The sequence below is a fragment of the Pseudomonas synxantha genome, from assembly GCF_900105675.1.
Lineage (GTDB): Bacteria > Pseudomonadota > Gammaproteobacteria > Pseudomonadales > Pseudomonadaceae > Aquipseudomonas > Aquipseudomonas synxantha.
On record NZ_LT629786.1, the window covers coordinates 1137602 to 1192446 of the forward strand.

The following is a 54845-nucleotide window of genomic DNA, read 5'->3' on the forward strand; positions in this document are numbered from 1 at the left end:
GGGAGGGGGCTTGCTCCCGATAGCAGTGGCTCAGTCAATGAACCTGTTGACTGATACTCCGCTATCGGGAGCAAGCCCCCTCCCACATTTGTTTGGCATCGATCCATAACAAAACGCCCGCCCCGCATCCGGCGCCTTTATAATGCCCGCCTTTGCGCAATTCATCAGGCTCTCAGTTCTTGGCAAATATAGATAACGCGGCCGCCGAAATGGCGGCCGCAGGCTTTTACCGCATCGCCCTGGGCGTGGAATACAAAGGCTCGCGCTATCGCGGCTGGCAGCGCCAGGCGTCTGGCGTGCCGACGGTGCAGGAAACCCTGGAAAACGCCCTGTCCAAAGTCGCTGATTCGCCGGTGTCGCTGATGTGTGCCGGGCGTACCGACGCGGGTGTCCACGCTTGTGGCCAGGTGGTGCATTTCGACACCCAGGCCGAGCGCTCAATGAAGGCATGGGTGATGGGCGCCAATATCAACTTGCCCCATGACGTCAGTGTGAGCTGGGCCAAGGTCATGCCGGCGCACTTTCATGCGCGCTTCAAGGCCATCGCCCGGCGTTACCGCTACGTGATCTACAACGATCAGATCCGCCCCGCGCACCTCAACGAAGAGATCACCTGGAACCATCGCCCGCTGGATGCCGAACGCATGGCCGAGGCCGCGCAGTACCTGGTGGGTGTGCATGACTTCAGCGCCTTCCGTGCCGGCCAGTGCCAGGCCAAGTCGCCAATCAAGGAAGTCCACCACCTGCGGGTCACCCGGCACGGCAAGATGATCGTGCTGGATATCCGCGCCGGGGCCTTCCTGCATCATATGGTGCGCAACATTGCCGGCGTACTGATGACCATCGGCACCGGCGAGCGCCCGGTGGAGTGGGCCAGGGAAGTGCTGGAAAGCCGCATTCGCCGCACGGGCGGCGTCACGGCGCACCCGTTTGGCCTGTATCTGGTGGATGTGGAGTACCGCGACGAGTTCCAATTGCCGGAACGCTTTATCGGGCCACACTTCCTCACAGGTTTCAGCGAACTTGGCGGCTGACGCCTGGAAAAGCTTTTGTTACCATCCGGGACTTTCACGGTCCAAACCCTGAGGTTCCTACGATATGCCAGCCGTTCGCAGCAAGATTTGCGGGATTACCCGCATAGAAGACGCGCTCGCGGCAGTCGAGGCGGGGGCGGACGCCATCGGTTTAGTGTTTTATGCCAGGAGCCCGCGGGCGGTGAATGTGTTGCAGGCGCGGGCAATCATAGCCGCGCTGCCACCGTTCGTGACCACGGTGGGCTTGTTCGTCAATGCCAGCCGTTGCGAGCTCAACGAAACCCTGGATGCCGTGTCGCTGGACATGCTGCAGTTCCACGGCGACGAAAGCCCTGAGGCATGCGAGAGCTACCAGCGTCCGTATATCAAGGCGTTGCGGGTCAAGGCGGGAGACGACATCGGCGCTGCGTGCGCAGCCTATGCCGGTGCTCGCGGGATCCTGCTGGACACCTACGTCGAAGGCGTACCGGGCGGCACGGGCGAGGCGTTCGATTGGTCGCTGATTCCTGCGGGCCTGAGCAAGCCGATCATTCTTGCCGGCGGGCTCAATCCGGCCAATGTCGCGGCGGCAATCGCCCAGGTCCGACCCTATGCGGTGGATGTCAGCGGCGGGGTAGAGCAGGCCAAGGGCGTCAAGGACCATGGCAAGATTCGCGCATTTGTGCAGGCCGTGCGCAACAGCAGTAGTGGGATGTGACGGCTGGCAGTCTGCCGCCGTCCATAACTACCACTGTGTAAAACAGCCCGGCACCGCCTGTGGTGGGCCGGAAATGAAGTGGCAACCCTGCGCTGGCAGGTTGTCTGGAGGCTGAGGATACAGGCAGGAAATGGCAGGTCGAACGTCTGACCCCGTCCCGCAGGTATCATCGCCACATATGAATTTAGCTCAAGGGCATACGCGGGGCTGTGTTCAAGCCACCGGTACTGGAGAAAGAAAGCATGAGCAACTGGTTAGTAGACAAACTGATCCCTTCGATCATGCGTTCCGAGGTGAAGAAAAGCTCGGTTCCTGAAGGTCTGTGGCACAAGTGCCCATCCTGCGACGCGGTGCTGTACCGCCCGGAGCTGGAAAAGACCCTGGACGTTTGCCCCAAGTGCAACCACCACATGCGTATCGGCGCGCGCGCGCGCATCGACATCTTTTTGGATGCCGACGGCCGCAACGAACTGGGCGCTGATCTGGAGCCGGTTGACCGCCTCAAGTTCCGCGATGGCAAGAAATACAAGGACCGCCTGACCGCTGCGCAGAAGCAGACCGGTGAGAAAGACGCGCTGATCTCGGTCAGCGGCAAGCTGCTGGGCATGCCGGTGGTTGTCTCGGCCTTCGAGTTCTCCTTCATGGGCGGTTCCATGGGCGCCATCGTCGGCGAGCGTTTCGTACGCGCTGCCAACTACGCCCTGGAAAACCGCTGCCCGATGATCTGCTTCGCCGCCTCCGGTGGTGCGCGTATGCAGGAAGCCCTGATCTCCCTGATGCAAATGGCCAAGACTTCGGCGGTATTGGCGCGTCTGCGTGAAGAGGGCATCCCGTTCATCTCCGTACTGACCGACCCGGTCTACGGCGGCGTTTCCGCCAGCCTGGCGATGTTGGGTGATGTGATCGTCGGCGAGCCCAAGGCGTTGATCGGTTTTGCCGGCCCGCGAGTGATTGAGCAAACCGTGCGGGAAAAACTGCCGGAAGGCTTCCAGCGCAGCGAATTCTTGCTGGAGCATGGCGCAATCGACTTGATCATTCCTCGTGGCGAACTGCGCCCACGCCTGGGCAACCTGCTGGCGCAAATGATGGGCCTGCCGACTCCCGTGTACGTCGCCCCTAAAGTCGAGCCAATTGTCGTGCCGCCGGTGCCTGCAAACCTATGACCCAACGTACCCTGGGCGAATGGCTCGCCTACCTTGAGCAGTTGCATCCGTCCGCCATCGACATGGGCCTGGAGCGCTCGCAACAGGTAGCGGCCCGCCTTGGGTTGGGCCAGCCGGCACCGCGTGTGATCACGGTGACCGGCACCAACGGCAAGGGCTCCACCTGTGCCTTTGTCGCCGCGCTGTTGCAGGCCCAGGGCCTGAAAGTCGGCGTGTACAGTTCGCCGCACCTGCTGCGCTACAACGAGCGCGTGCAGCTCAATGGTGTCGAAGCCACCGACGAACAGTTATGCGAAGCCTTCGCCGCCCTGGATGCCGGGCGTGGCGATATTTCCCTGACTTATTTCGAGATGGGCACCCTGGCGGCGTTCTGGCTGTTCGAGCGTGCGCAACTGGATGTGGTGGTGTTGGAGGTCGGCCTCGGAGGGCGCCTGGACACGGTCAATGTGGTGGATGCCGACCTGGCGTTGGTCACCAGCATTGGTGTCGACCACGCCGACTACCTGGGCGATACCCGTGAGTCGGTGTCGTATGAGAAGGCCGGGATCTTCCGCCAGGGCAGGCCGGCGCTGTGTGGCGATCTGGATCCGCCGCAACCCTTGCTGGACAAGGTGCGTGAACTTGAGTGCCCATTCTACCTGCGCGGTCGCGAATTCAATCTTGAAATCGGTGCTTCCCACTGGCAATGGCGCGGGCGTGATGCGCGTGGCAAGGCGGTAGAACTGCTGGATCTGCCGCTGTTGAACCTGCCGATGGAAAACGCTGCGCTGGCGCTGCAAGCCTACCTGCTGTTGGACCTGCCTTGGAACGCCGGGCAGATTGCCGCGACGTTGCTGGCGACCAAAGTAGTGGGGCGCCTGGATCGCCGGGCCTTCGAATGGGCAGGCAAACGCCTGAACCTGTTGTTGGATGTGGGGCACAACCCCCATGCTGCCCACTACCTGGCGCAGCGCCTGTCGCGCACGCCACCGGCCGGTCGTCGCCTGGCCGTGTTCGGGTTGTTGGCCGACAAGGATCTCGACGGCGTGGTTGCACCGTTGCTGGGCAGCGTTCAGTCTTGGGCCGTTGCGCCGCTGGATACGCCGCGTAGCCGCCCGGCGGTTGAGCTGGAAGTTGCGTTGCAGAACCTTGGTGCGCCGGTGGCGTCGTATGCAAGCGTCACCGCTGCCCTCGAGGCTCAGTGTGCGGTAGCGACCGCCGACGACGAAATCCTGTTGTTCGGATCATTTTATTGTGTCGCCGAGGCGCTCGAATGGTTGGCCCGGCGCTCCACGGAGGAAGCTGCACATGGCATTACTGGATAGCGCGTACAAGCAGCGAATGGTCGGAGCCCTGGTGTTGGTGGCATTGGCGGTGATTTTCCTGCCGATGCTGTTTTCCCGCCAGGATGAGCAGCGCCAGGTCGTGGTTGAGGCACCTGCCGCACCCCAGGCGCCCGTGGTGCCTCAGGTTCAGGTCGAGCCGGTGGTGGTGCCTGAGCCTCAGGCATTGCCAGAGGAAGAGCCCGTGCCGACTGACGAGGAGGTCGCCGCGCAAGAGGCGCCTTCGATGCCGGTGCAGCCGAGTGTGCCGGTGGTCAAGCCGACACCGGCCCCGACAGTCGCCGCCAAACCGGCTGCGCCTGCACCAGCGCCCAAGCCGGTAGCGCCGCAGCCTGCCGCGCCGGGTAAGCCGGACGTGGGCCAGAGTCGCATCGACCCCAATGGCCTGCCGATCAGTTGGTCGATCCAACTGGCCAGCCTGGCCAATCGCGAAAGTGCCGATGCCTTGCAGAAAAAGCTGCGAGCCCAAGGCTATAACGCTTATATCCGTAGTGCCGATGGCAAGAATCGCGTGTTTGTCGGGCCGCTGATCGAGCGTGCCGAGGCTGATCGCCTGCGGGACTTGCTGGGGCGCCAGCAGAACCTCAATGGGTTTGTGGTGCGCTTCCAGCCTGAGCGCGGCTGATTCAAGCAGGCAGTAATGCAATCTAAATGTGGGAGGGGGCTTGCTCCCGATAGCGGTGGGTCAGTGTCAGTTGTATTGACTGATCCATCGCTATCGGGAGCAAGCCCCCTCCCACAGTGGTTTATGGTGGGCTTGAAATGGCGTTCATACCGCCCAATCTATTGATTTGCAAAGCACCCGCAATCACAGCTTACCCATCGCCCGGCGCTCTGCTAAAATGCGCCGCCTTATCCGTACGTAGGCTGCACTGTGCCATTTACCTGGGTTGATTGGGCGATTGTTGCCATCGTCGCCATCTCCGCTTTGATCAGTCTGAGCCGCGGCTTCGTAAAAGAAGCACTGTCGTTGCTGACCTGGATCATTGCAGGAGTCGTAGCCTGGATGTTCGGTGGTTCACTGTCGGTCTACCTGGCTGGGTACATCGAGACACCTTCGGCTCGCGTCATCGCGGGCTGCGCCATCATGTTCATCGCCACGCTGCTGGTGGGGGCAATGGTCAATTATCTTATTGGCGAGTTGATACGTGTCACCGGCCTCTCCGGGACCGATCGATTTCTCGGCATGGCCTTCGGCGCTGCGCGTGGCGCGTTGCTGGTGGTCGTGGCGGTCGGGCTGTTGAGCCTGGGGCCGGTACAGCAGGATTCGTGGTGGCAGGAGTCGGTACTCGTGCCAAAATTTCTATTGGTTGCAGATTGGTCCAAGAACCTCATCCTGGGGTGGAGCAGTCAGTGGCTGGCCAGCGGAATCAGCGTACCCGCTGATCTTCCGTTCAAGGAACACCTCTTGCCGGCGCAAACGCCTCAGTAAGCTGTGTTCAGTCAAGATTCATTAAGTAGGGGTTGCGTCGCATGTGTGGCATCGTCGGTATCGTCGGTAAGTCGAACGTCAATCAGGCGCTGTATGACGCGCTAACCGTCCTCCAGCACCGCGGCCAGGACGCTGCCGGTATTGTGACCAGCCACGACGGCCGGTTATTCCTGCGCAAGGACAATGGCCTGGTGCGTGACGTGTTCCATCAGCGTCACATGCAGCGCCTCGTCGGGCACATGGGCATTGGCCATGTGCGCTACCCGACTGCCGGTAGCTCGACCTCGGCCGAGGCTCAACCGTTCTACGTCAACTCGCCTTATGGCATTACCTTGGCGCACAACGGCAACCTGACCAACGTTGAACAACTGGCCAAGGAGATTTACGAATCTGACCTGCGCCACGTCAACACCAGTTCCGACTCGGAAGTGCTGCTCAACGTGTTCGCCCACGAGCTGGCCCAGCGCGGCAAGCTGCAGCCGACCGAAGAAGACGTGTTCGCCGCTGTTACTGACGTGCACAACCGTTGCGTCGGTGGCTACGCGGTAGTGGCCATGGTCACCGGTTATGGCATCGTCGGTTTCCGCGACCCCCATGGCATCCGCCCGATCGTGTTCGGCCAGCGTCACACCGACGAAGGCGTCGAGTACATGATCGCGTCCGAAAGCGTGTCCCTGGATGTACTGGGCTTCACCCTGATCCGCGACCTGGCGCCGGGCGAAGCTGTCTACATCACCGAAGACGGCAAGCTGCACACCCGCCAGTGCGCCGTGGCGCCGAAGCTCACCCCATGCATCTTCGAGCACGTCTACCTGGCGCGTCCGGATTCGATCATCGACGGCGTTTCGGTCTACAAGGCGCGCCTGCGTATGGGCGAGAAACTCGCCGAGAAGATCCTGCGCGAGCGTCCTGAGCATGATATCGACGTGGTCATTCCGATTCCGGACACCAGCCGTACCGCTGCCCTGGAACTGGCCAACCATTTGGGCGTCAAGTTCCGCGAAGGCTTCGTCAAGAATCGCTACATTGGCCGTACCTTCATCATGCCTGGCCAGGCTGCACGCAAGAAGTCGGTGCGCCAGAAGCTCAACGCCATTGAGCTTGAGTTCCGTGGCAAGAACGTGATGCTGGTGGACGACTCCATCGTGCGTGGCACCACCTGCAAGCAGATCATCCAGATGGCCCGCGAAGCCGGGGCGAAGAACGTGTACTTCTGCTCCGCAGCGCCTGCGGTGCGTTACCCGAACGTGTACGGTATCGACATGCCGAGCGCCCATGAGCTGATCGCACACAATCGTTCGACCCAGGACGTGGCCGACCTGATCGGCGCCGACTGGCTGATCTACCAGGACCTGCCAGACCTGATCGAAGCGGTCGGCGGTGGCAAGATCAAGATCGACCAGTTCGACTGTGCCGTGTTCGACGGCAAGTACGTGACCGGTGATGTCGACGAGGCTTACCTGAACAAGATCGAGCAGGCGCGCAACGACTCGTCCAAGATCAAGACCCAGGCGGTCAGTGCGATCATCGACCTGTATAACAACTGAGTAACAACCGGCCCTGAGGGGCCGGTTTTGTATCTTAAATAAAGTATTGAGTAAGGAGTCGCAGCATGAGTCAGGAATGGGATGCCGGTCGGTTGGACAGCGACCTCGATGGCGTAGCTTTCGATACCCTGGCTGTGCGCGCCGGCCAGCACCGTACCCCGGAAGGTGAGCACGGCGACCCGATGTTCTTCACCTCCAGCTACGTGTTCCGTACCGCCGCTGACGCTGCTGCGCGGTTTGCCGGCGAAGTGCCGGGTAACGTGTATTCGCGCTACACCAACCCGACTGTGCGTGCGTTCGAAGAGCGCATCGCGGCCCTGGAAGGCGCCGAGCAGGCCGTGGCGACCGCCACCGGCATGGCGGCCATCCTGGCGGTGGTGATGAGCCTGTGCAGCGCTGGCGACCATGTACTGGTATCGCGCAGCGTGTTTGGCTCGACCATCAGCCTGTTCGAAAAGTATTTCAAGCGCTTCGGCATCGAAGTGGACTACGTGCCCCTGGCAGATCTGTCCGGTTGGGATGGGGCCATCAAGGCCAATACCAAGCTGTTGTTCGTCGAGTCGCCTTCCAACCCGCTTGCCGAGCTGGTAGATATCGCCGCGCTGGCCGAGATCGCCCACGCCAAGGGCGCGATGCTGATCGTCGACAACTGCTTCTGCACCCCGGCCTTGCAGCAGCCGTTGAAGCTGGGTGCGGACATCGTGGTGCATTCGGCGACCAAGTTCATCGACGGCCAGGGTCGTTGCATGGGCGGCGTGGTGGCTGGCCGCAGCGAGCAGATGAAAGAAGTGGTGGGCTTCCTGCGCACCGCCGGCCCGACCCTGAGCCCGTTCAACGCCTGGATCTTCCTCAAGGGCCTGGAAACCCTCAGCCTGCGCATGAAAGCCCATTGCGCCAATGCTCAGGCCCTGGCCGAGTGGCTGGAGCAGCAGGACGGTATCGAGAAAGTGCACTACGCCGGGCTCAAGAGCCATCCGCAACATGCATTGGCCCAACGCCAGCAGCGTGGTTTCGGCGCGGTAGTGAGCTTTGAAGTGAAGGGCGGCAAAGACGGCGCCTGGCGCTTTATCGATGCGACGCGCCTGATTTCCATCACTGCCAACCTGGGCGACAGCAAGACCACCATCACTCACCCGAGCACCACCTCCCACGGGCGCCTGGCGCCGCAGGAGCGTGAAGCCGCCGGTATCCGTGACAGCCTGATCCGCATCGCGGTGGGCCTGGAAGATGTCGCTGACTTGCAGGCAGACCTGGCCCGCGGGTTGGCGGCCTTGTGATCGAGTGGTCTATGGAGGCTGCAGCGGCCACTAACGGGCGCGTTGCGCTGGTAACGGGGGCGGCGCGCGGCATTGGCCTCGGTATTGCCGCGTGGCTGATCAGCGAAGGCTGGCAGGTGGTATTGACTGACCTGGACCGCGAGCGCGGTTCCAAGGTGTCCAAGGTGCTGGGCGAGAATGCCTGGTTCATCACCATGGATGTGGCCGACGAGAAGCAAGTCGCCCAGGGTGTCGCCGAGGTGCTGGGGCAGTTCGGGCGCCTGGATGCGCTGGTATGCAATGCGGCAGTGGCCGATCCGCGCAATATCACCCTGGAAAGCCTCGATCTGGCCCACTGGAATCGCGTACTGGCGGTGAACCTCAGCGGGCCGATGCTGCTGGCCAAGCATTGTGCACCTTACCTGCGCGCCCACGGCGGTGCCATCGTCAACCTGGCGTCGACCCGGGCCCGTCAATCGGAGCCGGACACCGAAGCCTATGCGGCGAGCAAGGGTGGCCTGCTGGCCCTGACCCACGCCTTGGCCATGAGCCTGGGCCCGGAAGTGCGGGTCAATGCGGTCAGCCCCGGCTGGATCGATGCCCGTGATCCTGCTGCGCGCCGTGCCGAGCCGCTCACCGACGCCGATCATGCCCAGCACCCTGCGGGCAGGGTGGGCACGGTAGAGGACGTGGCGGCGATGGTAGCCTGGTTGCTGTCGCGTCAGGCCGGGTTTGTCACCGGGCAAGAGTTTGTGGTGGACGGTGGCATGAGCAAGAAGATGATTTATAGCGAGTAGGGCGGGGTAGCTGTCTTGAAGTGATTTTGTCTTTTTCAGAAAAACTTCAAGCGGGCTATTGACTTAGGTCCGCTACCTGCGTAAATTTCGCGGCCTCAACGAAGCAAAGGGTGATTAGCTCAGCTGGGAGAGCATCTGCCTTACAAGCAGAGGGTCGGCGGTTCGATCCCGTCATCACCCACCACTTCTTGAGAGTCTTGCTCCAGGGCAAGACGCAACGTTAAAGGTTGCACCGACGCGCAGCGGTAGTTCAGTCGGTTAGAATACCGGCCTGTCACGCCGGGGGTCGCGGGTTCGAGTCCCGTCCGCTGCGCCATATTTTCCAGGTTCGATGTATCGGGCTTGAGATTGAACAACCCAGGTTGATCGATCAGATGTTTAAAGGTGGTTGAGGCTGTACGCTCAATCAGCCAAGCGATACGCAGCGGTAGTTCAGTCGGTTAGAATACCGGCCTGTCACGCCGGGGGTCGCGGGTTCGAGTCCCGTCCGCTGCGCCATATCTGCCTCAAGGCCCACTGAACGCCTTGAAGCACAAGAAAGCCACTGGCTGACTTGATCCGATAGCAAAGACCCTGGTCGAAAGACCGGGGTTTTTTGTGTCTGGCGTTTGTAAAACCTCACCATCGTGTTCGCAGCTGCGAACGCCAATCTCTTGAACGACGCCAATACCCCGCATTCACAGGCAAACGGCCGACAGATCGTATCGATCTTGTCGGTCGTTTTGCATTGTTGTGTCAAAAAATTTCCATGTGGTTATTTGCCGCAGGCGCAGAAACCTTTAAAGTTAACCCTTCGGTCAACTTTGCACTGTCATCATGGCCTTTTAGTTCGTCCAGAAAGGCTTCTGCAAGTCTCCAGATTCGCTGCACTTAACCATAAGGGCGGATGTATAACCGCTCAGAGGATGATCCATGTCCAACCGTGAAATAACCCGGCGCTCGTTCCTCCAGGGCGGGCTGGTGGCGGGTGTGAGCGTCACGCTCACGCCGCTCAGCACCCAGGCGCTGGCGGCCTTGATGGAAAACAGCGTCACCGTGCCCTCCGAAAAATGGCTGGGCAATAACGGCAAGGCGCGCCAGCGTAACGATGCCTTGTCGAAAGTCTGCGGCAGCAAAGTCTTCGCCCGCGACATTCGTTCCAAGGACATGCCCGGCTGGCCTGCGCAGCAAGGTCACGCCATGCTGCTCAAGACCACCAAGGCCGACCATATCTATGCGGGCTACGACCTGGCGTGGCTCGGCGCCGGCCTGCAGCCGGACCGTATTGTTACCGCTGCCGACCTGGACAACGACGGTATCGTGTTCCCGGAAGAACATGCTCCGGATCCATTGTTGCCAGAAGGCAAGGTGCCGATGTTCATCGGTCATCCGGTGGCGATCCTGATCTGGAACGATTTCGAGCGGTTCCGTCAGGCAAAAAACAAACTCAAGTTCAATGACAAGGCGATTCGTTACGGCGCCAAAGTGCCGTACTACGAAGGCGACCCTTACGGTAGCTTTCGCTATGTACGCGTTGGCGGCCCGACCTCGGCAGATGAGGATGAATTCGCCAGCCTCAAGGATTCGATCCTGTTCCCGATGCTGAAAAACCGGCGCCCAGTGTGGAATTCCCAACCAAACCTGCACGGCAACCTGACCGAGCGCGGTCTGTTCTACGCCGACCGCATGAAGAGCCAGCTCAACACACCACCGGATAACTGGCTGGTGTTCGACGAGCGCTACAAAACCCCGTCGATCGAACCGGCCGCCATGGAGCCGGATAACGGCAACGGCTGGTACGATCCAGCGACCAAGACCCTGCACTTTGTGGTGGCCACCCAGTGCCCATTGGAAGTTGCGACCGAAACCGCAAAAATGATCTCGCCTTCGCGTTTCGGCTTGGCCAACCTGAACATGCACCCCGGTTATACCGTGGGTTACGGCTCCAAAGACCACAATATTTTTGTCTACTACGCTGCCCTCGCAGCCTTGTATGGCGGCGGCGTGCCGGTGCGTCTGGCCAATGACCGTTACGAGCAGTTCCAGAGCGGCATCAAGCGTCACTCGTTCGACATCCGCTACCAGTTGGCTGTCGACAAGAACGACCACAGCTTCAAGATCTTCCTGGCTGACATGAGCGTCGACGGCGGTGGCCGGATCAACTACAGCCCATCGGTCGCCGCAGTAGGCGCCACGGCTGCGCAATCGATCTACTACATGCCGCAGAACGATCTGCAAGTCACCGCCTATCACTCGCGGGGCGTTGAAGCCGGTTCGATGCGGGGGTACGGCACCCTGCAGAGCATGGCCGCGACGGAAATGATGGTCGACGAAATCGCCGGTCGCCTCGGTGTGGATGCCATCGAGCTGCGTCGCAAGAATGCCCTGCGTTCGGGCATGAAGAACACCCAGGGCGCCATTCCTGCCGGAGCCTTGCGCCTGCACGAAATTCTCGACAAGGCCGCTGTGCACGACGTGTGGAAGAACCGTGACGCGATCAAGAAACAACGCGAAGCCGCTGACCCGGATAACTGGTACGGCGTCGGTTTCGCCATCTGCCAGAAAGACTTCGGCACCGGTTCCGAAGCGCCGATGGCCAGTATCGAATTCAACGCAGACGGTCGCATCAGCCTGCGCCACATCGGTATCGAAATCGGCACCGGCATGTCTACCTCGCAGTCGCTGGTGGTCGCTGATTTCCTCGGCAGCCCGGCACACGAGGTGAAGACCGGCGAAACCGAATGGAAGGAGATGCAGCTGATCACCAGCGGCAACCCTTACATCATGAGCCAGGCCGAGCAGGACAACCTGCTGCGCAACCCGCGGTGGGTTGGCAAGCTCGCTTCGGCGTCTTCGGCCACCAACTCGGCGTATTACTTCAGCCACGCCACCCGTGAAGCGGCACGCGTGCTTTTCAACCATGGTTTGTGGCCGGCGGCGCTGGAGATCTGGCGTCAGGGTCCGTTCGGCGGCCAGGCCAACCCTTATGTGGTACGTCGTGAAGATGCGCATTGGGTCGACGGCAAGCTCACCGCCAACGGCATGCAGCCGTTGAGCTTTGAAGCGCTGGCCAAGCGCGCCCACGAGCGTGGCCTGGTCACCGCTGCCACTGTCCACGGGTTCAACCGCTGGAGCTGGGCAGAGGCTGAATACAGCATCGACGGCGTGCGCGAGCGTCTGCCCCTCGACGGTCTGGCGGTGAAGTACGGCGACGGTGCACCGAAAGCCAAGCAAGCGCTGATGAGCACCGCCGGTTTCCACCTGTTGGACCGCCAGAACATCAGCTACCCCGCGACGCAGTTGAACAACGCTGCCGTGACTTACTACAGCCCGGTGGCCACATTGGTCGAGTTGAAGGTCAACAAGAGCTCGGCGCAGGTCGATGTGCTCAATCACCATTCGTGGATCGAGTGCGGCCGTGTGCTGGTAGAGGAATTGGTTAAAGGCCAGCTCGAAGGTGGTGTCGCCATGGGTATCGGTCACGCGTTGATGGAGGAGATGCCGCTGTACGAAGGCGGGCCGGGGGAGGGCGACTGGAACTTCAACCGTTACCGTCTGCCGATGGCGCGTCACGTAGCCGTGTGGAAGCAAACGTCGGAGATTCTGCCGGCGTTATCGCCAAGCGACCCGTCCAAGGGGATCGCTGAAGTGGTGATGATCCCGATCGTCGGGGCCATCGGTAATGCCGTGGCGCATGCCATCGGTAAACGTGTTCGCGACCTGCCAATCACGGCTGCGCGCATCAAGGAGGCCCTCAATGGCTGACCGTCCGCTTCAACTGACCCTCAATGGTCAATCCGTCGGCCCGGTGGACATCCCTGATGACCTGCCGATGATCGATTACCTGCACGAATACAAAAACCTCACCGGCTCGCGTCTAGGCTGCGGCCAGGGTATTTGCCACGCTTGCGTGGTGATCGTCGACAACCCGGACGGCACCAGCGAAGAAGTGCGTACTTGTATCACTGGCGCGCATTACTTCGAAGGCAAGAAAGTGCGCACCATCGAATCCCACGCCAAGCGCGACGAGTCGGGGCAGGTCACAGAGCTGAATCCGATCCAGCAGCGCTTCGTCGATGAGTTCGCGTTCCAGTGCAGCTACTGCGCGCCGGGTTTCGTCAACGCGGCAACGGTGCTGGTGGAAAAGCTGCAACGCCAGCCGATTGTGCAAAGCCAGCTGGAGCAGGTTATCGAAGACAGCCTGGGCCATCACATCTGCCGGTGCACCGGGTATGTGCGTTACTACAACGCCACCCGCAACGTGCTGAACGATCTCGGCCTGGTCAAGGAGGGTTAGACATGAAGCTATTTCTGACCCGCCTGACCCTGGCGGTCGGCCTGGCTGCGCCGGTGTTGTTTGCCCATGCCGATGATCAGGTCAAGCGCGGTGAATACCTCACCCGCGCAGCTGACTGCATGGCGTGCCACACGGCACCGGGCGGCGCGCCATTTGCGGGCGGCCTGCCGATCGTCTCGCCGTTCGGCACGATCTATGGCACCAATATCACACCGAGCAAAGAGCACGGCATCGGTTTGTACAGCGATGAGGAGTTCTTTGCGGCGCTGACCGAAGGCAAGCGTCGCGACGGTGCGCATTTGTATCCGGCGATGCCATACACCTCGTACCACCTGATGCCCCGTGAGGATTCGGACGCGATTCATGCGTACCTGAAAACTATCGAGCCTATCGAGCGCGCAGCGCCAGAGACCCGCCTGAGCTTTCCGTTCAACGTGCGCCTGGGCCTGATCGGCTGGAACCTGCTGTACGGCAAAGCCCTGGAACTGGAGCCAGCCGAAGGCAAGAGCGACGCCTGGAAACGCGGCCAGTACATGGTCGAGGTACTCGGCCATTGCGGCGAATGCCACACACCTCGCGGCCTGCCGGGTGCGATGCAATTGGACAAGCGCCTGACTGGCGGCATTCTCAATGGTTATCTGGCGCCGAGCCTGCTCGCCACTGACCTGGCGGCTCGCGGCTGGAATGAGCAGGACCTGGCCACATTCCTCAAGCACGGCATGAGTGCCCAAGGCACGATGTTCAACGAGATGTTCCCGGTGTTCCATAACAGCACCCAGGGCTTGAGCGATCTGGATCTGGCCGCGATGGCGACGTTCCTGCTGGGCGATAAACCGCCGGCAGCCAAAGCGCTGGTCGAAGTGCCGATGGATAAACTCAGCCCGAGCGCTCAGCGCGGTCGTCAGGAATACCTGAACGTCTGCGCCGGTTGCCATGCTGCGGGTGGTGAAGGCAAACCCCACATCGCGGTGGCCATGCGCGGCAACACCACGCTGCGTCTGGAAGACCCGCGCAACCTGCTGCGGGTGATCGAGGACGGTATCGGCGAGCAGAAGTTTTCCGGCTTCGAGCACATGCAACCGATGCCGGGGTTCGCCGGGAAACTCAGTGCGCAACAGCTCACCGATCTGCTCAACTACCTGCGTCAGGGCTGGGGCGGCCAATCGGCTGAGCTGGCCGTCAGCGATGTGCAGAAGCTGCAAGCCCAGGCGCCGTCCGTCGAACACAAGGCGCATTGACGGCAGTGTAGAAAGCGCTCAACCCGTGTGGGAGCGAGCAAGTCGCTCTCACACGGGATGTGTGTCTACATTCCGAACTTATCACGCAGCCCGTAATACCAAGCCCCCAGCGCCGCAAATGGCGTGCGCAACAGCTGCCCACCCGGGAACGGGTAGTGCGGCAGGTCGGCAAACGCATCAAAACGCTCTGCCTGACCTCTTAGCGCTTCTGCCAGCACCTTGCCTGCCAGGTGCGTGTACGTCACGCCATGGCCGCTGCAGCCCTGTGAATAATAGATGTTGTCGCCAAGGCGGCCGACCTGCGGCAGTCGCGACAGCGTCAGCAGGAAATTGCCGGTCCAGGCGTAATCGATCTTCACATCCTTCAACTGCGGGAACGCCTTGAGCATTTTCGGCCGGATGATTGCTTCGATATTCGCCGGGTCCCTGGCGCCATACACCACGCCGCCGCCGAAGATCAGGCGCTTGTCGCTGGTGAGGCGGTAGTAGTCGAGCAGGTAGTTGCAGTCCTCGACACAGTAGTCCTGCGGCAACAAGGTCTTGGCCAGTTCGTCGCCCAGTGGTGCGGTGGTGATCACCTGCGTGCCACACGGCATCGATTTGGCCGCCAGCTCCGGCACCAGGTTCCCCAGGTAGGCGTTGCCTGCGACGATGATGAATTTGGCCCTGACCCTGCCTTCGGCGGTGTGCACCACAGGGTTGGCACCGCGCTCGATGCGCACCGCACCCGATTGCTCATAGATCGTACCGCCCAGGGACTCAACCGCGGCCGCTTCGCCCAGCGCCAGGTTGAGCGGGTGGATGTGCCCGCCGCTCATATCCAGCAAGCCGCCGACATAGTTGTCACAGGCCACCACCTCGCGGATGCGGCGTTCGTCCAGCAACTCCAGTTGCGTATGGCCGTATCGTTCCCACAGGCGCTTCTGCGACTCCAGGTGTCCCATGTGCTTACTGTTGAGTGCGGCGAACACACCGCCGTCCTTCAAGTCGCACTGGATCTGGTACTTGGCTACGCGCTCGCGAATGATCCTGCCGCCTTCAAAAGCCATCTGCCCGAGCAGTTGCGCTTGCTTAGGGCCGACACTGCGCTCGATCACATCGATATCGCGGCTGTAGCTGTTGACGATCTGCCCACCATTACGGCCTGATGCACCAAAGCCGACCTTGGCTGCTTCCAGGACTGTCACGCGAAAGCCGTTCTCCAGCAGGAACAGCGCGCTCGAAAGCCCGGTATAGCCGGCACCAATCACGCACACATCGGTTTCGACTTCACCTTGCAGTGTCGGGCGAGGTGGAACTGCATTGGCGGAAGCGGCGTAATACGACTGGGGGTAGGGGGTGTTCGCCATCCTGGAACCTCTGTTTTATATTTTTTACGAGTGCGGCGATCCTACCTGAGTTGAAAATTGCCTGCCAGCCACCGGAAAATCACAGGCGTGCCCGGCGCAAATAAAAAATTCGCATATTCATAGGCTTAGCTGCAAAAAAGATGTTGACACCCCTCCGGAATTCCGTAGAATGCCGCCTCACAGCAGGCACGTAGCTCAGTTGGTTAGAGCACCACCTTGACATGGTGGGGGTCGTTGGTTCGAGTCCAATCGCGCCTACCAAACAAAATCCGCTCTGCTGGGCGGTGTGAGGGGGAATCCGAAAGGGTTCCCCTTTTTCTTTGCCTAAGAAAACGTTCACAAATTATAGGCTTCGTTCACACAAGGCAATGTGAACGTAGATCTTTACGTCCCCTGTTCACACTCATATTTGTGAACGACTCTACCTAACCCATTGATATACATGGCTCGTTCACTATCTTGTCTAGGTGGTGGTACGTTCGCAGGCTCACTCCCTTGCCCGTTGTTCGTACCTCACAAGGGCAGGCTGTCTAACCAACTGAGCTACGTGCCTGCTGTGAGGCGGGTACGCCTGTCGGCCACGCTCAACACCCATCTCTGTGGTGAATCCTGAACGCTCTGTGTGCTGCTGTAGGGCTGGCGGGGCATCTCTCTAGGGGTGGGGCAGGGGGGGTGGGGTGGGGTGCTTATATATGCAATGGTGCTTCTGAATTTCTGGCGGAAATTACACGCTCATGGAATGATGGCGTATTGCTCTCAGTAGAGAAGGTCAATGTATATACGCACAGTAATTCTGGCGCTGGGAATGACAGCTAGCATTGGCTTAAGTGCTGCGGATGAGGTTGACGCAAAGGTTGAGAGTCTCATGGCTTCGATTGATGAGGCTTGTCAGGGGTATGCCGAAGTTTTAACAGGCGTAAAGTGGGATTTAATCGCTGATACGGCCCGTAAGAAGGGGGCAGTGGTGACAGGTTCTCATAGGCAGGCCCTATACGATATGCAATTCGATCAATGCATGATTGTCCGCAAGATACAGATGCTTGAGATTTTTAAGGCGTCGACTTCGGAGGGGGAGTGGGCTAAGGCCGGGGGCGACCAAACTCTTGTTGATCTACGTAGCAAGCTATCACGGACAATAGGCATGGGGATATAAATTGTCAGTTGACATGGTTTAGTTACTTTGCTAAATATTGCATTCAGGCAAACGGGCCTAGCTGAAATTAGCCAACTGTATGTCTCAGAGAGTGAGGCGCTGATTGGACAGTAGCTGCTTTTGCGAACCTTAAATGGTGTAGTTGAGTGGTGAAAGCTTATCGGACCACGGGAGGATGGTTGGTAGAACTCCCCCGCTATACACCAGCGCATAGGGTGTAAGCTTACCCCTTCTGGCTTGGTTAGAAGGGCAGGTGACTGGTAGCTGAACTATCAGGCATAGAGGGCCTAGCCCCTATGAAGAACGGCCAGTGTGGTAACGCATTGAGCACCCCTGAGGGGCATCTAGGTAAGTCTAGAATCTGAGCATCACGCTCTATCTGTCCTTGCTATGTCCAATGCCTACTATTTTAAATTGAACGCTAGCCTCCAGGGTCAATGCACCCCTCCTATCTTAATAAATAATTATACTGATTTGCTGTCTACAAGCTTCATTCGTCGAACATCTGCTGCATATTCTTCTTGAATGCGTTTAGCAATGGCTGTTTCGCGCTCAACTTCTAATTTACGTGGTCGTCCTACTGGTCTTGCGCTACCTGTAACCTTGAGCATTTCCTTTACAGCGCTGATGTTTCCGTTGACTAGCTCTTGTTTCAATATCTCAATTGATTTGTCATGCCAGTAGATGCGGTGTTCCTCTTTCCATCCCTGATCATCTGCAAAGGTATCCAGGGTAAGCATACTAATCCCCAAACGCTTAGCTAATACGCAGTGGGAGTTTGTCTCAATGTATTCTGTCTTGTCTTCTTGTGTGAAATTCATAGTCTGGCTCTGTGTCGGATCATTACGAATAGGGAAAGTGAATAGCTTATGGTATTAAGCGCTATAGCGGTCATGCTGTAATCTTACTTGATCTGAAGGATTACTTGTTGGGTGTACTGTAGGCAAAGTAGTATGGTTAAGATAAGTGTCACGCTTTAGTTTGCTCTTGCGATCTCAATCTCTCGGAGGTCTAGCCTCGAGATGTATCCTACTGCCTGTAGGTTGAGACGTTCCTTAACCGCAATATCATAAAGGGCCTTGGGATTACCATGCTTGGAGATTATCTTTCTGGCTAGCCCCCTCTGAATAACGATGCTACGTATAACTGTGGATCTTAGATCTGGAATTCTGATGATATCATTGTCTGACATTCTATGGTCCTTGATTGGTTGTTGTCTTAACGTCACTGCGTGACAGAAGCAAAAGCGAGTGCACGCCACGGAGTGGCATACGCATAAGAAAAGATCAAGAGCTATACACTGGTAGGTACTCTGCTTTTGATCCCTCTTTAATGCGTGCTCTTTGTCGGCTCTGCCGACGTCGCTCTTGATCTTACGTGGGTGAGAGTGTGTAAAGTCGCTTAGAGTATCTTTAAGGGGAATTACACAGTCTGCTTCAACCATAAGCTTACAGTTCTATTGCTGACACCTATAAGGTTAGCGATCTTCCTTGCAGACAACCCATTCGATGATAACCCTTTGGCAATTAGGATGTTGTTTTCTAACTTGCTCCGTGAGCGTGTGTGAGGTGCTGGTCGAGTAAGGTCTTTTAGGATTAGATGATTGCCCCTAAGATCGAATGCCAGGTGTCGTGCTGATTCCTCTGTTGGTACAAAGTGAACCGTAGGTCTATCATTGGTGAATGTCCTGATACTACTGCGTGTAGCAGCTTGGAATATTAACTCTCTGTAGCGTTCGTTGCGCAGGGCTTGCTTGCCTATCACTGAACAGATAGCCATCTTAGCCAACATCTCAGAGTTGTTCTGATCATCAACAGGGTTAGGGTTGCCATGAATCAATGACAGCGTATGGTGTACGTCTGAGTATCCATTCAATCCTCTAGCGTCAAAGGGAATACGCAACACATTGGGATAGTCCTCGAAAGGAAACTTGCACCACTCATGAACCTGCACCAGGATGGGCTCACCTTGTACGAATTCTATAGCGTCACGTAATAGTGAATGACCATAGACTCTATCGTTCCATTCTTCAGCTACAGAACCATCAGGAAGCGTAAGAAGCATAGTCTTGCTAACCTTACTGCCACCAATCAACGGATAGATGTAACTTTCAAATTTATAGCGTCTGTATTTTGGTGTGAATTTAGACGCTGCAATGGTGTAGCCCTTGGTAAGGGCATGTTGATAGGCGAGGGTGCCAGTGACGTTAGCCCCTAAGATGTGTGTCTCAAGGGCGTGCTCATAGATGCCGCTCAAGTCAAAGTAATCTATGACCCGGACTTGCCATTTCCACTTGCGTTCCTTCTTGCTTAAATATTCCTTGATGAATACATCAGCTTTGCCCCTGAGTAGTGCGCCTAGGCAAGTTGTGATGGTTGACATTCCCTTGTCATCGATTACATCAGAGTAGATGGCTCGTGCTTCCTTGGTCATTCCTTGCTTGATAGACGCTTTGGTCGAGACGCTATCAATCTCAATGAATTTTTCCAAGAAGTTAGTATAAGCGTGGTCTCCAATATCTCTAGTAAGATTGTTGGCGACCGACGGAACCTCATCAATGACCACGATCCAATCTTGCAGGTAGCAAGGATCAAGGTCCAGTAAGGTCTTATGTGTGATGATTAGAACCTTGGGGTCATCTTCAAGCATGGAGAATTCTACAGTGTCGGTGACATGCTTGTGGGTGTCACTATTGATTACGCAAATGTGATTAATTCCGATAGCCTGGATGCGTCTAACGACATCCTTCGATAGGACCTTGGTAGGAACAGCGTACAGATATCGTTTGTAAGGCGCGGAGTCTAGCTCCCTGATGAATTGTTCTGTCTTGCCTGTGCCCGGTGTAGCTTCTGCTACGTAGATAACCTTGGACTCACTTAGGCTCAATCAGTTTTCCTTCTTTGATTAGGCTGTCTACCAGTTTGATAATGTTGCTTGGGTGTGTGAAGCCGCCTGTAAGCTCATCAGGTATAAAGTTGCTCCCGTTGATTGTCAATACCTGATAGTAGCCATACTGGCTCATCCCATACTCTACAGATTTATAGTCCCGAATGCCTGTGATGAGTTTGTTCTTCTGCTCAATGCTGCTATCAATTGCTCCTAGCTCAGATCGTCGCTCTTGCAGGTCTTTCAGGTCAGTGTCACTCATGTATGTGTTTCCCATTAATTACCTCCTTGATTATAGGTGGCGCGGATAGCAGCCATAAGTTCAGCTTGTTCCCTCTGCGTGGCTCCAGTGAGCATGCTTTTAGAGGTGCCTGTTATATTGCCTTGCTCATCACGTTGTAAAACGCTCTTCTTAGCTTGAGGGGCGAATGTCTGGTAAGCATTGTCAGCATCTATTAGCTGTCGGACGAGTGGGTCGGACTTATACATGTCGTCTGCCACTTGTTGCTTAGTAGCTTTCCACTGAGCTAATGCGTCCTTGGAAGAGGTGAGCGGGGTTCCTTTAGGAATGGGTGCATCCTCAACTAACTGGTAGCCACGATCAATAAGGTCTGTCAGCACTGCCATTGGAGTGTTACCTGTCTGCCGTGCAAGCTCTTTAATTTCGGTCATTGTGATGGTGTTCATATAGTTCCTTAGAGTTCGATGATTCTGTATTGGTAGGGAGCGGTGTGTAGTGGGCCAGACTTTCTACGCTCAATTACTCCGCCCGCTATAAGATCTTTGAGGATGTAATCTACAGCCCTTCGTGTAAGTGCTGTCGCCTTACCGAATTCGCTGACAGATAATGTTGTCCATCCTTCATCCTTGTGGCCGTTTTGAATCATTAAGTAGATCAATTTGCGAGTAAGGGTTTTTAGGCGCGCATGATGCAATGCCGCAATATCTTCTATTGTGGTAGTCATTTGTTTTCTCATCTGATGTTGGCAGGATTCAATGATTTTCAGTTGATGAGAGCGGGACCGCTAACCTGCACTCCCCTTGGTATGGAAATTACAGCCATCAAGAAATCATTGCCGATACTACCTATACTCATTTTTTGGGGTAAAAGTCTACAAGCATCCTGCGGATTAGTTTCTACCTGTAACCCTGAGTCATGCCCATCCCATTACTCCCCTCTAACCTAATGCCCCCGTAAGCCATCTATGATGGCCTACAGAGTCAGTTGGCTATACGGGTGGCAGTGCCTCCCCATCGTCGTCCCTGCTGCACTACAGGACGCTTAATCAATCAGGTGAAGTACATCCTTGGCGTTCAAGTGGGAGTATCTAGCTACAGACCTAGTATCCCTGTGCCCTGACACAATCATTATCTGAGCGTTGTTGAATCCCTTCTTGGCTACATTGGTAATGCGGGTGTGCCTCAACTGGTGAAGCCTGACGCTATCATCAAGGCCCGCCTTGTTCCTTGCCAACCTAACCGCCTGCGACACTGCATGAGGCGTGACGATAAATAGTCGTCCTTTGTGTGCCTTGTTCGTTACAGCGAGCCGCTGTGCCTCTTTCAGTAGCTCTATGGCTCGCATTGTCAGAGGCACAGACCTAGTGCCGTTCTTACCATCTACTACATCCGCAATACGCTCATCTAAGTGCAGGCATTGAGTTGTGAGCTTGAGTATTTCTGAGCGTCTCATGGCTGTCTCGTAAGCTACCTCCACGATGAGGGCCATGGTTGGGGATAGCTTGTTGAGCAACTGTCGAAGCTCGCCAGCACTGATTACCTTGTCGCTCGACTTGTCCGGCTTGGGTAGCGCTATGTCACTTACGGGGTTATGAATATCAATGAGCAGGCCACGCTTAGCGAACCTGAAGAAACGGGACATGAACGCTAGCTGTATGCGACAGGTAGCAGGCTTGACCGTCTGTAGACGCTTCAGCTTGAAGTCATTGACTAGCTGAGGGGTGATGTCATGGATTGACTGAGGGAAGGCAGCAAAGAGCTGATCAACAATCTTAATTGCATGGTCATAGCTACCCTTGCCCTTGAGCATGGTTTCGCAATAGGTCATGCCAAGGGTGTACAGGGTGTGCGTCTGATGAGTCTTGGTGACAGCCTCTAACTGGCCAGCCCATGCCTGGGCCAACGCTTGAGTGGGGAATGTTTTGGATTGCGGGGGGCTTCCTCTCAATCGAACCTGAGCGTTCCAGTTACCAGAGGGAAGGGAGCGAATGTTAGCCATGGTTGACGCCTCATAATGTGAATGGGCGTTTCCTTAGGGCTATAGGCTACGTGGCCTAGCGCTTAGCAGGGTGGCTCTTGACATGGTGGGGGTCGTTGGTTCGAGTCCAATCGCGCCTACCAAACAAAATCCGCTCTGCTGGGCGGTCTAGAAGGGCTCACCGAAAGGTGGGCCCTTTTTTGTTGCCTGAAATTTGGGCAATGGGCACCCTCAGACGCCTCACGGCGTTCTTTCAGGTTTGAAGGGTGGGTCAGCAGAACAGCGTAGCCACCGACAGCAGGCAAATTATCTGGGCGACCATCTGGCAGCGTATCTCGCCAATCGTTGTTGCCCTGTTACTCATTTGTCCGGCATACATAGCGCGAGCCCTCATTGTCGGCATAACACCGTGAACGAACTGCAGGTACACACAGCTGCATCATGGAGTATAGATCCTGTTTGGGAATTCATACGGCTGAACCGATGGTGAGTGCCTCGTCGGATCATCTACGCGACCTTTTCCCTATAAGCCTGGGTTGAACCTTCCCATGGCGCCCGATTGCGCGGTGCCATCCCCCACAAAAATTATTGGTTTGCAGCAACAATTTTTCTTGTTGGACACCCCCCGTCCCCAGGCAGCAAAGTTGCCGCCACAGACGCTCGACCTTCCGGGTCAACAATAAAAAACCGAGCCGACTGCACGCCACTTTCAAGCTGTGAGCCCTTTGCCCACATCCTGCTGTAATGGCGCCGCAGCGCGCACTAAAGGACCTCTCCGCCATGCAAACAGTTGTGAACTTATGGCCGTTGATCGGCGTACTTGTCATCGTGGTCGGCTTTGTATTGCGCTTCAATCCGCTGTTGGTGGTCACCGCGGCCGCCATCGCCACCGGGTTCGCCGCCCAGTTTCCGCTGGAAAAAATTCTCGCCACCATGGGCGATGGCTTCCTCCAGACCCGTGCCCTGCAATTGATTTTATTACTGCCGCTGGCGGTGATCGGCCTGTTGGAGCGCCATGGCCTGCGCCTGCATGCGCAGAACTGGATCGCCCGCTTCGAGCGCGCCACGGTTGGGCGTTTGCTGATCATGTATCTGTTTGTGCGTGAATCCACTGCCGCCATGGGGCTGACCAGCCTGGGTGGGCATCCGCAAATGGTGCGACCGCTGTTGGCTCCGATGGCCGAAGGTGCCGCGGAAAAACGCTACGGCAAGCTGCCGGACAAGCTGCGCCACAAAGTATTGGCCATGTGCGCGGCCACCGACAACGTCGGGCTGTTTTTTGGGGAAGATATTTTTGTCGCCTTCGGTGCGATTGCGTTGATGCATACCTTCCTGTTGGGTTCGGGCATTGATGTGGAGCCGTTGCACATTGCGGTATGGGGCATTCCCACGGCGATCTGTGCCTTCATCATTCACGCTATCCGCCTGCATCGTTTTGATCGACGCCTGACCCGAGAGATGAGCTCTGCCACCGCCCCGGTGGAGGCTGCGCAATGATCATTTCCATTCAATACCTGTACTGGCTGGCCGGTGTGCTGTTGCTGATCACTGCGGGCATGATCCTGCTCGATCGTTCCCATCCCAAGCGCTGGTCCAGCGCGCTGTTCTGGCTGCTGTTCGCCATACCTTTCCTGGTGGGGGAGCGCCTGCCTTCGGTGGTGATCGGCGTCGGTGTGGTGGTGATGGCGTTGATCGCTGGTCTGGGCGGTGTTGGTCGCGGCCAGCACACCGAATTGCACGACAAGGCGTCCCGCGCCAGTGCCGGGCGCCTGGGCCACAAGTTGTTTATCCCGGCATTGGCGATCCCGCTGACCACGGTGATTGGCTCGGTATTGCTCAAGCACACTGAAATCGGCGGTGTACCGCTGCTGGACCCGAAGAACACCACCTTTGTGTCCCTCGGCATCGGCTGCCTGATTGCCTTGGGCCTGGCCTGCTGGCTGACCCGCGATACGCCGGTACAAGCCTTGCGCGAATCGCGCCGCCTGACCGAGGCCCTGGGCTGGGCGATGGTGCTGCCGCAGATGCTGGCGATGCTCGGCTTGCTGTTCAATGAAGCCGGGGTGGGCACCGCTGTCGCCCACGTCACCACCACTTATATCAACCTGGATTACAAGTTGGTGGCGGTGATGGTGTATGTGCTGGGCATGGCCTTGTTTACCGTGATCATGGGTAATGGGTTCGCGGCGTTCCCGGTAATGACAGGTGGCGTCGGCGTGCCGGTACTGGTGGGGATTTATGGCGGCAACCCTGCGGTGATGGCGGCGATCGGCATGTTTTCCGGCTACTGCGGTACGCTGATGACGCCGATGGCGGCCAACTTCAACATCGTACCGGCAGCCTTATTGGAGCTGCCTGATAAAAACGCGGTGATCAAGGCCCAGATACCCACGGCGCTGATGATGCTGGTGGTCAATATCGTGCTGCTTTATCTGTTGATGTGAGGCTCATATGCAAACGGTGCTGCTGACGGGCTTCGAGCCCTTTGATAACGACTTGGTGAACCCCTCCTGGGAGGCGGCGCGACAGCTCGATGGCGTGCAAGTGGCCGAGGGTGTGCAAATTGTCGCGCGTTGCTTGCCGTGCGCATTTGCCACCGCAGGCGCGTACCTGGCCCAACTGATAAACGAGTTGAGCCCGGCGATGGTGATTGCTACCGGCCTGGCACCTGGGCGCAGCGAGATGTCCATCGAGCGGGTGGCGATCAATATCAACGACGCGCGCATCCCTGACAACCTCGGGCAACAACCGATTGATACGGCGGTGGTGGTCGATGGCCCGGCTGCGTACTTCTCGACGTTGCCGATCAAGGCCATGGTCAAGGCGCTGCGCGAGGCGGGCGTTGCAGCAGCGGTTTCGCAAACGGCGGGGACCTTCGTGTGCAACCAGGTGTTTTATCTTTTGCAGCATCGGCTGGCCGGCACCGGGGTGCGCAGTGGGTTTGTCCATGTGCCGAGCTTGCCGCCAGCGGGCCAGCCTTCCCTGGTTGAAGGCTTGCGGCTGGCGGTCTCTACGGCTTGGTTCATCCAGGCCGATGTGGTGGAAACAGGTGGGCAGGTGAGCTGACGGCTGGGCTGCGCATATAGGTGGGGCAACTTCGGCTATAGTTCACAAGCGTATCCACCTTGGAAAACCATCATGATCAAGTGCCCGAAGTTCGTGTCTATCGCGTTGTCCCTCGCGCTGTTTGCGGGTAGCGGTCTCGCCCTGGCTGATCCCGGTAATGGCAAGGGCCAAGGTAATAACCAGGGGGGGCAGGGTCAGGGTAATAACAAGGCTAATAACCCGGGAGGGAAGGGGCAGGGCAATAACAAAGGCAATAACCCGGTAGGACAGGGCTATGACAAACCCGGAGGCAAGGGCGCGTCGGGTGGTCATGGCCCCAGCGTTGATCGAGGGAGCGTACTGAATGTGTTGGGCGGCTATCGCGATTACTGGAGCCCGGGGCCCGCATTGCCGCCAGGTATCCAGAAGAACCTGGCGCGTGGCAAGCCGCTGCCACCCGGTATCGCCAAGAAGCTCGACGGCCGCCTGTTGGGACGGTTGCCCCATTACGATGGTTATGAATGGCAGCAAGCGGGAACCGACTTGATCTTGGTGGCCATTGCCACCGGTATCATCTACGAGGTGCTGAACGGGGCCTTGGATTGAGTGGGCGAGCTGTCACGCGTTGCGCTTTGGAAAAAACAATTCAAAGCACGTCACGCCGCCCTCACTGGTAACCCCATAGCGGCCGTTATGCAACTGCATGATGGTCGCCACAATTGACAGTCCCAGCCCGTTGGACTGGGACGAACATTCGCGGGATTCATCTACCCGGTAAAAGCGTTCGAACAACCTGGGCAAATGCTCGGCGGCAATGGTTTGGCCGTAGTTGCTGACCCTCAGGCGGATGCCTTCGGTCGTCGGGATTGCCTGGATATTCAGTTCGGTGTTCGGCGCGCCATACTTGATGGCATTGGCACACAGATTCGCCAGGGCCCGGCGCAGTAGCATCGGTTCAGCCCAGATCACACCTTCGCCCAAGCCGACGATGTGCATGTCCACATCACCGGCCAGCCCCTCGAAATAATCTGCGATGCGTTCCACTTCTTCCGCTGCGTCCAGCTCCTGGCGCTGGCGCAAGGCGCTGGCAGGGTCGGTACGGGCCAGGAACAACATGTTATCGAGCATCCGCGCCAGGCGTTCGAGCTCTTCGACGTTGGAAGCCAGCAGTTGTTGGTAACTCTCCATGCTGCGGCTCTGTTGCAGGGCGACCTGGGTTTCACCGAGCAAGTTGTTGATGGGGGTACGCAACTCGTGGGCCATATCGGTGGAGACCTGGCCCAGCTGGATAAAACCTTTGGCCAGCCGTTCAAGCATGGTGTTGAAGGAATCAATCATCGGCAGCAGTTCTTTGGGCGCGCCGTGGCTGTCGAGACGTTCGGCCAGGTTACTGACGCCGATGCCCTGTGCATGGCTGGCCAGGCGCCGCAACGGCAGCAGCCCACGGTGTACCAGCACATAACCGACCAAGGCGAGGATCACCGCTGCGATGCTGGCCAGGATGAACACGTTCAAGCGATAACGCGCGAGCATGGCCGTGCGTTCGGCCATCAGGCGCCCGACGGTGACTTGCAGGTTGCCCAGGTCACCAGTGTCGATGGACGCCGCTACGGTGGCGAACGGCACGCCGTTCACATCGAGGAAATGGTGCACATCGGCAAGCCCGAGCGCATGGTCTTTCGTCACGGGCGACACCGGGGGAATCTGGATGTTGCCAGGGTTCACCAGCAATAACGCTTGCTGCCCGGGTGCGGCGATGCTCAATACCGACTCACTGTTGCCCAGCATGTTCTGGAACAGCTCCGGCTTGGATTTGATCAGCTCCAGGGTGTTGCCGTCATTAAGCAGGTTGCGCAGTTGGTTGGCGCGCGAGATCAGCGCGGCGTCGTCACGCTTGATCAGTTCACGCTCCAGCTCGCGGTACAACGTCACGCCCAGGGTTGCCAGCAAGGCGAAGGCGAGCAAGGCGAAGATCAGCGCCAGGCGCAGGGTCAGGGAGTAGTGGCGATGACGGTTCATGGCTGGGTATCGAAGCGGTAGCCAATGCCCCGCACGCTGTGGATCAGCTTGAGCTGGAACGGGTCGTCGATTTTCAGGCGCAGGCGTCTGACGGCCACATCCACTACGTTGGTGTCGCTGTCGAAGTTCATGTCCCATACCCGCGAGGCGATCAACGAGCGGGACAGCACCTGGCCCTGGTGCGTGGCGAACAGGTGCAGCAGGGCGAATTCCTTGTTGGTCAGGGTAATGCGCGTGCCGGCACGGGTGACACGGCGCTTGAGCACGTCAATGTGCAGGTCGGCGATGTGCAGCTGTTCTTCCTCGCGGCTGGGGCCGCGGCGGTTGAGGGTACGCAGGCGTGCGACCAGCTCGGCGAAGGAGAAGGGCTTGATCAGGTAGTCGTCGGCACCCAGCTCCAGGCCTTTGATGCGGTCGGCGATATCATCCCGGGCGGTGAGGAACAGCACCGGCGTATCGGCTTCTTTACGCAGGCGGCGCAGCACTTCCCAGCCGTCCATCTTCGGCATCATCACGTCCAGCACAATCACGTCGAAGGGCGTCTCCAGGGCCTGGTGCAAACCATCCACGCCATCGCGGGCCAGGCTTACAGAGTGGCCCAGCTCCTGCAGGCCGTTGAGCAGGTAATTGCCGGCCTTGGGTTCGTCTTCGACTACGAGGATGTTCATGGCAGATGCCCCTGCTTCAATAAGTGGCGCAAGTGTAGCCCGATCAATTGTCACTGGCGCAACCGATGCCCTGGACCTGGTAATCCAGCACGTGTTCGCGTCCCTGGTGATCCAGGTAACGCAATTGCGCCGGTACGACCCCGCACTGGCCGTAGGTGTCGGTACTCGACACTACCTTGGCGACATCCAGGTGCACGAAGAAGCCGGTCTTGTCATGGATAACGCTAGAGGCTGGGGCCGTATCGGCAGCGAACGCGGAACCGGCGGCGAGCAGAGCGGAAAAACCGAGGGTAAACAGTTTCATGGTGGCATCTCTCGTTACGGATTGGCTGCCGCAGTGGCAGTGAGTCCACGGTAACCAGGTGACCCCAACAGCTAACCAACAGGATCATGACAAGTTCGTCATTGTTGGCTCGACACGAGCGCCCAGGCGCTCTGAGGATCGGGCCGTAGATGGCTCAGCGTTTACAAGCGTGAAGGTGATCCGTAGATTGCAGGGGTCCAGCTCATGAGGAAGCCGCGTAGTGTCCATCCCGAATCCAACTGTGTTTACCCGGCGCTATCGCGCCTTCCTGTTCGACATGGACGGGACGCTGCTTAACTCCATCGCTGCGGCCGAGCGGGTATGGAGCATCTGGGCGGAACGTCATGGCCTGGACGTGGAGGCGTTCCTGGGCACTATTCATGGCGCCCGCGCGATTGATACGATCAAGCGTCAGGCGTTGCCGGGTGTCGATCCCGAGGTGGAAGCCCGGTGGATCACCGAAGCTGAGTTGAATGACGTGGAAGGGGTTGTTGCGATTCCTGGCGCTGTAGAGTTTTTGAAGGGCTTGCCCATCGATCAATGGGCGCTGGTCACCTCTGCTCCAAAGGCGTTGGCGATGCGCCGACTGCAAGCGGCAGGCATTCCGGTGCCGGAAGTATTCGTGACGGCCGAAGATGTGGCGAGCGGCAAGCCAGATCCGGCCTGTTATGTGCTGGGCGCCCAGCGCCTGGGCGTGCCGGTGCAAGACTGCCTGGTATTCGAGGACGCCACGGTGGGCATCCGGGCGGGGGAGGCGGCGGGGGCGGATATCATGGTCGTGACCTCTGCGCACCTGACGCCGATGGTGACTGAGCATGCTTGTATCGAGGGATACAACGGGTTGCGGGCGCTACGCGACGATGATGGCTTGCTTTGCGTTCATCCGTTGACGTCTTGATGCACAGAAGGCCGAGCCTTTACCGGGCTCGGCCTCCTGTGCAGGCGACTGCTTGCAACCGGCTGCTTTTCATTCCCTGACGCGACAGCACCATTTCCCTGAGTATCTCTGTGGCGAGCCGGTTGATGGCTTCAGTGCCGTGATAATGCGCCCGCACGATTCCGGTAACCGCAAAATGATCGGTTTCCGGGCCGCTGAGAACGGCTGACAGGGTACCGTCGGCATGCAGGGTGCACTCAACCGTGTAGCTGGGCAGGCGGTCTGCCAAGGCCTTTTCGATTTGGGATTTGCTGAGCGTGTCCATCTGGTCCTGCACCTTTGACTGACTGTGCATGCCCAAGCATAGGTCTTGTTGCTCAACTGTAAATACCGGCGATCCGATAGCATGCAACGGTATCAGCGCAGGGTTTGCTGGTGGGCACGATGAGCTGCGCGTTGGCACAACTTGCGCAAAATAACCTTTTGGAGGGGTTTGAGGCAGAACACCAGCAAGTAGCCACACAGCAGAAGTGTCAAGTCCAGCCAGGCGTGGTCATCGGGAAAGGCCCGTTCAGCTTCCACTCTCAGCCCATACCCGAGCGCCAGGAAAACCAAGCCTATCAGCAGGGCGATCATCCAGGATCGGGTAACAAGTGGGGGCGTCGCGACTGGCCTCATCGACGTGCTCCTGAATGCACTCGGATGGCAGGAAAAAGCGTCACAAATTGGGCTGCGAATAGTTCGACAAGTTCCAGATACCCTGACAGTTTCATCTTGCAGCGAAGGGCCATGCTCAAGGTGCGCTGGCCACGCCGGAAAGCGCGATCAGGCTAATTGGGTTTTCGCCAGCCGTTACAATGAACGAAAAGGCTGGCTACTGAGGCGTTTCAAGGCGTCTGGTTTTTGTCGGGTGCAGTCAGGCCAGCCTGGATGCGCTGGTAAATCTCCTCGCGATGCACGGCAACATCCTTGGGGGCGTTGATGCCGATTCGTACTTGCTGGCCGCTAACGCCCAGGATGGTGATCGTAATGTCATCACCGATGTTTATGCTTTCACCGACTTTGCGGGTGAGTATAAGCATGGACTTCTCCTTGATTACTTTTAAGGACACATGTTTCAGACAGGGCAGGTGTCGGATGTGTGTAGCTTACTGCGAAGCGCTTCCCTGTGACTGCCTCTTTTAGGACGCATAGAGGCGACATTAATTCCCATGGCGGCATCATACAGGTCGCGATACATCATTCGCATTGTTTAAGCCAACGTTTATGACGGCCAGAATAGACAGTGAATGGTAAAGTCGCCTCTTTGAACCTCAAAGGAGCAGGGCAGTGCGTAAAGTAGCGATGGCAATTGTGGTGTTGACGTTGGCCGGATGCGGTGAAGGTAAATCGGTCGATGCCCCCAAGGCCAAGCCTGCCGTGACCGAAAGCCTGCCACAAACCGGTGCGATTGCCGCTCAGGAATGGGATCTATGGGTCGGCCCGCCGGACCACAAGCTGCAGGCGATCACTGACCTGACCGCCTGGTTGCTGGAGCATGGTTTCAGTTTTTACATCGTGAAGGTCGATGGCAAGGATGAAGTGCGGCTGGGCCCGTTCGCCACCAAAGCGGAGGCAGAAGCCAGGCAGGCGTTGCTTAACGAAAAGATGGCGAGGGCCAAGAAAACCGATACGGTGTCGGAGATCATCGAACACAAGGTCGCGCAGTAAGGGCCTGAGTGGGCGGCAGCCCCGCCCACATTCAGCCGCAGGCCTTAAGGTTCACCGGGCCGACAAACTCGTTGCCTCGTCCCATCACACAGGCCACGGTCTGGTTGCGCTGGCGCTCCCAGGTCTGCACCGGATAGGTCTTGTTCCAGGCTTCATACAGTTGCCGGTCCTGTTTCGACAGGCGCAGACCGTACTGCTTGCTCATGTAAAAATACGTGCGGGCAATCATTCCACGAATGGACGGGCGCGGCATGACCTTCTTGGCCTTGAAATCCACCTGGGTCAGGCATGAGCCGTACTGCCCGCTTTGTATCGGCAGCCAGCCAAAGCTGAAGTTGTTACGGTCGCCATTCACTTCGCCGATGCTCGGCACCAGGTTGTGCAGGTCAGCTTCGGCGCGTTTGAACACCTCGTCATGGCGCGTGCAGTTTTTTCGCCCGCCACTTTGCCAACATTGGCGCTGATGCCCGATTTGCCAGGCAGGCACGATGTGTTCCCACTCGATGCGCGCAGCGCGGTTGGCGTTTTTGCGTGGGATGTAGCCACAGGCCTTCAGGTCCACACGATTACCCGTGTACTTACACCCGCAGTAGAACTCGGTGGATTGCGGGGCGTAGAGCTTCCAGGCAATTTTCTTGGCTTCGCTGAAGGTTCGAGGTGCTTGGGCGTGGGCGGTGATGGTAAAAAACAGACAGCACAGGGCAATAAAGCGGGCACTCATTCAATCAATCTTCCTTCGGCACAACCCAGAAAATCTGCACGCCGCCGTCATCCCGATAGGCCAGGGTGACATTGTCGTTTTCAGCAATTTCTTCCAGAAGACGCTGCCACTCGTCTTCCGGCTCATCGGGTAAACGGAAGATCAAGGCTGCCTTGGCTTTCTGCGCGTTGGTCGAATTGATGATTTTTTGCACGCGAATGGCCAGGCGCTGGTAGGCGTCAGGCGATGCGGGTACTGCGGACGAGGGCTTTGCCACGGAGCATTCCTTAATAGGCTGTACGCACATACAGTATTTAAATGTAGGCGATTTCGCAACTGCTTAAATTTCAAGAAGTTGGTCTGACAGCGATTAAGGGAGTTTGTTGAGAGGTGGGACAAAGGAACTGTAGGAGCGAGCTTGCTCGCAAAAACGTGATAGCGCCGCAATAAGTCAGGCTTTGCGCGTTATCGTTAGCGTTCTTCGCGAGCAAGCTCGCTCCTACAGGTAGATCACCAGGAATCAGTATTCCCAGAACATCCGTTGCAGTTCCTTGCTGTCCTGGGTCTTGGTCAGGGCGACCATTGCCAGGATGCGGGCTTTCTGCGGGTTCAGGTCATGGGCAGCAACCCAGTCATATTTGTCGTCTGGTTGTTCCGCGTTACGCAGGACGAAACCGCCGGCATTCACATGGGAAGAGCGAATGATCTGCACGCCTTGCTTGCGCAGTTCCTGCAAGGCAGGGACCACCTTGGAGGATACCGAGCCATTGCCGGTACCGGCATGGATGATGGCCTTGGCGCCAGCCTGGGCCAGTGCCTTGACGGCGGTGTCGCTCACGTTGCCATAACCGTAGGCAATTTCGACATCGGGCAGGCTCTTGATGGTCTTGATATCGAATTCGGAATCCATGGTGTGACGCTTGGCCGGCAGGCGGAACCAATAGGATTTGCCTTCAACAACCATGCCCAGCGGACCCCACGGGCTCTTGAATGCCTCGGTCTTGATGTTGATCATCTTGCTCACGTCGCGACCCGATTGGATCTCGTCGTTCATGGTGACCAGTACGCCTTTGCCCCGTGCATCCTTGCTGCCGGCGACGGCAACCGCGTTGTACAGGTTGAGCATGCCGTCCGCCGACATGGCGGTGCCTGGGCGCATGGAGCCGACCACCACGATAGGCTTGTCGGTTTTCTCCACCAGGTTCAGGAAGTAGGCGGTTTCTTCAAGGGTGTCGGTGCCGTGGGTGATCACGATACCATCCACGTCCTTGCTGTCGGCCAGTTCGGCGACGCGACGGCCCAGTTGCAGCAGGTTTTCGTTGTTGATGCTTTCCGAGGCAATTTGCATCACCTGCTCGCCGCGTACATTGGCGATCTGGCCAAGCTCAGGAACGCCGGCAATCAGTTGTTCGATGCCGACCTTGGCGGCCTGGTAGGTAGCGCTATTGGCGGCACTGGCGCCGGCGCCGGCGATGGTGCCGCCTGTGGCCAGGATGACCACGTTGGACAATTTAGTCTTGGTTTCAACTTCTTTTGCCTGGGCGGCAAGGGGGAACAGCAGCAGGAGCGCGAGGGCGCCCGGGACAAAGTTCTTCAGTGCAGATGTCATTATTTTTCTCTCTGGTTTTTGATGAGTGCTGTAGCAGGTTCATCTAGAACACCCGGGCGGTTCTGAGCGCCGCAGGGTGCTGGGAAAGAGCAGGATTCGTACCAGACTGATGGTGCCTGCTGCTTTAATTTAACGTTTTGATTTAGAACAAATTTTGTCGGCATTTAAGATTGCTGGCGCGACGCTTCGTCCGGCTTTCCGAACGATGCAGGGCTGTGGTGTTCGGTTGTCCGAAAGCTGTATGGATTATCTTGGCAACTCGCACGGCTTCGGCAGGCATCATCTGTCGTTTCAGGGGTTATGCGGTAAAGGGCTTTGCTTAAACGTATCAGTGGCTCCGGTGAAGTCGCCAGTGCTGGAGAGCTGGATGAAAGGCTTGTTTTCTACCGTTGACAAATCCCGACAAGGTTCTCATAGTTTGTTAACGCAAACGTTTGCGAGATGTTTCACGGCACACTCCTCGAGTACCGTGACAGCTCGTATCGGCCACCCAGGTGGGAGGCTACCGAAGGGTCTTCGGTGCAAGCGTTGCTCACAATAATCATAAGATCGGAGTGAACCCATGAAGCTGCCATTTGCTGGACGTCTTCTTGCTGTCGCTGTGCTTGCTGCCGCATCCGCCGCTTTACCTCTCTCCTCTGCATTTGCTGAAGACGCCGCCGCCAAACCCAAGGTCGGCCTGGTGATGAAATCCCTTGCCAATGAATTCTTCGTCACGATGCAAGAGGGTGCGAAGGCTTATCAGAAAGATCACGCCGCCGATTTCGACATGATTACCAACGGTATCAAGAACGAAACCGACACCAGCGCACAGATTGCCATCGTCAATGAAATGATCAATTCCAAGGTCAATGCCATTGTGATCGCGCCCGCCGATTCCAAAGCGCTGGCCAACGTGCTGAAAAAAGCCTCTGACGCTGGCATCAAGGTCGTCAACATCGACAACCGCCTTGACCCTGACGTACTCAAAAGCAAAAACCTCGATATTCCTTTCGTAGGCCCGGACAACCGCAAAGGCTCCAAGCTGGTGGGCGACTACCTGGCCAAGCAGCTCTCTGCGGGTGACAAGGTTGGCATCATCGAAGGCGTACCGACCACCACCAACGCCCAGCAGCGTACCGCAGGCTACAAGGATGCGATGGACGCCGCAGGCATGAAGATCGTTTCCACCCAATCCGGTAATTGGGAAATCGACCAGGGCCAGAAAGTTGCGTCGGCGATGCTGAGCGAACACCCCGACCTCAAGGCCCTGTTGGCCGGTAACGACAACATGGCCCTGGGCGCTGTTTCTGCCGTACGTGCCGCGGGCAAGGCCGGCAAGGTGCTGGTCGTAGGCTACGACAACATTGAAGCCATCAAGCCGATGCTGCAGGACGGGCGTGTGCTCGCGACTGCCGACCAGGCCGCCGCCCAGCAAGCGGTGTTCGGTATCCAGAACGCGCTGAAGCTGGTCAAGGGTGAAAAGGTCGATGCCAAAGATGGCGTGATCGAAACCCCGGTCGAACTCGTCCTCAAGAAGTAATCCTGGCAGTACCCAACAGCGCTCGCTCGTCCTGAGCGGGCGCCTGGAGATTTTCCTATGTCATCTTCCGCCCCGAACGCTGTCCTCTCGGTCAGCGGTATCGGTAAGACCTATGCCCAGCCGGTTCTGTCCGACATCACCCTGACGCTCAATCGCGGGGAAGTGCTGGCGCTGACCGGTGAGAACGGCGCAGGCAAAAGTACCTTGTCGAAGATCATTGGCGGCCTGGTCACGCCGACCACCGGGCACATGCAGTTCAATGGCCAGGATTACCTTCCTGGCAGTCGCACCCAGGCCGAAGCGCTGGGCGTACGCATGGTCATGCAGGAACTCAACCTGCTGCCGACGCTGACGGTGGCTGAAAACCTGTTCCTGGATAATCTGCCGAGCAGCTGTGGCTGGATCAGCCGCAAACAACTGCGCAAGGCTGCGATCGAAGCCATGGCCCAGGTCGGCCTGGACGCGATCGACCCGGATACGCTGGTTGGCAGCCTGGGCATTGGTCATCAGCAAATGGTCGAGATTGCCCGTAACCTGATTGGCGACTGTCATGTGCTGATCCTCGACGAACCCACGGCCATGCTGACCGCCCGTGAAGTCGAGATGCTGTTTGAACAAATCACCCGCCTGCAGGCCCGGGGCGTGGCGATCATTTATATTTCGCACCGGCTGGAAGAGCTGGCCCGTGTCGCCCAGCGCATTGCAGTATTGCGCGACGGCAAGCTGGTCTGCGTCGAGCCGATGGCCAATTACAACAGCGAGCAGCTGGTGACCTTGATGGTCGGTCGCGAGTTGGGCGAACACATCGACCTGGGTCCACGTACGATCGGTGCCCCGGCCTTGACCGTGACCGGCCTGAGCCGCTCGGACAAGGTTCGCGACGTCTCATTTGCAGTGCGAGCTGGCGAGATCTATGGCATCTCCGGCTTGATCGGCGCCGGTCGCACCGAATTGCTCCGCCTGATCTTCGGCGCCGACCTGGCCGACAGCGGCACCGTGGCCCTGGGCTCGCCGGCCAAGGTGGTGAGTATCCGCTCGCCGGTGGACGCGGTCGGTCACGGCATTGCCCTGATCACCGAAGACCGCAAAGGCGAGGGCCTGCTGCTGACCCAGTCCATCAGCGCCAATATCGCCCTGGGTAACATGCCGGAAATCTCCGGTGGCGGCCTGGTCAATAGCCGCGATGAAACGGCCTTGGCCAAGCGCCAGATCGACGCCATGCGGATCCGCAGTTCCAGCCCGGCGCAATTGGTCTCCGAGCTGTCGGGGGGCAACCAGCAGAAGGTGGTGATCGGCCGTTGGCTGGAGCGCGATTGTTCGGTGATGCTGTTCGATGAGCCGACCCGAGGTATCGACGTCGGCGCCAAGTTCGACATTTATGCCTTGCTCGGCGAACTGACGCGCCAGGGTAAGGCGTTGGTGGTGGTGTCCAGTGACCTGCGCGAACTGATGCTGATCTGTGACCGCATCGGTGTGTTGTCCGCCGGGCGCCTGATCCAGACCTTCGAGCGTGACAGCTGGACCCAGGACGAATTGCTCGCCGCCGCCTTTGCCGGCTATCAGAAACGTGATGCGCTGCTCAACGAAGCAGCGCCTAGGAATACCCCATGAAAACAAGCATTTCCCCCGGTAAGACTGGCGGCAACTTCTATGGCCTGGGTACTTACCTGGGTCTGGCGGGCGCTTTGCTGGCGATGATTGCGCTGTTCTCGGTGCTCAGCGACCACTTCTTGTCCTATGACACCTTCAGTACCCTGGCCAACCAGATTCCGGACCTGATGGTGCTGGCGGTAGGCATGACCTTCATCCTGATCATCGGCGGCATCGATCTGTCGGTAGGTTCCGTACTGGCATTGGCGGCGTCGGCGGTCAGCGTGGCGATTCTTGGCTGGGGCTGGAGCGTGCTGCCGGCCGCCCTGCTGGGCATGGGCTGCGCCGCATTGGCCGGTACTATCACCGGCTCTATCACCGTGGCCTGGCGCATTCCGTCATTTATCGTGTCCCTGGGTGTGCTGGAGATGGCTCGCGGCGTGGCCTACCAGATGACCGGCTCGCGCACCGCCTATATCGGTGACTCGTTTGCCTGGCTGTCCAACCCGATTGCCTTTGGCATTTCACCGTCGTTCATCATTGCGCTGCTGGTGATCATTGCGGCCCAGCTGGTTCTGACCCGTACTGTATTCGGGCGTTACCTGATCGGTATCGGCACCAACGAAGAGGCGGTGCGCCTGGCTGGCATCAATCCCAAGCCCTACAAGATCCTGGTATTCAGCCTGATGGGCCTGTTGGCCGGTGTGGCTGCCCTGTTCCAAATTTCGCGTCTGGAGGCGGCGGACCCGAATGCCGGTTCGGGCCTGGAACTGCAAGTGATCGCCGCCGTGGTGATTGGCGGCACCAGCCTGATGGGCGGGCGCGGTTCGGTCATCAGTACGTTCTTCGGTGTGTTGATCATTTCGGTATTGGCTGCCGGCCTGGCGCAGATCGGCGCAACGGAGCCCACGAAACGCATCATTACCGGTGCAGTGATCGTGATCGCCGTCGTCCTCGATACTTACCGCAGCCAGCGCGCCAGTCGGCGGGGCTGAACCATGGCAACGATCAAGGATGTGGCAGCGCTTGCAGGTATTTCCTACACCACGGTGTCCCATGTGGTGAACAAGACGCGCCCGGTCAGCGAGCCGGTACGCATCAAGGTCGAGGCGGCGATCAAGCAACTGGACTACGTGCCCAGCGCCGTAGCACGTTCGCTCAAGGCCAAGACCACGGCCACCATCGGCTTGCTGGTGCCCAACAGCCTCAACCCGTATTTTGCGGAGCTGGCCCGCGGCATCGAGGATTACTGCGAGCGTAATGGCTACTGCGTGATCCTCTGCAACTCCGATGACGACGCTGAAAAGCAGCGCAGTTACTTGCGCGTACTGCTGGAAAAGCGTGTCGACGGCTTGATCGTGACGTCGGTAGGTGGTGATGACAGTGGCCTTGCCGCTGGCTTGAGTGCGGTGCGCACGCCCATGGTGATTGTCGACCGGGCGCTGGATGGCATCGATGTCGATCTGGTGCGCATTGATCACGAAGAGGGCGCTTACCTCGCGACACGGCACTTGCTGGAGTTGGGGCATCGGGACATTGCCTGTATCGGCGGCCCGGGGCATACCCGCGTGGCGCAGATGCGGCTTGCAGGCTACCAGCGTGCATTGCGTGAGGCCGGCGTCGAGGTGCTGGCCAATCGTATCCTGGAAAGCGATTTTACCAGCACCGGAGGTTACGCCGCGGCGGTGCAGATGCTATCGGAGAACCCGCCCAGTGCGATCTTCGCCAGCAACGACATGATCGGTTTTGGAGTGCTGCGCGCCGCCGCTGAACGTAATATCCGCGTGCCAGGCGAGTTGTCGGTGATCGGCTTCGATGACATTCAGATGGGGCGCTACGTCTACCCGGCGCTGACCACGGTCGGGCAGTCGATCCTGCAACTGGGCGAGATGGCCGCCGAATTACTGCTCAACCGTATAGCAACACCCCAACTGCCGATCGAGCAACGTATCGTGACGCCGAGTATTGTTTTGCGTGAGTCAACGGCGCCACTGGGCGGTGTATTCGCCCAATACCGCTGAACCGAATTGATGAGTACTGATGTATGCCAGCAAAAGTAGTGATAGTAGGCAGCTTGAACATGGACCTGGTCACCCGCGCCAGTCGCTTGCCGCGTGCCGGTGAAACCCTGGTCGGCCAAAGTTTTTCCACCGTTCCCGGAGGCAAGGGCGCCAACCAGGCCGTCGCGTCGGCGCGCCTGGGGGCCGATGTTGCGATGATTGGTTGCATCGGTACTGACGCCTACGGCAGTCAATTGCGCGAGGCGTTGGTGGCGGAAGGCATCGATTGCCAAGCGGTCAGCACCGTAGAAGGTTCCAGTGGTGTGGCGTTGATCGTGGTGGATGACAGCAGCCAGAACGCAATTGTCATTGTGGCGGGTAGCAACGGTGAGCTGACGCCCGAGTCGCTGAAAACCTGCGACGCTGTGCTGCAGGCCGCAGAGGTGATCATCTGCCAGCTTGAAGTGCCGATGGACACCGTAGGCTATACGCTCAAGCGCGGTCGTGAGTTGGGCAAGACGGTCATCCTCAATCCGGCCCCGGCAAGCGGACCCCTGCCCGCGCAGTGGTATGCCTCGATCGACTACCTGATCCCTAATGAAAGTGAGGCCAGCGCCCTGAGCGGTGTAGCGGTCGACTCGCTCGACAGCGCCAAGGTCGCCGCGATGGCGCTGATCAAGGCGGGGGCGGGTAAAGTCATCATCACCCTGGGCGCCCAGGGCGCGCTGTTCACCGATGGTAAAAGCTTCGAGCATCTGGTCGCGCCGAAGGTCAAGGCGGTGGACACCACGGCCGCCGGCGACACCTTCGTCGGTGGCTTTGCCGCTGCGTTGGCTGCTGGCAAGAGCGAGCCCGAGGCCATCCGTTTTGGCCAGGTCGCGGCAGCGTTGTCAGTCACCCGTAACGGCGCTCAGCCTTCCATTCCTACGCTGCAGGACGTACAAGGTTTTGTGCCCTCATGAAAAAGACCCCACTGCTCAATATTGCCTTGTCACGCGTAATCGCGTCCCTGGGCCATGGTGACATCCTGGTCATCGGCGATGCCGGCCTGCCGGTACCTCCCGGTGTGGAGCTGATCGACCTGGCGCTGACCCAGGGCATTCCGGATTTCATCAGCACATTACGCATTGTGCTGAGCGAAATGCAGGTTGAAAGCCACGTGCTGGCCGAAGAAATCCTGCTTAAGCAACCGCCGGCTCTGACCGAACTCAATACACTCACAGAGCAGGCTGCGTTGGGTGAACGACGCCTGCTCAGCCATGATCAGTTCAAACAACTGAGTCGCAACGCCCGCGCGGTTGTGCGCACCGGCGAATGCCAGCCTTACTGCAATATCGCGCTGGTGTCCGGCGTAACGTTCTAGCGTCCCCCCTATGACAAGGAGTGCTTTATGCAACGTGGTCTAGCTACCCTGAAAAACCTGTTCCGGAGTGTCCTGCTTTTGTCCGCGCTCACAGCAGCAAGCGCCCAGGCGGCGGAAAAAATCGACCTGATCATCGACACTGATCCGGGCGCCGATGATGTGGTGGCGCTGTTGTTTGCCATGGCTTCGCCAGAGGAATTGAGCATTCGTGCGCTGACCACCGTCGCCGGTAACGTGCGCCTGGACAAGACCTCCCGCAATGCACGCCTGGCGCGCGAGTGGGCAGGGCGCGAGGATATCCCGGTGTATGCCGGGGCACCCGCGCCGCTGTTGCGCAAGCCGATCTATGCCGAGAACATCCATGGCAAGGAAGGCATTTCCGGCGTCACCGTGCACGAACCGAAAAAAGGCCTGGCCGAAGGCAATGCCGTTGACTACCTGATCAAGACCCTGGGCAGCGCCAAGCCGCACAGCATTACCATCGCCATGCTCGGGCCGCAGACCAACCTGGCGCTGGCGCTGACTCAGGCGCCGGAAATCACCCAAGGCATCAAGGAAGTGGTGGTGATGGGCGGTGCGCACTTCAATGGCGGCAATATCACACCGGTGGCCGAGTTCAACCTGTTCGCCGATCCAGTCGCGGCTGAGATCGTGCTCAAAAGCGGTGTGAAGTTGACTTACTTGCCGTTGGATGTGACCCATAAAGTCCTCACCAGCGATGCGCGCCTGAAAAAAATTGCGGACCTTAACAACAACGCGAGCAAGGTCGTCAGCAGCATTCTGAATGAGTACGTCAAGGGTGACATGGAGCACTACGGCATTCCGGGCGGTCCGGTCCACGATGCGACCGTGGTTGCCTACCTGCTCAAGCCTTCGCTGTTCAGCGGTCGTCAGGCCAATATGGTCGTAGACAGCCGCGAAGGTCCGACTTTCGGCCAGACCATCGTCGATTGGTATGACGGACTCAAGCAGGAGAAAAATGTGTTCTGGGTGGAGAACGGCGACGCCCAAGGCTTCTTCGATCTGCTGACCGAGCGTCTGGCGCGTCTGAAGTAAGGCGTTTACCGGTCAGCGTCCGCTGGCCGGTTCTTATTTGTGCGCTTGTGCACCCATGTGGTCGGCCGGGTATTTCTCGAATACCTGGCCGATGAAGGCTTGTGCGGCTTGGGTGCCCAGCTCCTTGACCAGCAGGTCGATACCGATGATCGCCATTTCTTCCGGGCTTGCGGGGCTGTAGGAGCTTTGCCCTTGGGGCCATTTGGCTTTGATGTCGGCTTGGATCGTTACGGTGGTCATGGACGTCTCACGGGCTGAAAGTACTGGGCAATGCGCTGGAATGCGGTTCCAGCGGGCGCAGTTAAGCATTTTACGCGGCATTTGGCACTGCTACTTAGGCATGAAGGAAGGGGTGTGCGACACTGCCAGCCTGTCCAATAGCCGGGAAACAACGCGTGCAGATCAATTTGAACAACCCTGAGGAGCTGACCCAGGCGACCGTGCGCGAACTGCTTGCCAGCGCCAGTGACGATGAACATACCCAACTGCGGGTGACCAAGGAGGGTATTGCCTATATTTCTTCAGGGATCGTGGGAGGCGTTGACATCGACGGCCTGCTCTTTCGCCTGGAGACCTGGTCAAAGGGCTCCGGGTATGTCGGCATCGTCGCGGCAAGCGACGAAGTCTGGGTCATGCAGATTTTTAACGCGCTGAAGCAGAATTGGCCTACACCTTCTTCTGACTACATTGATATCTACTAAGTGCGTTCATATCTAGTCACGATTGACAGGGCGCTTGACTGCTGTGAGTGAGGCAGACTTGCGCGCAGGCGGTTAACGTCTTGAAACCAATCGCTTTGACTGCTGTCGCACGATCTCTGTCCATTTTTTATCATAGGAGGCTTCATGCCTTGGAAGCTCGCATCATTCGGTACTTTGTTGGCAGCACTCGCGTTGGCGGGTTGCAGCACCCCGGGTGCCTCTGAGCCAGGCAAAGACGCCACCGCGACCGATGCCGGTCATAGCCGCTGTGAGTCGAAGGCCGCCGAGTTTGCAATCGGCCAGAAGGCCTCGCCCCAGTTGCTGGAGCAGGCCCGTACGCGTGCCGGTGCGCAGAATGCACGCATTCTCAAGCCCAACGATATGATCACGCTGGAGTATCGCTCCGACCGCTTGAACCTGAATACCGATAACAACCTGGTAATCACTCGGGTCAATTGCGGCTGATCGCCCTGCGGCTTTTGCATCGCCCATAAAAAACCCCGCCACATGGACGGGGTTTTTTTAGCTCAGCGGGGAATTACTCGCCGCGAACCTGTGCAGCTTGCATACCCTTTTGGCCTTTCTCAGCCACGAAGGAAACAGTCTGGCCTTCTTTCAGGCTTTTGAAACCGTCGCTTTCGATAGCTTTGAAGTGTACGAACAGGTCGTCACCGCCACCTTGAGGAGTGATGAAGCCGAAGCCTTTTTCATCGTTGAACCATTTAACGGTGCCGGTTTGGCGATTAGACATGGTGTATCTCCAAGAAACATATATTTTCAGTAGTGCTGTGCTGCTCAGGCCAACTGGGCACACTGGGCTATCATAGTCGAAATGTTCGACTTGGGAGCCCCCCCAAGGCATTGTTTGCCAATCAATCGCGTTGCGTTTGATCCTTGGACCGGCTGAAAGCCCCGATCTACGGGGCTTTGCGGTGAAATATCAGCTGTTAAAAAAAGCCGTAAAACCTGCATATTTTGTGCGAAATAGCAGTTTTGAGGCCGTTTTTTCAGTGAAATGGCCGTCTGATCAGTGGTCAATCTTACTTTTTCTTCACGACTTTGCAGGACGAAATAGCCGTGACTGCTTTGTTTTTAAGCTCCGGGCTGGCGTTCTGGTTGGTCATGAGTTCCTTGATCTCGGCAGAGCTCAATTCGGCATTGATCTTGTCGGCGCCACACTCGCAGTGGGCTTTGGCAGTCTTGACGTCTACGTTCCGACTGGCGGTGGCGCTGCAGTCGCTCACAAAGCTGTCACGGGCACCAGCTGGCCAGTTGGAGGGGGCTGCGGCCTGTGCGCCGAGGGAAAGGAGGCTCAGGGTAGCGGCGACAGCGAGGGTAGAGGTGAAACGCATCATGGGATGCTCCTTTGGGTCGAGGACGAACGGCGATTCTCAGTGGGTTTGAGGCCCGGCGTACAGCTCAAGTTCACTTTTGCAGCTATAAAGCCTCGAAATGCTGTTTACACAAAGCTTCGCCGGCGCGACGACCGTTCATCTGTGCTAGCATCCTCGCCTGGCTATTTCCCGGCGCGCCATTTGCCGCCTTGCCAGGTCCTTTTTGTTCACTCCAGTCACTCTGGTTCGATTATCGGTTGGCCGAAAGGCTCCTGCCGCTGTAAGGCAGGCGTTCTTCATTGAACGGCCTGGTGTTGGATCTTGTACTGGCTCATCCCAACCCACGTGACCTTTGGTAGGGGTCACCACTAGGAGAGGAGGCGCCATGCCAACTATTACTCTTCCCGATGGCAGTCAACGTTCATTCGATCATGCGGTTTCCGTCGCCGAGGTCGCCGCATCCATTGGTGCCGGCCTGGCCAAGGCCACCGTGGCCGGCAAGGTCGACGGCAAGCTGGTTGATGCCAGCGACCTGATCACCAGCGACGCCAGCCTGCAAATCATCACGCCCAAGGACCAAGAGGGGCTGGAGATCATTCGCCACTCTTGTGCACACTTGATTGGTCATGCGGTGAAGCAGCTGTATCCGACCGCCAAGATGGTGATTGGCCCGGTTATCGAAGAAGGCTTCTATTACGATATCGCCTACGAGCGTCCCTTCACCCCGGACGACCTGGCGGCCATCGAGCAGCGCATGCACGCGCTGATCGAAAAAGACTATGACGTCATCAAGAAGGTCACCCCGCGTGCCGAAGTGATCGACGTGTTCACCGCGCGTGGCGAAGACTACAAGCTGCGCCTGGTCGAAGACATGCCGGACGAGCAGGCCATGGGCCTGTACTACCACGAAGAATACGTCGACATGTGCCGCGGCCCACACGTGCCGAATACGCGCTTCCTGAAATCGTTCAAGCTGACCAAGCTGTCCGGTGCCTACTGGCGCGGCGATGCAAAAAACGAACAACTGCAACGGATCTACGGCACGGCCTGGGCAGACAAGAAGCAGCTGGCCGCCTATATCCAGCGCATCGAAGAAGCCGAAAAGCGCGACCACCGCAAGATCGGCAAGCGCTTGAATCTGTTCCACCTCCAGGAAGAAGCGCCGGGCATGGTGTTCTGGCACCCGAACGGCTGGACCCTGTACCAGGTACTCGAGCAGTACATGCGCAAGGTTCAGCGCGAAAACGGTTACCTGGAGATCAAGACGCCCCAGGTCGTTGATCGCAGCCTGTGGGAGAAATCCGGGCACTGGGCCAACTACGCCGACAACATGTTCACCACCCAGTCGGAAAACCGCGACTACGCCATCAAGCCAATGAACTGCCCATGCCACGTGCAGGTGTTCAACCAGGGCTTGAAGAGCTACCGTGAGTTGCCGATGCGCCTGGCCGAGTTCGGTGCCTGCCATCGTAACGAGCCCTCGGGTGCGCTGCACGGCATCATGCGCGTGCGTGGCTTTACCCAGGACGATGCCCACATCTTCTGCACCGAAGAGCAGATGCAGGCCGAATCCGCCGCGTTCATCAAGCTGACCATGGATGTCTATCGCGATTTCGGCTTTACCGAAGTCGAGATGAAGCTGTCCACTCGTCCGGAAAAACGCGTCGGCTCCGACGAACTGTGGGATCGCGCCGAAGCGGCACTGGCCGCAGCGCTGGACAGTGCGGGGCTTGCGTACGACCTGCAGCCGGGGGAGGGCGCATTCTACGGTCCGAAGATCGAGTTCTCGCTGAAAGATTGCCTTGGCCGCGTCTGGCAGTGTGGTACCCTGCAGCTCGATTTTAACCTGCCGATCCGTCTGGGAGCCGAATATGTCTCCGAAGACAACAGCCGTAAGCACCCGGTCATGCTGCACCGGGCGATCCTCGGCTCGTTCGAGCGGTTCGTCGGCATCCTGATCGAGCACTACGAGGGCGCGTTCCCTGCGTGGTTGGCTCCAACCCAGGCAGTGATCATGAATATCACTGATAAACAGGCAGATTTTGCCGCTGAAGTTGAAAAAACTCTCAATGAAAGCGGATTTCGTGCCAAGTCCGACTTGAGAAATGAAAAGATCGGCTTTAAAATCCGCGAGCATACTTTGCTCAAGGTTCCCTATCTTTTGGTTATCGGAGATCGGGAAGTCGAGATGCAGACTGTCGCTGTGCGTACTCGTGAAGGTGCTGACCTGGGCTCGATGCCCGTCGCCCAGTTCGCTGAGTTCCTCGCGCAAGCGGTTTCCCGGCGTGGTCGCCCAGATTCGGAGTAATTACTATTAAGCGTGAAATGAGACAAGATAAACGAGCTGCACCGAAAGCCCCGATCAACGAGAATATCTCGGCACGCGAGGTTCGGTTAATTGGGGCTGAGGGTGAGCAGCTTGGGATTGTGTCAATTGAAGACGCGCTTCTTAAGGCTGAAGAAGCCAAGCTCGATTTGGTGGAAATTTCCGCCGATGCTGTACCGCCTGTCTGCAAGCTGATGGACTACGGCAAATCGATCTTCGAGAAGAAGAAGCAGATTGCCGCAGCCAAGAAAAACCAGAAGCAGATCCAGGTTAAAGAAATCAAGTTTCGTCCAGGGACGGAGGAAGGGGATTACCAGGTAAAACTGCGCAACCTGGTACGTTTCCTGAGTGATGGGGACAGGGCCAAGGTATCCTTGCGATTCCGCGGCCGTGAGATGGCCCACCAGGAGCTGGGGATGGAACTCCTCAAGCGGGTTGAAGCTGACCTGCTCGAGTACGGTTCGGTCGAACAGCATCCTAAGATGGAAGGACGCCAGCTGATCATGGTCATCGCCCCGAAAAAGAAGAAGTAATCAACAGGGCACGGCAGGCCTTCTGATTATGTTTATCAACTGAATGCGGAGTATCCGAACATGCCAAAGATGAAGACTAAAAGTGGTGCTGCTAAGCGGTTTCTGAAAACTGCTAACGGTATCAAGCACAAGCACGCTTTCAAGAGCCACATCCTGACCAAAATGTCGACCAAGCGTAAGCGTCAACTGCGCGGTAGCAGCTTGCTGCATCCGTCTGACGTGGCAAAAGTCGAGCGCATGCTGCGCCTTCGTTAATTTTTGGATCAAGAATAGAGGAAGTAACTCATGGCTCGTGTAAAGCGTGGCGTCATTGCCCGTAAACGTCACAAAAAAATTCTGAAACTTGCTAAAGGCTACTACGGCGCACGCTCACGCGTATTCCGTGTTGCCAAGCAAGCGGTAATCAAGGCAGGCCAATACGCCTACCGTGACCGTCGTCAGAAAAAACGTCAGTTCCGCGCTCTGTGGATCGCTCGTATCAACGCTGGTGCACGTGTTAACGGTCTGTCCTACAGCCGTTTCATCGCTGGCCTGAAAAAAGCGTCCATCGAGATCGACCGTAAGGTTCTGGCTGATCTGGCAGTGAACGAAAAAGCGGCGTTTGCTGCGATTGTCGAGAAAGCTAAAGCCACCTTGGCTTAAGTACCCCCGACAGTCACCCTGGGCTACTCCTGTAGCCCAAGGTGTTAAACGTCATAAATAGGGGAAGAGCCTTCAAGCTCTTCCCCTATTTTGTATCTGGAGTCTGTACATGGAAAACCTGGACGCGCTCGTCGCCCAAGCCCTCGAGGCTGTGCAAAGCGCTGAAGATGTAAACGCCCTGGAGCAAATCCGGGTTCACTACCTTGGCAAGAAAGGTGAATTGACTCAGGTGATGAAGACCCTGGGGAATTTGCCAGCTGAAGAGCGCCCGCAAGTCGGTGCGCTGATCAACGTCGCCAAGGAGCGTGTCACAGAGGTTCTCAATGCGCGCAAGGCGTCGCTCGAGGAGGCCGATCTTGCGGCCAAGCTCGCCGCCGAGTCCATTGACGTTACCTTGCCTGGCCGTGGCCAGGCCTCGGGCGGTCTGCATCCGATCACCCGGACTCTGGAACGTATCGAACAGTTCTTCACTCACATCGGCTACGGCATTGCCGAAGGCCCTGAGGTCGAAGACGACTATCACAACTTCGAGGCGCTCAACATCCCAGGCCATCACCCGGCCCGGTCGATGCACGACACCTTCTATTTCAATGCGAACATGCTGTTGCGCACCCATACCTCGCCGGTACAGGTCCGCACCATGGAAGCGAACAAGCCGCCGATCCGCATCGTCTGCCCAGGCCGTGTGTACCGCAGCGACTCGGATATCACCCACTCGCCGATGTTCCATCAGGTCGAAGGCCTGCTGGTGGATCGCGACATCAACTTCGCCGACCTCAAGGGCACCATCGAAGAATTCCTGCGGGTGTTCTTCGAGAAAGAATTGGCGGTGCGTTTCCGTCCTTCGTTCTTCCCGTTCACCGAGCCATCGGCTGAAGTCGACATGGAATGCGTGATGTGCAGCGGTAAAGGCTGCCGCGTCTGCAAGCAGACCGGTTGGCTGGAAGTCATGGGTTGCGGCATGGTCCACCCCAACGTGCTGCGCATGTCCGGGATTGATCCGGAAGAGTTCTCGGGCTTTGCCTTCGGCATGGGTGTCGAGCGTCTGGCCATGCTGCGTTACGGCGTGAACGACTTGCGTCTGTTCTTCGACAACGACTTGCGGTTCCTCGCGCAATTTCGCTAGTCGTAACGAATCTTTAGGAGAGCAGGATGAAATTCAGTGAACAATGGCTGCGTGGCTGGGTAAGCCCGCAGGTAAGTCGTGACGAGCTGGTTGCGCGTCTGTCGATGGCCGGTCTTGAGGTCGATAGCGTTACGCCGGCCGCCGGTGTTTTCAGCGGTGTAGTGGTGGGCGAGGTGTTGAGCACCGAGCAGCATCCCGATGCCGACAAGTTGCGTGTGTGCCAGGTCAGCAATGGCGCGGAAACCTTCCAGGTCGTGTGCGGAGCGCCTAACGTGCGTCCGGGCCTGAAGATCCCGTTCGCCATGATCGGCGCCCAACTGCCGGGCGACTTCAAGATCAAGAAGGCCAAGCTGCGTGGTGTTGAGTCCAACGGCATGCTGTGTTCCCAGGCCGAGTTGCAGGTGGGAGAGGGCAACGATGGCCTGATGGAACTGCCGGCCGACGCGCCAGTGGGCCAGGACATCCGTGTCTATCTGGAATTGGAAGACGCCAGCATCGAGGTCGACCTGACCCCGAACCGCGGCGATTGCCTGTCCCTGGCGGGCCTGGCCCGTGAAGTGGGCGCGCTGTACAACACGCCTGTCACCCGTCCAGTCGTCGCTGCCGTGCCGGCAGTGCACGACGAAGTACGCTCGATTGACGTGCTGGCGCCAAACGCCTGCCCGCGTTACCTGGGGCGTGTGATCCGTAACGTCGACCTGTCCAAGCCAACCCCGCTGTGGATGGTGGAACGTTTGCGTCGCGCAGACGTGCGCAGTATCGACGCCGCTGTCGACATCACCAACTATGTGATGCTGGAGCTGGGCCAGCCGCTGCACGCTTTTGATCTCGCCGAAATCAATGGCGGCATCCGCGTGCGCATGGCCGAAGAAGGCGAGAAGCTGGTGCTCCTGGATGGTCAGGAAGTCAGCCTGCGTGCCGACACCCTGGTCATCGCCGACCACTCCCGCGCCTTGGCGATTGCCGGCGTAATGGGCGGCGAGCACAGCGGCGTGTCAGCGACCACCCGTGACGTGTTCCTTGAAAGCGCATTCTTCGACCAGATCGCTATTGCTGGCAAGGCGCGTTCCTACGGCCTGCACACCGATGCGTCGCACCGCTACGAGCGTGGCGTGGACTGGAAGCTTGCCCGTGAAGCCATGGAGCGCGCCACTGGCCTGCTGCTGGACATCACTGGTGGCGAAGCCGGCCCGATCACCGAAACCGTCAATCAACAGTACCTGCCGTCGATTGCGCCTATCACCCTGCGCGCCAAAAGCGTCGAGCAAATGCTTGGCCTGGTGATCGAACCGACTGAAATCGAGCAACTGCTGTCGGCCCTCGGCCTGGGTATTTCCTCGAGTGGGGAAGGGCAGTGGCAAGTTGAAGTACCAAGTCATCGCTTCGATATCAGCCTGGAAGTCGACCTGATCGAAGAGCTGGCGCGGCTGTACGGCTACAACCGCCTGCCGGTTCGTTACCCGCAAGCGCGCCTGGCGCCACAGCCGAAGACCGAGGCGCGTGCGCACCTGCCAGAGTTGCGTCGCCTGCTGGTAGCCCGTGGCTATCAGGAAGCTGTGACTTACAGCTTCATCGATCCAAAGCAGTTCGAGCTGTTCAACCCCGGTGTTGAGCCACTGTTGCTGGCTAACCCGATCTCCAACGACATGGCCGCCATGCGTTCGTCGCTGTGGCCGGGTCTGGTGAAAGCGCTTTCCCACAACTTGAACCGCCAGCAAGACCGCGTGCGCCTGTTCGAAAGCGGCCTGCGTTTCGTGGGTCAGCTCGATGGTCTTAAGCAGGAACCGATGCTGGCCGGCGTCGTCTGCGGTAGCCGCCTGCCGGAAGGCTGGGCGCAGGGCCGCGACGTCGTAGACTTCTTCGACGTCAAGGCTGACGTGGAAGCGGTGCTGGGCTTTGCCGGTGCGCTGGATGCCTTCACCTTTGTGCCGGGCAGCCACCCAGCATTGCATCCGGGCCAGACTGCGCGTATCGAGCGCGAAGGTCGCCTGGTGGGCTTCATCGGTGCTATTCACCCGGAACTGTCGAAAACCCTGGGGCTGGATCGCCCAGTCTTCGTTTTTGAGCTGGTCCTGGCTGAAGTTGCCACGGGCAAGATGCCTAAATTCAGCGAGTTGTCGCGCTTCCCTGAAGTGCGTCGTGACCTGGCGCTGATCGCCGACCGTGACGTCGCCGCCACTGCCGTTCTGGATGTAATCCGTGAAAATGCAGGGGAATGGCTGACAGACCTCAGGCTATTTGACGTCTATCAGGGTAAAGGCATTGATCCGCATAGAAAAAGCCTTGCCGTTGGCTTGACCTGGCAGCATCCATCGCGCACTCTTAATGACGATGAGGTGAATACCACGACGCAAAATATCCTCACCTCGCTCGAACAAAGGTTGAACGCCACGTTAAGGAAGTGACGTATGGGGGCTTTGACGAAAGCTGAGATGGCGGAACGTCTGTACGAAGAGTTGGGTCTGAACAAGCGCGAGGCCAAGGAATTGGTCGAGCTGTTTTTTGAAGAGATCCGCCACGCTCTGGAAGACAACGAACAGGTCAAGTTGTCCGGTTTCGGCAATTTTGACCTGCGGGACAAACGCCAGCGGCCTGGCCGCAATCCAAAAACGGGAGAAGAAATCCCGATCACGGCTCGCCGTGTGGTCACCTTTCGTCCAGGGCAGAAGTTAAAGGCCCGAGTTGAGGCTTATGCTGGAACCAAGTCATAACGACGAGCTACCCGTCATCCCAGGCAAACGCTACTTCACCATTGGTGAAGTCAGCGAGCTGTGTGCGGTAAAGCCGCACGTGCTGCGCTATTGGGAGCAGGAGTTTCCTCAACTCAACCCCGTCAAACGCACCGGGAACCGTCGGTATTATCAGCGCCAGGATGTGCTGATGATCCGACAGATCCGCGCGTTGCTGTACGACCAGGGGTTCACCATCAGCGGCGCACGCCAGCGTATGTCCGGTGATGAAGCCAAAGACGACACCACCCAGTACAAGCAACTGATCCGCCAGATGATCTCCGAACTGGAAGATGTGCTGGTGGTGCTGAAAAAATGATTCAAGCTTTAAAAATACTTCCACATTTCAAAAGCTTGCGGTATATTCCGATTCGCTTCGTTAAGAAGCGAACCCAGTAACACGCCTAGTCGGGGCGTAGCGCAGTCCGGTAGCGCACTAGCATGGGGTGCTAGGGGTCGAGTGTTCGAATCACTCCGTCCCGACCATATATTCTTAAAGAATCCAATCACTTAGCGGTGATTGGATTTTTTTATGGCTGTCGGTTTTACGTGAAGTGGAAATTTGCCCCCACTTTTTGCCCCACTCAGAATCCTATATTTCTGTCGTGTGAAAACTTGAAGAGGTGCTGATAATTAGGGTGGGGGGCTGAGCGTCCAGCGCGATGTGACATTCAATCATCGACCTCACTGATATCCAATGAGATGAGCCCCTCGAGTTCGGACGCAGCGCCAGGTTGCGGAAGCAGCTTCAACATAGCGAGCGGAGGTTGCTTGCGCTTTTGGAACGTCGCGCCAGCAACGGAATTACTCGGACGCCGAAGCTCCGGCGGCTCAAGCGCCTGGTTCTCCGGGAAGCTCCACGGCATCGTCTAGGCTCGACGTGTCAGGAGGGTAATCCTGATCATGCTCAATGGAGCGTTCCTCTTCTAATTGGGCTTCTGGTCGTACTGGGGTAGGGGTCATGGCCCTGTGAGCCTCGACTTCCTGGGCGGCTAGCTCTAGAGAGTTGGAAGGTCCGACTTCTGGTGCGGAAGGTTGTGCCGGGTCACCCCCAAGATATTGGCCACACTAATTGTGATCTGTTCGTTGCTTGGTCGCGTAATGATTGCAGCCAGCTGCTTTTGCGATAGGTGCGTTAGTTTTGCAGTCCGTGCTAAAGCACTCTTGCGCACTGTTTCGTACGCTTTTTCGATTTCACGTTCTTTGGGTTCCGCGGGTGATCTAGGCATAGGGATCACCTGTCAGGGTGACGCTCGCAGGCGCAGCAAGGTGCACAAAGCAATGCACTACCTGGCCAAGGATGAGAATACGCAGTACTTGAGGGTGAAACCCAGAGGGGCTCGATGTCTGCGTAAGGGGCAGTTGCGTACGCAGACGCCATGTATGTTGACGCCAACGAAGGCTCTCATTTGAAAGGCACTTGTCGCGGAGCTCTTCGATATATCTTTGGTTCATCCGTTACTTGGCAGCAGCGTGGTCGGCTCACCGATGAGAGGTTAACCACTTGCTCGAGCACTCTGGCCGGTGCTGTAGCCCCTATAGACTCAGTTCTTGAAACCCTGATACCAGCGAGTTACTGAACGCAATGAAGACACTCACCAAGTGTGATATTTCGACATGTGAATACCTTTAGGCGGCTAACAAAGTGACTCGTGTGCGCCTGCTATCATGTTGATGTGACGCGACGGCGGAGTTCGGAAAACTCTTCGGGAACGAGGGTGATGTTCCGATAATGACGGGCAATCTCCGACTGCTGGCTGATTGAGCAAGTACAGCCAGTCAGAAGGAGATTTTATTTAAGTGACCCCAACTAGTTGGTTATTAACTGAGGCTCCTGCCTTGGAAAGGCTAGATCATTGCCGGTAATGCGAATACAGTCTATGAAGGACTCAATGATGTGTGATTTACTTCGCTGGATGGGTCTGACAATGCTTACTGTAAAAGGAATGGAAGTTGAAAGCCTTCGAACTTGGAGGCCTTGGCTTGCATAAGCGTTCGCCGCAAGAGGGTTGATGATTGATACGCCCACCCCATGTAAAACCATCTGGCAAATAGTTGCCGAATTGTCGACTTCGAGGATTTGCCGACGATTGATGCCCTGTGTGCTGAACAGGTTGTCTAATTGATGCCGATAAGGATCGTTGGGTGCGAGATGGACGAAGGTGTGGTTCGCCAGGGAGGCTGGGTCGATTACCGTTTGGTGACACAGAGGGTGATGAGGAGGCAGTATGCAAACCTCATCAAGCCTCAGTAAAGGCTCAGCGATTGTCCCCATGGGGGCTGTGGAACCTTCGATCAAACCGAGATCATAGGACTGCGATGATAGACTTTCTTCTAATACGGGAGAGTCATGTGTGGTTAGGCTAATGTTCAATTCAGGATAATTTAAGAGGAACTTTGAAATCGAACCAGGGAGTAATGTTTGCGACAGAATGGGCAAGCTTGCAATGGTTATTTTTTCAAATAAGCCTTGTTTTATTTCTGCGGCCGCTAGGCCGATTTTTAATAAGCCATCATAAGTTTTAGTTATTTCGTTGTAAAGGGCTAGACCCTGTCTGGTCGCTTTCAGTCGACCTTTGGATCTTTCGAATAATTGCATGCCTATGCAGCTTTCGAAGCTGGATAAGTCGCGGCTAACAGTCGGTTGTGAGGTGCCTAGCGCGTCAGCGGCTCCGGTAATGCTCCCGGACGCCATAACCGCTTTAAATATTTCAACGTGTCTTATTGAAACCTTCATGGTCAGTCCCTGATTGATTGGCAGCACGTTTTAATTTTAAGAAATTTCACAGAATAATTTTTTATTATTGAGGCGCCGAAGTCTCTAACTTTCGGACTGCGAGTCATCCACCCATTTGAGGCGGGGGGCAACGCGCCTACCGGCTGAAATCCATGATCGCCGAGTGATGATACACCTGCGCATGCTAGTTATAAACTAATGGACACAATTTTAGTACGCAGGGAGGTGAATAGTCACCGCAGGGCAAACAGGCGAGTGCCAAGCACCAGGTGGTGACGCGGTTGCTACGGATTGCTATGATTGGTCGAAATTTACGATGAACCCAGTCGGGTTTTTATTGGATGAATGTTCAATTATAAAAATAGCGTTTCTATCGCTAGGAATCGCTAGAGTCATTTCAAAGGAACACGTGTTCCGCTCAATTAAAAAACAGGGAGTTAGATATGGACTACGTACTGATGGTTGACTGCACGGATGTCACTTCGGCAATCATCATCGCCGCTAATAAAAGAGGAGTCGGCGTTATCTTTGTCAGGTCTGAGCTGACACGTAATCACACGTCGTTAACGAATGACTTCTTTAGTGAAAATGCTGTAGAGACTTACGATATCGAGTCGCCTCTTGATGCAAAAAAAATTGAAGAGGTCATGAGGCTCATCAGCAAAAAATATCCAATATCAGCCGTCTTTACCCCCCTTGACGATATTGTTGAACTGGTTGCTGCGGCAGCCAAGGGTGCGAACCTTAAAGGCACATCCCATCTAGGTGTGGCCAATGCCAAGAATAAGGGCCTGGCCCGGGAACTCCTTAAAGCCGAAAGGTTGACTCAATGTGGATATCGCACATGTCGAACGCTCGGCGAGCTGCCGGCGGCGGTGAGCTTTATAGGTTATCCCTGTATCGTCAAACCCGTGTCTGGATTTGCCAAATATCTGACGGCGCACCTTGAGACACCGCAAGACCTACGAAAATTCATGGATGAATATGTGTCGACGCGTAACGACATAGACAGCGCTTTTCGCACCTTTATTTCAGACGAGTACACCGTTGAGGAATATATCTGCGGGCAAATGTACTCTGCGGAAGTGGCGAAAAATGAGCACGGTTTTTATCCATTAATGCTGACTAAGCGCGATCGTGCAAAGCACAATGAGTTATTGGAGATTGAGTCAACCATGGCCCCGCGTGGCCACTATCCTGATGAGAGTGCGATTTTTGAATACTGTGAAAAAGTAGTCGATTGCCTGAAACTTGATGTCGGTATTTTTCACATCGAGGTCATTGTCAACGAGGGGGGCGTTGATTTGGTTGAGGTGAACCCGCGTTTTATGGGGGGCGCTTTGTCGACGCTCTTTCAGAAATCCACATCGCTGAGTGCTTTTGATATTTTGCTGGATACCTATCTAGGGAAGGTTGTAGATGTTCAGACAAAATCTAGGCTGTTCTCTACTTCTCGGCGCCTCGCACCCATGGAGAAAACGGTTGCACAGGCTACTGTTGATGCGGGTTACATTAAAGAGCACTTTCCGTGGGTCAGGGAACACTCAATTGCTATTCACAAAGGGCAGACGATATTACCGATGACCGGTAATGACTCCTCTCTGGGTTATATTCATATCGTTGCTGAACACTACTCGACTGCTCTGGATCAAGCCAAGGCGACGATCAATATGATTTCGGCCGCCACAGGTATCAAGTTAGCGAACTGAAGTGGAAAAAATGGCTCCTATTCAATTGCTGAGTAGGAACCACAGCATGAGTTACAGCGCGTGCAGTAATTGTCCGGCTTCTAGCTCCAGCTTCAGAAGGTCGGCATAACTTTGGCGGTTTCTGATCACTTTCAGTTGGTCTCCATCTTTCAATACCTCCGGGAGCAACGGACGCGT

The 54845-nt window shown here is 57.3% G+C and carries 59 protein-coding genes and 5 tRNA genes (1 of these 64 cut by a window edge); 42 read left to right on the forward strand and 22 right to left on the reverse strand.

Annotated features, from left to right (window positions below):
• Positions 1 to 209 precede the first annotated feature (209 nt).
• The 15 genes from truA (at position 210) to BLU48_RS05465 (ending at position 14762) form a co-directional block, all read left to right on the forward strand.
• On the forward strand, positions 210 to 1034 hold the full coding sequence (truA, locus tag BLU48_RS05395) for a tRNA pseudouridine(38-40) synthase TruA (protein WP_057024638.1): 825 nt from the start codon (positions 210 to 212) through the stop codon (positions 1032 to 1034).
• A 64-nt stretch (positions 1035 to 1098) separates the two neighbouring features.
• Positions 1099 to 1731 (forward strand): phosphoribosylanthranilate isomerase, encoded by a 633-nt coding sequence (locus BLU48_RS05400; RefSeq protein ID WP_057024639.1) that lies wholly within the window; start codon positions 1099 to 1101, stop codon positions 1729 to 1731.
• Positions 1732 to 1973: 242 nt separating this feature from the next.
• Positions 1974 to 2894: an acetyl-CoA carboxylase, carboxyltransferase subunit beta gene (gene accD, locus BLU48_RS05405; protein ID WP_032888267.1), complete on the forward strand. Its 921-nt coding sequence runs from the start codon at positions 1974 to 1976 to the stop codon at positions 2892 to 2894.
• The gene (gene folC / locus BLU48_RS05410) at positions 2891 to 4198 is read left to right on the forward strand and encodes a bifunctional tetrahydrofolate synthase/dihydrofolate synthase (RefSeq protein WP_057024640.1); all 1308 of its coding nucleotides are present in this window, start codon (positions 2891 to 2893) and stop codon (positions 4196 to 4198) included. The genes accD and folC overlap by 4 nt, the downstream gene beginning before the upstream one ends.
• Positions 4182 to 4841, forward strand: a complete 660-nt coding sequence (locus BLU48_RS05415) for an SPOR domain-containing protein (protein ID WP_043051727.1) — start codon at positions 4182 to 4184, stop codon at positions 4839 to 4841. Before folC ends, BLU48_RS05415 begins: the two co-directional genes overlap by 17 nt.
• A gap of 249 nt (positions 4842 to 5090) precedes the next feature.
• Positions 5091 to 5648: a CvpA family protein gene (locus BLU48_RS05420; RefSeq protein WP_005789751.1), complete on the forward strand. Its 558-nt coding sequence runs from the start codon at positions 5091 to 5093 to the stop codon at positions 5646 to 5648.
• Between the two features lie 41 nt (positions 5649 to 5689).
• Positions 5690 to 7195 (forward strand): amidophosphoribosyltransferase, encoded by a 1506-nt coding sequence (gene purF, locus BLU48_RS05425; protein WP_015884965.1) that lies wholly within the window; start codon positions 5690 to 5692, stop codon positions 7193 to 7195.
• Positions 7196 to 7260: 65 nt separating this feature from the next.
• Complete coding sequence (locus BLU48_RS05430; protein WP_043051728.1) at positions 7261 to 8472, forward strand: O-succinylhomoserine sulfhydrylase; 1212 nt, start codon at positions 7261 to 7263, stop codon at positions 8470 to 8472.
• A gap of 11 nt (positions 8473 to 8483) precedes the next feature.
• The gene (locus tag BLU48_RS05435; RefSeq protein ID WP_046068931.1) at positions 8484 to 9248 is read left to right on the forward strand and encodes an SDR family oxidoreductase; all 765 of its coding nucleotides are present in this window, start codon (positions 8484 to 8486) and stop codon (positions 9246 to 9248) included.
• 108 nt (positions 9249 to 9356) lie between these two features.
• A tRNA-Val gene (locus BLU48_RS05440) sits at positions 9357 to 9432 on the forward strand.
• A gap of 55 nt (positions 9433 to 9487) precedes the next feature.
• Positions 9488 to 9564: transfer RNA gene (locus tag BLU48_RS05445), tRNA-Asp, on the forward strand.
• A 105-nt stretch (positions 9565 to 9669) separates the two neighbouring features.
• A tRNA-Asp gene (locus BLU48_RS05450) sits at positions 9670 to 9746 on the forward strand.
• Positions 9747 to 10160: 414 nt separating this feature from the next.
• Positions 10161 to 12992, forward strand: coding sequence for a xanthine dehydrogenase family protein molybdopterin-binding subunit (locus BLU48_RS05455; RefSeq protein WP_057024641.1), 2832 nt, complete (start codon positions 10161 to 10163; stop codon positions 12990 to 12992).
• Positions 12985 to 13524 (forward strand): (2Fe-2S)-binding protein, encoded by a 540-nt coding sequence (locus tag BLU48_RS05460; protein ID WP_043049549.1) that lies wholly within the window; start codon positions 12985 to 12987, stop codon positions 13522 to 13524. Before BLU48_RS05455 ends, BLU48_RS05460 begins: the two co-directional genes overlap by 8 nt.
• 2 nt (positions 13525 to 13526) lie before the next feature.
• Entirely contained in the window at positions 13527 to 14762 is a 1236-nt protein-coding gene (locus BLU48_RS05465) for a c-type cytochrome (protein ID WP_057024642.1), read from the forward strand.
• 65 nt (positions 14763 to 14827) lie between these two features.
• Here the strand turns inward: BLU48_RS05465 and BLU48_RS05470 are convergent, their stop codons facing one another.
• On the reverse strand, positions 14828 to 16111 hold the full coding sequence (locus BLU48_RS05470; protein WP_057024643.1) for an NAD(P)/FAD-dependent oxidoreductase: 1284 nt from the start codon (positions 16109 to 16111) through the stop codon (positions 14828 to 14830).
• A gap of 184 nt (positions 16112 to 16295) precedes the next feature.
• On the opposite strand from BLU48_RS05470, the gene BLU48_RS05475 reads away from it, so the two are divergent.
• Together BLU48_RS05475 and BLU48_RS05480 are read left to right on the forward strand one after the other, a co-directional pair.
• Positions 16296 to 16372 (forward strand) — tRNA-Val (locus BLU48_RS05475).
• 511 nt (positions 16373 to 16883) lie between these two features.
• Complete coding sequence (locus BLU48_RS05480) at positions 16884 to 17264, forward strand: hypothetical protein (protein WP_057024644.1); 381 nt, start codon at positions 16884 to 16886, stop codon at positions 17262 to 17264.
• Between the two features lie 464 nt (positions 17265 to 17728).
• Here the strand turns inward: BLU48_RS05480 and BLU48_RS05485 are convergent, their stop codons facing one another.
• The 7 genes from BLU48_RS05485 to BLU48_RS05515 all read right to left on the reverse strand — a co-directional run bounded on the left by BLU48_RS05485 (position 17729) and on the right by BLU48_RS05515 (position 22389).
• Positions 17729 to 18085 (reverse strand): hypothetical protein, encoded by a 357-nt coding sequence (locus tag BLU48_RS05485; protein ID WP_057024645.1) that lies wholly within the window; start codon positions 18083 to 18085, stop codon positions 17729 to 17731.
• Positions 18086 to 18240: 155 nt separating this feature from the next.
• Positions 18241 to 18456, reverse strand: a complete 216-nt coding sequence (locus tag BLU48_RS05490) for a hypothetical protein (RefSeq protein ID WP_032803644.1) — start codon at positions 18454 to 18456, stop codon at positions 18241 to 18243.
• 230 nt (positions 18457 to 18686) lie between these two features.
• Positions 18687 to 20150: a DEAD/DEAH box helicase family protein gene (locus BLU48_RS05495; RefSeq protein WP_057024646.1), complete on the reverse strand. Its 1464-nt coding sequence runs from the start codon at positions 20148 to 20150 to the stop codon at positions 18687 to 18689.
• Entirely contained in the window at positions 20137 to 20412 is a 276-nt protein-coding gene (locus BLU48_RS05500) for a hypothetical protein (RefSeq protein ID WP_138233628.1), read from the reverse strand. The genes BLU48_RS05495 and BLU48_RS05500 overlap by 14 nt, the downstream gene beginning before the upstream one ends.
• Before the next feature lie 14 nt (positions 20413 to 20426).
• Complete coding sequence (locus BLU48_RS05505) at positions 20427 to 20837, reverse strand: hypothetical protein (RefSeq protein WP_057024648.1); 411 nt, start codon at positions 20835 to 20837, stop codon at positions 20427 to 20429.
• An 8-nt stretch (positions 20838 to 20845) separates the two neighbouring features.
• Complete coding sequence (locus tag BLU48_RS05510) at positions 20846 to 21115, reverse strand: helix-turn-helix domain-containing protein (RefSeq protein ID WP_057024649.1); 270 nt, start codon at positions 21113 to 21115, stop codon at positions 20846 to 20848.
• Between the two features lie 317 nt (positions 21116 to 21432).
• Positions 21433 to 22389 carry a tyrosine-type recombinase/integrase gene (locus BLU48_RS05515; RefSeq protein ID WP_057024650.1) on the reverse strand — a complete coding sequence of 319 codons (957 nt, stop codon included), beginning with the start codon at positions 22387 to 22389 and terminating at the stop codon, positions 21433 to 21435.
• Positions 22390 to 23148: 759 nt separating this feature from the next.
• Here BLU48_RS05515 and BLU48_RS05520 point away from each other — a divergent pair.
• From BLU48_RS05520 to BLU48_RS05535, 4 genes are all read left to right on the forward strand, one after another.
• Positions 23149 to 23865, forward strand: a complete 717-nt coding sequence (locus BLU48_RS05520; protein WP_057024651.1) for a DUF969 domain-containing protein — start codon at positions 23149 to 23151, stop codon at positions 23863 to 23865.
• Entirely contained in the window at positions 23862 to 24812 is a 951-nt protein-coding gene (locus BLU48_RS05525; RefSeq protein WP_057024652.1) for a DUF979 domain-containing protein, read from the forward strand. The genes BLU48_RS05520 and BLU48_RS05525 overlap by 4 nt, the downstream gene beginning before the upstream one ends.
• Positions 24813 to 24819: 7 nt before the next feature.
• On the forward strand, positions 24820 to 25434 hold the full coding sequence (gene pcp, locus BLU48_RS05530; protein ID WP_057024653.1) for a pyroglutamyl-peptidase I: 615 nt from the start codon (positions 24820 to 24822) through the stop codon (positions 25432 to 25434).
• A gap of 72 nt (positions 25435 to 25506) precedes the next feature.
• Positions 25507 to 26019, forward strand: coding sequence for an anti-virulence regulator CigR family protein (locus BLU48_RS05535; protein WP_057024654.1), 513 nt, complete (start codon positions 25507 to 25509; stop codon positions 26017 to 26019).
• Positions 26020 to 26031: 12 nt separating this feature from the next.
• On the opposite strand, the gene BLU48_RS05540 is transcribed toward BLU48_RS05535, so the two are convergent.
• The 3 genes from BLU48_RS05540 to BLU48_RS05550 are packed head-to-tail and all read right to left on the reverse strand — an operon-like array spanning position 26032 to position 28404.
• On the reverse strand, positions 26032 to 27432 hold the full coding sequence (locus tag BLU48_RS05540; protein ID WP_057024655.1) for a heavy metal sensor histidine kinase: 1401 nt from the start codon (positions 27430 to 27432) through the stop codon (positions 26032 to 26034).
• Positions 27429 to 28100 (reverse strand): heavy metal response regulator transcription factor, encoded by a 672-nt coding sequence (locus BLU48_RS05545; RefSeq protein WP_057024656.1) that lies wholly within the window; start codon positions 28098 to 28100, stop codon positions 27429 to 27431. Before BLU48_RS05545 ends, BLU48_RS05540 begins: the two co-directional genes overlap by 4 nt.
• 43 nt (positions 28101 to 28143) lie before the next feature.
• Positions 28144 to 28404 (reverse strand): DUF2790 domain-containing protein, encoded by a 261-nt coding sequence (locus BLU48_RS05550; RefSeq protein ID WP_057024657.1) that lies wholly within the window; start codon positions 28402 to 28404, stop codon positions 28144 to 28146.
• A 220-nt stretch (positions 28405 to 28624) separates the two neighbouring features.
• Here BLU48_RS05550 and BLU48_RS05555 point away from each other — a divergent pair, with 220 nt between their 5' ends.
• Positions 28625 to 29302: an HAD family hydrolase gene (locus BLU48_RS05555; protein ID WP_057024658.1), complete on the forward strand. Its 678-nt coding sequence runs from the start codon at positions 28625 to 28627 to the stop codon at positions 29300 to 29302.
• A 19-nt stretch (positions 29303 to 29321) separates the two neighbouring features.
• On the opposite strand, the gene BLU48_RS05560 is transcribed toward BLU48_RS05555, so the two are convergent.
• From BLU48_RS05560 to csrA, 3 genes are all read right to left on the reverse strand, one after another.
• Positions 29322 to 29606 carry a hypothetical protein gene (locus tag BLU48_RS05560; protein WP_057024687.1) on the reverse strand — a complete coding sequence of 95 codons (285 nt, stop codon included), beginning with the start codon at positions 29604 to 29606 and terminating at the stop codon, positions 29322 to 29324.
• Between the two features lie 92 nt (positions 29607 to 29698).
• On the reverse strand, positions 29699 to 29959 hold the full coding sequence (locus tag BLU48_RS05565) for a hypothetical protein (protein WP_057024659.1): 261 nt from the start codon (positions 29957 to 29959) through the stop codon (positions 29699 to 29701).
• Positions 29960 to 30168: 209 nt separating this feature from the next.
• A complete protein-coding gene (gene csrA, locus BLU48_RS05570; RefSeq protein WP_003192511.1) occupies positions 30169 to 30363 on the reverse strand; it encodes a carbon storage regulator CsrA in 195 nt (64 codons plus the stop codon).
• A 262-nt stretch (positions 30364 to 30625) separates the two neighbouring features.
• Between csrA and BLU48_RS05575 the strand changes: the two genes are divergently transcribed.
• On the forward strand, positions 30626 to 30991 hold the full coding sequence (locus BLU48_RS05575) for an SPOR domain-containing protein (protein ID WP_057024660.1): 366 nt from the start codon (positions 30626 to 30628) through the stop codon (positions 30989 to 30991).
• Between the two features lie 31 nt (positions 30992 to 31022).
• On the opposite strand, the gene BLU48_RS05580 is transcribed toward BLU48_RS05575, so the two are convergent.
• From BLU48_RS05580 to BLU48_RS05590, 3 genes are all read right to left on the reverse strand, one after another.
• Positions 31023 to 31712, reverse strand: coding sequence for an endonuclease (locus BLU48_RS05580; RefSeq protein ID WP_046068918.1), 690 nt, complete (start codon positions 31710 to 31712; stop codon positions 31023 to 31025).
• 4 nt (positions 31713 to 31716) lie between these two features.
• Positions 31717 to 31968, reverse strand: a complete 252-nt coding sequence (locus tag BLU48_RS05585) for a DUF1654 domain-containing protein (protein WP_231989017.1) — start codon at positions 31966 to 31968, stop codon at positions 31717 to 31719.
• Between the two features lie 243 nt (positions 31969 to 32211).
• Positions 32212 to 33300, reverse strand: a complete 1089-nt coding sequence (locus BLU48_RS05590) for an asparaginase (protein ID WP_057024661.1) — start codon at positions 33298 to 33300, stop codon at positions 32212 to 32214.
• Positions 33301 to 33862: 562 nt separating this feature from the next.
• On the opposite strand from BLU48_RS05590, the gene BLU48_RS05595 reads away from it, so the two are divergent.
• From BLU48_RS05595 to BLU48_RS05625, 7 genes are read left to right on the forward strand one after another with little or no spacing between them, the layout of a single operon-like run.
• Complete coding sequence (locus BLU48_RS05595) at positions 33863 to 34822, forward strand: sugar ABC transporter substrate-binding protein (RefSeq protein ID WP_046068915.1); 960 nt, start codon at positions 33863 to 33865, stop codon at positions 34820 to 34822.
• Between the two features lie 57 nt (positions 34823 to 34879).
• Entirely contained in the window at positions 34880 to 36433 is a 1554-nt protein-coding gene (locus BLU48_RS05600) for a sugar ABC transporter ATP-binding protein (protein WP_057024662.1), read from the forward strand.
• Positions 36430 to 37407 carry an ABC transporter permease gene (locus tag BLU48_RS05605; RefSeq protein ID WP_003192502.1) on the forward strand — a complete coding sequence of 326 codons (978 nt, stop codon included), beginning with the start codon at positions 36430 to 36432 and terminating at the stop codon, positions 37405 to 37407. Before BLU48_RS05600 ends, BLU48_RS05605 begins: the two co-directional genes overlap by 4 nt.
• 3 nt (positions 37408 to 37410) lie before the next feature.
• Entirely contained in the window at positions 37411 to 38433 is a 1023-nt protein-coding gene (locus BLU48_RS05610) for a LacI family DNA-binding transcriptional regulator (protein WP_057024663.1), read from the forward strand.
• A gap of 23 nt (positions 38434 to 38456) precedes the next feature.
• Entirely contained in the window at positions 38457 to 39374 is a 918-nt protein-coding gene (gene rbsK, locus BLU48_RS05615; RefSeq protein WP_057024664.1) for a ribokinase, read from the forward strand.
• Positions 39371 to 39775 carry a D-ribose pyranase gene (rbsD, locus tag BLU48_RS05620; protein WP_046068911.1) on the forward strand — a complete coding sequence of 135 codons (405 nt, stop codon included), beginning with the start codon at positions 39371 to 39373 and terminating at the stop codon, positions 39773 to 39775. Before rbsK ends, rbsD begins: the two co-directional genes overlap by 4 nt.
• Positions 39776 to 39802: 27 nt before the next feature.
• On the forward strand, positions 39803 to 40831 hold the full coding sequence (locus BLU48_RS05625; RefSeq protein WP_057024665.1) for a nucleoside hydrolase: 1029 nt from the start codon (positions 39803 to 39805) through the stop codon (positions 40829 to 40831).
• A 33-nt stretch (positions 40832 to 40864) separates the two neighbouring features.
• Here BLU48_RS05625 and BLU48_RS05630 read toward each other — a convergent pair whose 3' ends face one another.
• Positions 40865 to 41071 carry a hypothetical protein gene (locus tag BLU48_RS05630; protein ID WP_057024666.1) on the reverse strand — a complete coding sequence of 69 codons (207 nt, stop codon included), beginning with the start codon at positions 41069 to 41071 and terminating at the stop codon, positions 40865 to 40867.
• 155 nt (positions 41072 to 41226) lie between these two features.
• Here BLU48_RS05630 and BLU48_RS05635 point away from each other — a divergent pair, with 155 nt between their 5' ends.
• Positions 41227 to 41532, forward strand: a complete 306-nt coding sequence (locus BLU48_RS05635) for a hypothetical protein (RefSeq protein WP_057024667.1) — start codon at positions 41227 to 41229, stop codon at positions 41530 to 41532.
• Between the two features lie 144 nt (positions 41533 to 41676).
• Positions 41677 to 41997 carry an I78 family peptidase inhibitor gene (locus BLU48_RS05640; RefSeq protein ID WP_057014284.1) on the forward strand — a complete coding sequence of 107 codons (321 nt, stop codon included), beginning with the start codon at positions 41677 to 41679 and terminating at the stop codon, positions 41995 to 41997.
• A gap of 73 nt (positions 41998 to 42070) precedes the next feature.
• On the opposite strand, the gene BLU48_RS05645 is transcribed toward BLU48_RS05640, so the two are convergent.
• Positions 42071 to 42283, reverse strand: a complete 213-nt coding sequence (locus BLU48_RS05645; protein WP_003234260.1) for a cold-shock protein — start codon at positions 42281 to 42283, stop codon at positions 42071 to 42073.
• Positions 42284 to 42572: 289 nt separating this feature from the next.
• Positions 42573 to 42887: a hypothetical protein gene (locus BLU48_RS05650; protein ID WP_082636714.1), complete on the reverse strand. Its 315-nt coding sequence runs from the start codon at positions 42885 to 42887 to the stop codon at positions 42573 to 42575.
• Between the two features lie 364 nt (positions 42888 to 43251).
• Between BLU48_RS05650 and thrS the strand changes: the two genes are divergently transcribed.
• The 9 genes from thrS (at position 43252) to BLU48_RS05695 (ending at position 50708) form a co-directional block, all read left to right on the forward strand.
• On the forward strand, positions 43252 to 45174 hold the full coding sequence (gene thrS, locus BLU48_RS05655) for a threonine--tRNA ligase (RefSeq protein ID WP_046068907.1): 1923 nt from the start codon (positions 43252 to 43254) through the stop codon (positions 45172 to 45174).
• A complete protein-coding gene (gene infC, locus BLU48_RS05660; protein ID WP_169960276.1) occupies positions 45174 to 45725 on the forward strand; it encodes a translation initiation factor IF-3 in 552 nt (183 codons plus the stop codon). Before thrS ends, infC begins: the two co-directional genes overlap by 1 nt.
• Positions 45726 to 45785: 60 nt before the next feature.
• The gene (gene rpmI, locus BLU48_RS05665; RefSeq protein WP_002553160.1) at positions 45786 to 45980 is read left to right on the forward strand and encodes a 50S ribosomal protein L35; all 195 of its coding nucleotides are present in this window, start codon (positions 45786 to 45788) and stop codon (positions 45978 to 45980) included.
• Positions 45981 to 46010: 30 nt separating this feature from the next.
• A complete protein-coding gene (rplT, locus tag BLU48_RS05670) occupies positions 46011 to 46367 on the forward strand; it encodes a 50S ribosomal protein L20 (protein WP_002553161.1) in 357 nt (118 codons plus the stop codon).
• 109 nt (positions 46368 to 46476) lie between these two features.
• On the forward strand, positions 46477 to 47493 hold the full coding sequence (gene pheS / locus BLU48_RS05675) for a phenylalanine--tRNA ligase subunit alpha (RefSeq protein ID WP_003192486.1): 1017 nt from the start codon (positions 46477 to 46479) through the stop codon (positions 47491 to 47493).
• Positions 47494 to 47519: 26 nt separating this feature from the next.
• Entirely contained in the window at positions 47520 to 49898 is a 2379-nt protein-coding gene (pheT, locus tag BLU48_RS05680; protein WP_057024668.1) for a phenylalanine--tRNA ligase subunit beta, read from the forward strand.
• Between the two features lie 3 nt (positions 49899 to 49901).
• Complete coding sequence (gene ihfA / locus BLU48_RS05685) at positions 49902 to 50204, forward strand: integration host factor subunit alpha (protein WP_002553164.1); 303 nt, start codon at positions 49902 to 49904, stop codon at positions 50202 to 50204.
• Entirely contained in the window at positions 50185 to 50541 is a 357-nt protein-coding gene (locus BLU48_RS05690; protein WP_003174972.1) for a MerR family transcriptional regulator, read from the forward strand. The genes ihfA and BLU48_RS05690 overlap by 20 nt, the downstream gene beginning before the upstream one ends.
• 90 nt (positions 50542 to 50631) lie before the next feature.
• A tRNA-Pro gene (locus BLU48_RS05695) sits at positions 50632 to 50708 on the forward strand.
• Positions 50709 to 52032: 1324 nt separating this feature from the next.
• Here BLU48_RS05695 and BLU48_RS05705 read toward each other — a convergent pair.
• Positions 52033 to 52959, reverse strand: coding sequence for a LysR family transcriptional regulator (locus BLU48_RS05705; protein WP_057024670.1), 927 nt, complete (start codon positions 52957 to 52959; stop codon positions 52033 to 52035).
• 443 nt (positions 52960 to 53402) lie between these two features.
• On the opposite strand from BLU48_RS05705, the gene BLU48_RS05710 reads away from it, so the two are divergent.
• Complete coding sequence (locus BLU48_RS05710; RefSeq protein ID WP_057024671.1) at positions 53403 to 54668, forward strand: ATP-grasp domain-containing protein; 1266 nt, start codon at positions 53403 to 53405, stop codon at positions 54666 to 54668.
• A gap of 51 nt (positions 54669 to 54719) precedes the next feature.
• On the opposite strand, the gene lysA is transcribed toward BLU48_RS05710, so the two are convergent.
• Positions 54720 to 54845, reverse strand: the final stretch of a protein-coding gene (lysA, locus tag BLU48_RS05715) for a diaminopimelate decarboxylase (protein WP_057024672.1). The gene runs 1134 nt beyond the window's last position; only the last 126 of its 1260 coding nucleotides appear in the window; its start codon lies off the right edge, out of view; it ends in the stop codon at positions 54720 to 54722.

What these genes read in the sequence shown, in the direction of transcription:
- BLU48_RS05540 (WP_057024655.1), bottom strand. Translation starts at nt 27,432, where the DNA reads ATGAACCGTCATCGCCACTACTCCCTGACCCTGCGCCTGGCGCTGATC.
- BLU48_RS05430 (WP_043051728.1), top strand. Translation starts at nt 7,261, where the DNA reads ATGAGTCAGGAATGGGATGCCGGTCGGTTGGACAGCGACCTCGATGGC.
- BLU48_RS05590 (WP_057024661.1), bottom strand. Translation starts at nt 33,300, where the DNA reads ATGACATCTGCACTGAAGAACTTTGTCCCGGGCGCCCTCGCGCTCCTG.
- BLU48_RS05500 (WP_138233628.1), bottom strand. Translation starts at nt 20,412, where the DNA reads ATGAGTGACACTGACCTGAAAGACCTGCAAGAGCGACGATCTGAGCTA.
- pheT (WP_057024668.1), top strand. Translation starts at nt 47,520, where the DNA reads ATGAAATTCAGTGAACAATGGCTGCGTGGCTGGGTAAGCCCGCAGGTA.
- BLU48_RS05485 (WP_057024645.1), bottom strand. Translation starts at nt 18,085, where the DNA reads ATGAATTTCACACAAGAAGACAAGACAGAATACATTGAGACAAACTCC.
- BLU48_RS05560 (WP_057024687.1), bottom strand. Translation starts at nt 29,606, where the DNA reads ATGGACACGCTCAGCAAATCCCAAATCGAAAAGGCCTTGGCAGACCGC.
- BLU48_RS05600 (WP_057024662.1), top strand. Translation starts at nt 34,880, where the DNA reads ATGTCATCTTCCGCCCCGAACGCTGTCCTCTCGGTCAGCGGTATCGGT.
- BLU48_RS05605 (WP_003192502.1), top strand. Translation starts at nt 36,430, where the DNA reads ATGAAAACAAGCATTTCCCCCGGTAAGACTGGCGGCAACTTCTATGGC.
- BLU48_RS05415 (WP_043051727.1), top strand. Translation starts at nt 4,182, where the DNA reads ATGGCATTACTGGATAGCGCGTACAAGCAGCGAATGGTCGGAGCCCTG.
- BLU48_RS05465 (WP_057024642.1), top strand. Translation starts at nt 13,527, where the DNA reads ATGAAGCTATTTCTGACCCGCCTGACCCTGGCGGTCGGCCTGGCTGCG.
- BLU48_RS05580 (WP_046068918.1), bottom strand. Translation starts at nt 31,712, where the DNA reads ATGAGTGCCCGCTTTATTGCCCTGTGCTGTCTGTTTTTTACCATCACC.
- truA (WP_057024638.1), top strand. Translation starts at nt 210, where the DNA reads ATGGCGGCCGCAGGCTTTTACCGCATCGCCCTGGGCGTGGAATACAAA.
- rbsK (WP_057024664.1), top strand. Translation starts at nt 38,457, where the DNA reads ATGCCAGCAAAAGTAGTGATAGTAGGCAGCTTGAACATGGACCTGGTC.
- BLU48_RS05435 (WP_046068931.1), top strand. Translation starts at nt 8,484, where the DNA reads ATGGAGGCTGCAGCGGCCACTAACGGGCGCGTTGCGCTGGTAACGGGG.
- BLU48_RS05550 (WP_057024657.1), bottom strand. Translation starts at nt 28,404, where the DNA reads ATGAAACTGTTTACCCTCGGTTTTTCCGCTCTGCTCGCCGCCGGTTCC.
- BLU48_RS05515 (WP_057024650.1), bottom strand. Translation starts at nt 22,389, where the DNA reads ATGGCTAACATTCGCTCCCTTCCCTCTGGTAACTGGAACGCTCAGGTT.
- purF (WP_015884965.1), top strand. Translation starts at nt 5,690, where the DNA reads ATGTGTGGCATCGTCGGTATCGTCGGTAAGTCGAACGTCAATCAGGCG.
- BLU48_RS05470 (WP_057024643.1), bottom strand. Translation starts at nt 16,111, where the DNA reads ATGGCGAACACCCCCTACCCCCAGTCGTATTACGCCGCTTCCGCCAAT.
- csrA (WP_003192511.1), bottom strand. Translation starts at nt 30,363, where the DNA reads ATGCTTATACTCACCCGCAAAGTCGGTGAAAGCATAAACATCGGTGAT.
- BLU48_RS05595 (WP_046068915.1), top strand. Translation starts at nt 33,863, where the DNA reads ATGAAGCTGCCATTTGCTGGACGTCTTCTTGCTGTCGCTGTGCTTGCT.
- folC (WP_057024640.1), top strand. Translation starts at nt 2,891, where the DNA reads ATGACCCAACGTACCCTGGGCGAATGGCTCGCCTACCTTGAGCAGTTG.
- BLU48_RS05565 (WP_057024659.1), bottom strand. Translation starts at nt 29,959, where the DNA reads ATGAGGCCAGTCGCGACGCCCCCACTTGTTACCCGATCCTGGATGATC.
- BLU48_RS05505 (WP_057024648.1), bottom strand. Translation starts at nt 20,837, where the DNA reads ATGAACACCATCACAATGACCGAAATTAAAGAGCTTGCACGGCAGACA.
- BLU48_RS05690 (WP_003174972.1), top strand. Translation starts at nt 50,185, where the DNA reads ATGCTGGAACCAAGTCATAACGACGAGCTACCCGTCATCCCAGGCAAA.
- rbsD (WP_046068911.1), top strand. Translation starts at nt 39,371, where the DNA reads ATGAAAAAGACCCCACTGCTCAATATTGCCTTGTCACGCGTAATCGCG.
- ihfA (WP_002553164.1), top strand. Translation starts at nt 49,902, where the DNA reads ATGGGGGCTTTGACGAAAGCTGAGATGGCGGAACGTCTGTACGAAGAG.
- BLU48_RS05535 (WP_057024654.1), top strand. Translation starts at nt 25,507, where the DNA reads ATGATCAAGTGCCCGAAGTTCGTGTCTATCGCGTTGTCCCTCGCGCTG.
- rpmI (WP_002553160.1), top strand. Translation starts at nt 45,786, where the DNA reads ATGCCAAAGATGAAGACTAAAAGTGGTGCTGCTAAGCGGTTTCTGAAA.
- BLU48_RS05625 (WP_057024665.1), top strand. Translation starts at nt 39,803, where the DNA reads ATGCAACGTGGTCTAGCTACCCTGAAAAACCTGTTCCGGAGTGTCCTG.
- BLU48_RS05480 (WP_057024644.1), top strand. Translation starts at nt 16,884, where the DNA reads ATGTATATACGCACAGTAATTCTGGCGCTGGGAATGACAGCTAGCATT.
- BLU48_RS05510 (WP_057024649.1), bottom strand. Translation starts at nt 21,115, where the DNA reads ATGACTACCACAATAGAAGATATTGCGGCATTGCATCATGCGCGCCTA.
- BLU48_RS05520 (WP_057024651.1), top strand. Translation starts at nt 23,149, where the DNA reads ATGCAAACAGTTGTGAACTTATGGCCGTTGATCGGCGTACTTGTCATC.
- BLU48_RS05630 (WP_057024666.1), bottom strand. Translation starts at nt 41,071, where the DNA reads ATGACCACCGTAACGATCCAAGCCGACATCAAAGCCAAATGGCCCCAA.
- BLU48_RS05645 (WP_003234260.1), bottom strand. Translation starts at nt 42,283, where the DNA reads ATGTCTAATCGCCAAACCGGCACCGTTAAATGGTTCAACGATGAAAAA.
- BLU48_RS05400 (WP_057024639.1), top strand. Translation starts at nt 1,099, where the DNA reads ATGCCAGCCGTTCGCAGCAAGATTTGCGGGATTACCCGCATAGAAGAC.
- BLU48_RS05640 (WP_057014284.1), top strand. Translation starts at nt 41,677, where the DNA reads ATGCCTTGGAAGCTCGCATCATTCGGTACTTTGTTGGCAGCACTCGCG.
- pcp (WP_057024653.1), top strand. Translation starts at nt 24,820, where the DNA reads ATGCAAACGGTGCTGCTGACGGGCTTCGAGCCCTTTGATAACGACTTG.
- pheS (WP_003192486.1), top strand. Translation starts at nt 46,477, where the DNA reads ATGGAAAACCTGGACGCGCTCGTCGCCCAAGCCCTCGAGGCTGTGCAA.
- BLU48_RS05650 (WP_082636714.1), bottom strand. Translation starts at nt 42,887, where the DNA reads ATGATGCGTTTCACCTCTACCCTCGCTGTCGCCGCTACCCTGAGCCTC.
- BLU48_RS05610 (WP_057024663.1), top strand. Translation starts at nt 37,411, where the DNA reads ATGGCAACGATCAAGGATGTGGCAGCGCTTGCAGGTATTTCCTACACC.
- BLU48_RS05460 (WP_043049549.1), top strand. Translation starts at nt 12,985, where the DNA reads ATGGCTGACCGTCCGCTTCAACTGACCCTCAATGGTCAATCCGTCGGC.
- BLU48_RS05525 (WP_057024652.1), top strand. Translation starts at nt 23,862, where the DNA reads ATGATCATTTCCATTCAATACCTGTACTGGCTGGCCGGTGTGCTGTTG.
- BLU48_RS05705 (WP_057024670.1), bottom strand. Translation starts at nt 52,959, where the DNA reads ATGAAGGTTTCAATAAGACACGTTGAAATATTTAAAGCGGTTATGGCG.
- BLU48_RS05455 (WP_057024641.1), top strand. Translation starts at nt 10,161, where the DNA reads ATGTCCAACCGTGAAATAACCCGGCGCTCGTTCCTCCAGGGCGGGCTG.
- BLU48_RS05490 (WP_032803644.1), bottom strand. Translation starts at nt 18,456, where the DNA reads ATGTCAGACAATGATATCATCAGAATTCCAGATCTAAGATCCACAGTT.
- thrS (WP_046068907.1), top strand. Translation starts at nt 43,252, where the DNA reads ATGCCAACTATTACTCTTCCCGATGGCAGTCAACGTTCATTCGATCAT.
- rplT (WP_002553161.1), top strand. Translation starts at nt 46,011, where the DNA reads ATGGCTCGTGTAAAGCGTGGCGTCATTGCCCGTAAACGTCACAAAAAA.
- accD (WP_032888267.1), top strand. Translation starts at nt 1,974, where the DNA reads ATGAGCAACTGGTTAGTAGACAAACTGATCCCTTCGATCATGCGTTCC.
- BLU48_RS05545 (WP_057024656.1), bottom strand. Translation starts at nt 28,100, where the DNA reads ATGAACATCCTCGTAGTCGAAGACGAACCCAAGGCCGGCAATTACCTG.
- BLU48_RS05575 (WP_057024660.1), top strand. Translation starts at nt 30,626, where the DNA reads ATGGCAATTGTGGTGTTGACGTTGGCCGGATGCGGTGAAGGTAAATCG.
- BLU48_RS05710 (WP_057024671.1), top strand. Translation starts at nt 53,403, where the DNA reads ATGGACTACGTACTGATGGTTGACTGCACGGATGTCACTTCGGCAATC.